Annotated in this window: 55 protein-coding genes and 2 pseudogenes; 46 read left to right on the top strand and 11 right to left on the bottom strand. The window is 37.1% G+C overall.

What is annotated here, in order from left to right:
- The 3 genes and pseudogenes from HMPREF9455_RS21300 to HMPREF9455_RS02810 form a co-directional block, all read right to left on the bottom strand.
- Nucleotides 1-122, bottom strand: a pseudogene (locus HMPREF9455_RS21300) (aspartate dehydrogenase domain-containing protein); the annotation flags it as partial.
- Nucleotides 123-1406: 1284 nt separating this feature from the next.
- The gene (locus tag HMPREF9455_RS02805) at nt 1407-2174 is read right to left on the bottom strand and encodes a TPM domain-containing protein (protein ID WP_006798069.1); all 768 of its coding nucleotides are present in this window, start codon (nt 2172-2174) and stop codon (nt 1407-1409) included.
- A gap of 44 nt (nt 2175-2218) precedes the next feature.
- The gene (locus HMPREF9455_RS02810; RefSeq protein WP_006798070.1) at nt 2219-2818 is read right to left on the bottom strand and encodes a LemA family protein; all 600 of its coding nucleotides are present in this window, start codon (nt 2816-2818) and stop codon (nt 2219-2221) included.
- A gap of 323 nt (nt 2819-3141) precedes the next feature.
- Between HMPREF9455_RS02810 and HMPREF9455_RS02815 the strand changes: the two genes are divergently transcribed.
- The 3 genes from HMPREF9455_RS02815 (at nt 3142) to HMPREF9455_RS02825 (ending at nt 5059) form a co-directional block, all read left to right on the top strand.
- Complete coding sequence (locus tag HMPREF9455_RS02815; RefSeq protein ID WP_006798071.1) at nt 3142-4095, top strand: alpha/beta hydrolase; 954 nt, start codon at nt 3142-3144, stop codon at nt 4093-4095.
- A 401-nt stretch (nt 4096-4496) separates the two neighbouring features.
- Nucleotides 4497-4742, top strand: a complete 246-nt coding sequence (locus HMPREF9455_RS02820) for a hypothetical protein (RefSeq protein WP_006798072.1) — start codon at nt 4497-4499, stop codon at nt 4740-4742.
- 23 nt (nt 4743-4765) lie between these two features.
- The gene (locus HMPREF9455_RS02825) at nt 4766-5059 is read left to right on the top strand and encodes a hypothetical protein (RefSeq protein ID WP_006798073.1); all 294 of its coding nucleotides are present in this window, start codon (nt 4766-4768) and stop codon (nt 5057-5059) included.
- Between the two features lie 130 nt (nt 5060-5189).
- Here the strand turns inward: HMPREF9455_RS02825 and HMPREF9455_RS02830 are convergent, their stop codons facing one another.
- Complete coding sequence (locus tag HMPREF9455_RS02830) at nt 5190-6083, bottom strand: AraC family transcriptional regulator (RefSeq protein WP_006798074.1); 894 nt, start codon at nt 6081-6083, stop codon at nt 5190-5192.
- Nucleotides 6084-6508: 425 nt separating this feature from the next.
- Here HMPREF9455_RS02830 and HMPREF9455_RS02835 point away from each other — a divergent pair, with 425 nt between their 5' ends.
- Nucleotides 6509-7063 carry a porin family protein gene (locus HMPREF9455_RS02835; protein WP_006798075.1) on the top strand — a complete coding sequence of 185 codons (555 nt, stop codon included), beginning with the start codon at nt 6509-6511 and terminating at the stop codon, nt 7061-7063.
- A 109-nt stretch (nt 7064-7172) separates the two neighbouring features.
- Here HMPREF9455_RS02835 and HMPREF9455_RS02840 read toward each other — a convergent pair whose 3' ends face one another.
- The 5 genes from HMPREF9455_RS02840 to HMPREF9455_RS02860 form a co-directional block, all read right to left on the bottom strand.
- The gene (locus tag HMPREF9455_RS02840) at nt 7173-7727 is read right to left on the bottom strand and encodes a DUF1697 domain-containing protein (RefSeq protein ID WP_006798076.1); all 555 of its coding nucleotides are present in this window, start codon (nt 7725-7727) and stop codon (nt 7173-7175) included.
- 33 nt (nt 7728-7760) lie between these two features.
- Nucleotides 7761-8429 (bottom strand): YdeI/OmpD-associated family protein, encoded by a 669-nt coding sequence (locus HMPREF9455_RS02845; protein WP_006798077.1) that lies wholly within the window; start codon nt 8427-8429, stop codon nt 7761-7763.
- Nucleotides 8430-8597: 168 nt separating this feature from the next.
- Nucleotides 8598-9017, bottom strand: coding sequence for a VOC family protein (locus HMPREF9455_RS02850; RefSeq protein WP_006798078.1), 420 nt, complete (start codon nt 9015-9017; stop codon nt 8598-8600).
- A 199-nt stretch (nt 9018-9216) separates the two neighbouring features.
- The gene (locus HMPREF9455_RS02855) at nt 9217-10635 is read right to left on the bottom strand and encodes a DUF5723 family protein (RefSeq protein WP_148401825.1); all 1419 of its coding nucleotides are present in this window, start codon (nt 10633-10635) and stop codon (nt 9217-9219) included.
- A gap of 19 nt (nt 10636-10654) precedes the next feature.
- A complete protein-coding gene (locus HMPREF9455_RS02860) occupies nt 10655-11260 on the bottom strand; it encodes a hypothetical protein (RefSeq protein ID WP_006798080.1) in 606 nt (201 codons plus the stop codon).
- Between the two features lie 228 nt (nt 11261-11488).
- Between HMPREF9455_RS02860 and HMPREF9455_RS02865 the strand changes: the two genes are divergently transcribed.
- From HMPREF9455_RS02865 to HMPREF9455_RS03015, 30 genes and pseudogenes are all read left to right on the top strand, one after another.
- Nucleotides 11489-12232, top strand: a complete 744-nt coding sequence (locus tag HMPREF9455_RS02865) for an alpha/beta hydrolase (protein ID WP_006798081.1) — start codon at nt 11489-11491, stop codon at nt 12230-12232.
- Between the two features lie 618 nt (nt 12233-12850).
- Nucleotides 12851-13399, top strand: coding sequence for a UpxY family transcription antiterminator (locus tag HMPREF9455_RS02870; RefSeq protein WP_006798082.1), 549 nt, complete (start codon nt 12851-12853; stop codon nt 13397-13399).
- A 48-nt stretch (nt 13400-13447) separates the two neighbouring features.
- A complete protein-coding gene (locus tag HMPREF9455_RS02875; protein WP_006798083.1) occupies nt 13448-14578 on the top strand; it encodes an MraY family glycosyltransferase in 1131 nt (376 codons plus the stop codon).
- Nucleotides 14579-14642: 64 nt separating this feature from the next.
- Entirely contained in the window at nt 14643-15434 is a 792-nt protein-coding gene (locus tag HMPREF9455_RS02880; protein ID WP_006798084.1) for a polysaccharide biosynthesis/export family protein, read from the top strand.
- A 40-nt stretch (nt 15435-15474) separates the two neighbouring features.
- A complete protein-coding gene (locus HMPREF9455_RS02885; RefSeq protein WP_006798085.1) occupies nt 15475-17847 on the top strand; it encodes a GumC family protein in 2373 nt (790 codons plus the stop codon).
- Between the two features lie 57 nt (nt 17848-17904).
- Nucleotides 17905-19434 (top strand): MATE family efflux transporter, encoded by a 1530-nt coding sequence (locus HMPREF9455_RS02890; protein WP_006798086.1) that lies wholly within the window; start codon nt 17905-17907, stop codon nt 19432-19434.
- Complete coding sequence (locus tag HMPREF9455_RS02895) at nt 19422-20315, top strand: alpha-1,2-fucosyltransferase (protein ID WP_006798087.1); 894 nt, start codon at nt 19422-19424, stop codon at nt 20313-20315. Before HMPREF9455_RS02890 ends, HMPREF9455_RS02895 begins: the two co-directional genes overlap by 13 nt.
- An 18-nt stretch (nt 20316-20333) precedes the next feature.
- The gene (locus HMPREF9455_RS20595) at nt 20334-21326 is read left to right on the top strand and encodes a glycosyltransferase family 2 protein (protein WP_006798088.1); all 993 of its coding nucleotides are present in this window, start codon (nt 20334-20336) and stop codon (nt 21324-21326) included.
- 59 nt (nt 21327-21385) lie between these two features.
- Nucleotides 21386-21961 carry a serine O-acetyltransferase gene (locus tag HMPREF9455_RS21695; protein ID WP_006798089.1) on the top strand — a complete coding sequence of 192 codons (576 nt, stop codon included), beginning with the start codon at nt 21386-21388 and terminating at the stop codon, nt 21959-21961.
- A complete protein-coding gene (locus tag HMPREF9455_RS02910; RefSeq protein WP_006798090.1) occupies nt 21961-23091 on the top strand; it encodes a glycosyltransferase family 4 protein in 1131 nt (376 codons plus the stop codon). Before HMPREF9455_RS21695 ends, HMPREF9455_RS02910 begins: the two co-directional genes overlap by 1 nt.
- The gene (locus HMPREF9455_RS02915) at nt 23088-24308 is read left to right on the top strand and encodes a glycosyltransferase family 4 protein (RefSeq protein WP_006798091.1); all 1221 of its coding nucleotides are present in this window, start codon (nt 23088-23090) and stop codon (nt 24306-24308) included. Before HMPREF9455_RS02910 ends, HMPREF9455_RS02915 begins: the two co-directional genes overlap by 4 nt.
- Nucleotides 24305-25456, top strand: coding sequence for an O-antigen ligase family protein (locus HMPREF9455_RS02920; RefSeq protein ID WP_006798092.1), 1152 nt, complete (start codon nt 24305-24307; stop codon nt 25454-25456). Before HMPREF9455_RS02915 ends, HMPREF9455_RS02920 begins: the two co-directional genes overlap by 4 nt.
- Nucleotides 25434-26282: an alpha-1,2-fucosyltransferase gene (locus tag HMPREF9455_RS02925; RefSeq protein WP_006798093.1), complete on the top strand. Its 849-nt coding sequence runs from the start codon at nt 25434-25436 to the stop codon at nt 26280-26282. The genes HMPREF9455_RS02920 and HMPREF9455_RS02925 overlap by 23 nt, the downstream gene beginning before the upstream one ends.
- On the top strand, nt 26272-27315 hold the full coding sequence (locus tag HMPREF9455_RS02930) for a glycosyltransferase (RefSeq protein WP_006798094.1): 1044 nt from the start codon (nt 26272-26274) through the stop codon (nt 27313-27315). Before HMPREF9455_RS02925 ends, HMPREF9455_RS02930 begins: the two co-directional genes overlap by 11 nt.
- Complete coding sequence (locus HMPREF9455_RS02935) at nt 27312-28448, top strand: glycosyltransferase (protein ID WP_006798095.1); 1137 nt, start codon at nt 27312-27314, stop codon at nt 28446-28448. The genes HMPREF9455_RS02930 and HMPREF9455_RS02935 overlap by 4 nt, the downstream gene beginning before the upstream one ends.
- Nucleotides 28441-29505, top strand: a complete 1065-nt coding sequence (locus tag HMPREF9455_RS02940) for an acyltransferase family protein (RefSeq protein WP_157256589.1) — start codon at nt 28441-28443, stop codon at nt 29503-29505. The genes HMPREF9455_RS02935 and HMPREF9455_RS02940 overlap by 8 nt, the downstream gene beginning before the upstream one ends.
- Nucleotides 29502-30056, top strand: a complete 555-nt coding sequence (locus HMPREF9455_RS02945) for an LbetaH domain-containing protein (protein ID WP_006798097.1) — start codon at nt 29502-29504, stop codon at nt 30054-30056. Before HMPREF9455_RS02940 ends, HMPREF9455_RS02945 begins: the two co-directional genes overlap by 4 nt.
- On the top strand, nt 30049-30960 hold the full coding sequence (locus HMPREF9455_RS02950; protein WP_006798098.1) for a glycosyltransferase family 2 protein: 912 nt from the start codon (nt 30049-30051) through the stop codon (nt 30958-30960). Before HMPREF9455_RS02945 ends, HMPREF9455_RS02950 begins: the two co-directional genes overlap by 8 nt.
- A gap of 76 nt (nt 30961-31036) precedes the next feature.
- Nucleotides 31037-31813 (top strand): glycosyltransferase family 2 protein, encoded by a 777-nt coding sequence (locus tag HMPREF9455_RS02955; protein WP_006798099.1) that lies wholly within the window; start codon nt 31037-31039, stop codon nt 31811-31813.
- A 344-nt stretch (nt 31814-32157) separates the two neighbouring features.
- A complete protein-coding gene (locus HMPREF9455_RS02960; RefSeq protein ID WP_006798100.1) occupies nt 32158-32736 on the top strand; it encodes a hypothetical protein in 579 nt (192 codons plus the stop codon).
- A 31-nt stretch (nt 32737-32767) separates the two neighbouring features.
- Nucleotides 32768-35912: pseudogene (locus HMPREF9455_RS02965) on the top strand (SusC/RagA family TonB-linked outer membrane protein).
- Nucleotides 35913-35947: 35 nt separating this feature from the next.
- Entirely contained in the window at nt 35948-37426 is a 1479-nt protein-coding gene (locus HMPREF9455_RS02970) for a SusD/RagB family nutrient-binding outer membrane lipoprotein (protein WP_006798103.1), read from the top strand.
- Nucleotides 37427-37437: 11 nt separating this feature from the next.
- On the top strand, nt 37438-38436 hold the full coding sequence (locus tag HMPREF9455_RS02975) for a metallophosphoesterase family protein (protein WP_044215358.1): 999 nt from the start codon (nt 37438-37440) through the stop codon (nt 38434-38436).
- 851 nt (nt 38437-39287) lie between these two features.
- Nucleotides 39288-39455 carry a hypothetical protein gene (locus tag HMPREF9455_RS21705; protein ID WP_242052406.1) on the top strand — a complete coding sequence of 56 codons (168 nt, stop codon included), beginning with the start codon at nt 39288-39290 and terminating at the stop codon, nt 39453-39455.
- A 19-nt stretch (nt 39456-39474) separates the two neighbouring features.
- Nucleotides 39475-40242 (top strand): hypothetical protein, encoded by a 768-nt coding sequence (locus HMPREF9455_RS02980; protein WP_006798105.1) that lies wholly within the window; start codon nt 39475-39477, stop codon nt 40240-40242.
- Nucleotides 40235-41560 (top strand): efflux RND transporter permease subunit, encoded by a 1326-nt coding sequence (locus HMPREF9455_RS02985; RefSeq protein ID WP_006798106.1) that lies wholly within the window; start codon nt 40235-40237, stop codon nt 41558-41560. The genes HMPREF9455_RS02980 and HMPREF9455_RS02985 overlap by 8 nt, the downstream gene beginning before the upstream one ends.
- Nucleotides 41561-41567: 7 nt before the next feature.
- On the top strand, nt 41568-42836 hold the full coding sequence (locus tag HMPREF9455_RS02990; RefSeq protein ID WP_006798107.1) for a TolC family protein: 1269 nt from the start codon (nt 41568-41570) through the stop codon (nt 42834-42836).
- Nucleotides 42837-42847: 11 nt separating this feature from the next.
- A complete protein-coding gene (locus HMPREF9455_RS02995) occupies nt 42848-43741 on the top strand; it encodes a radical SAM protein (RefSeq protein WP_006798108.1) in 894 nt (297 codons plus the stop codon).
- 10 nt (nt 43742-43751) lie between these two features.
- Nucleotides 43752-44726 (top strand): beta-ketoacyl-ACP synthase III, encoded by a 975-nt coding sequence (locus tag HMPREF9455_RS03000; RefSeq protein ID WP_044215437.1) that lies wholly within the window; start codon nt 43752-43754, stop codon nt 44724-44726.
- Nucleotides 44727-45432: 706 nt separating this feature from the next.
- Nucleotides 45433-45933 (top strand): RteC domain-containing protein, encoded by a 501-nt coding sequence (locus HMPREF9455_RS03015; RefSeq protein WP_245532158.1) that lies wholly within the window; start codon nt 45433-45435, stop codon nt 45931-45933.
- Nucleotides 45934-46283: 350 nt separating this feature from the next.
- Here the strand turns inward: HMPREF9455_RS03015 and HMPREF9455_RS03020 are convergent, their stop codons facing one another.
- Nucleotides 46284-46487 (bottom strand): hypothetical protein, encoded by a 204-nt coding sequence (locus tag HMPREF9455_RS03020; protein WP_006798115.1) that lies wholly within the window; start codon nt 46485-46487, stop codon nt 46284-46286.
- The gene (locus tag HMPREF9455_RS03025; RefSeq protein ID WP_044215361.1) at nt 46468-47523 is read right to left on the bottom strand and encodes a mechanosensitive ion channel family protein; all 1056 of its coding nucleotides are present in this window, start codon (nt 47521-47523) and stop codon (nt 46468-46470) included. The genes HMPREF9455_RS03020 and HMPREF9455_RS03025 overlap by 20 nt, the downstream gene beginning before the upstream one ends.
- A gap of 604 nt (nt 47524-48127) precedes the next feature.
- Here HMPREF9455_RS03025 and HMPREF9455_RS03030 point away from each other — a divergent pair.
- From HMPREF9455_RS03030 to HMPREF9455_RS21710, 12 genes are all read left to right on the top strand, one after another.
- Nucleotides 48128-48385 carry a GlsB/YeaQ/YmgE family stress response membrane protein gene (locus HMPREF9455_RS03030; protein ID WP_006798118.1) on the top strand — a complete coding sequence of 86 codons (258 nt, stop codon included), beginning with the start codon at nt 48128-48130 and terminating at the stop codon, nt 48383-48385.
- A gap of 110 nt (nt 48386-48495) precedes the next feature.
- Nucleotides 48496-49938: an alpha-amylase gene (locus HMPREF9455_RS03035; RefSeq protein WP_044215362.1), complete on the top strand. Its 1443-nt coding sequence runs from the start codon at nt 48496-48498 to the stop codon at nt 49936-49938.
- Nucleotides 49939-49967: 29 nt separating this feature from the next.
- Nucleotides 49968-50867: an SDR family oxidoreductase gene (locus HMPREF9455_RS03040; RefSeq protein WP_006798120.1), complete on the top strand. Its 900-nt coding sequence runs from the start codon at nt 49968-49970 to the stop codon at nt 50865-50867.
- A 210-nt stretch (nt 50868-51077) separates the two neighbouring features.
- Nucleotides 51078-52136: a lactonase family protein gene (locus HMPREF9455_RS03045; protein WP_006798121.1), complete on the top strand. Its 1059-nt coding sequence runs from the start codon at nt 51078-51080 to the stop codon at nt 52134-52136.
- 76 nt (nt 52137-52212) lie between these two features.
- Nucleotides 52213-52701 carry a DUF421 domain-containing protein gene (locus HMPREF9455_RS03050; protein WP_006798122.1) on the top strand — a complete coding sequence of 163 codons (489 nt, stop codon included), beginning with the start codon at nt 52213-52215 and terminating at the stop codon, nt 52699-52701.
- Nucleotides 52702-53340: 639 nt separating this feature from the next.
- Entirely contained in the window at nt 53341-53883 is a 543-nt protein-coding gene (locus HMPREF9455_RS03055; RefSeq protein WP_006798123.1) for a YciE/YciF ferroxidase family protein, read from the top strand.
- A gap of 228 nt (nt 53884-54111) precedes the next feature.
- Nucleotides 54112-54288 carry a DUF3008 family protein gene (locus HMPREF9455_RS20935; protein WP_006798124.1) on the top strand — a complete coding sequence of 59 codons (177 nt, stop codon included), beginning with the start codon at nt 54112-54114 and terminating at the stop codon, nt 54286-54288.
- A 65-nt stretch (nt 54289-54353) separates the two neighbouring features.
- Nucleotides 54354-55355 (top strand): SDR family oxidoreductase, encoded by a 1002-nt coding sequence (locus HMPREF9455_RS03060; RefSeq protein WP_280985152.1) that lies wholly within the window; start codon nt 54354-54356, stop codon nt 55353-55355.
- Nucleotides 55356-55408: 53 nt separating this feature from the next.
- Nucleotides 55409-55639 (top strand): hypothetical protein, encoded by a 231-nt coding sequence (locus HMPREF9455_RS03065; RefSeq protein ID WP_006798126.1) that lies wholly within the window; start codon nt 55409-55411, stop codon nt 55637-55639.
- 416 nt (nt 55640-56055) lie between these two features.
- Nucleotides 56056-56439 (top strand): hypothetical protein, encoded by a 384-nt coding sequence (locus tag HMPREF9455_RS03070; RefSeq protein ID WP_006798127.1) that lies wholly within the window; start codon nt 56056-56058, stop codon nt 56437-56439.
- Nucleotides 56440-56461: 22 nt separating this feature from the next.
- Nucleotides 56462-56614: a hypothetical protein gene (locus HMPREF9455_RS21495; RefSeq protein WP_006798128.1), complete on the top strand. Its 153-nt coding sequence runs from the start codon at nt 56462-56464 to the stop codon at nt 56612-56614.
- A gap of 300 nt (nt 56615-56914) precedes the next feature.
- A partial coding sequence (locus HMPREF9455_RS21710) for a helix-turn-helix domain-containing protein (RefSeq protein WP_006798129.1) occupies nt 56915-57357 on the top strand: 443 nt, incomplete at its 3' end.

Genomic DNA, 57357 nt, shown 5'->3' on the forward strand with positions numbered 1-57357 from the left:
GCTTTTGACGCAGTACGCGAATAAACTCCAGTTAAATCATATTCAGGCAGTAAGCCGTTAATAAGTGCATCTGTTACAATTTCGGCAAGATACCCACATCCCACAATCGCTAATTTTTTCATGTGGGTAAAGATACCTCTTAAAAATATGATTTCCTAAATGTTTCTGCCCGATTGGCTGTCTTGTGTATCATTCAATGAGACAAACACTCTGAAAGGAGAGAATAACGAATAGAATTACTATATTATGCCAATCAGTAGTTCAAGTAATTATTGTAGTATAAAATTGTTGGATTTCTCTAACGCGCCGTCCGGCTTGTTTTTCATTTTGCCTTGATGCAAAACGAAACAAAAAATCAAGGCTGCATCCCTCCGGCGACCCAAAACCGCAGCTCCGGTGGGGCAAAATAATACGGAGTCATCTTTTACCGGATTATCAGCCGTGTACAGCAGCTACCCTATTTTGCCCTACACCTCCGCTTTACGGATTGGGTACCCCGCCTGCGGAATGAGGCCGTTATCGCGATGCGGCGACAAGACTGTGTCTTTTCAGGCTTTAGCTCCGCGTGCGTCAGCCCTTGCGCATTAGTGACGCAGGCGGGGTACCCAATCCGTTGCAGGCGGCGTAGAATCAAACGGGGCGATAGCCCGTGTGTTTGATTCAGACGGCAAAACGGTTTTGGGTCGCCGAGGAACGAAGCGCTAGCCTTTTGGTTCGTTTTGGGCAATGCCAAAATGAACGTTTAAGCGAAACGAAGTGGAGCATAAAAAATCCAACATTAAATCTCAACTACTGATTCGCATATATTATAGACTTGTGGAAAACGATATATAAAATTACCTATTCGCCCCTTATTTATGTTTTTTTATTTTGTATTGTGAGTTTTGGTGTATATAAGAGTTTTTTTTCCAAATATTATATATATTTGCAACCAGTAAAATCACAAGGTACGCGCTAAGTCACATGAAAAATCAATGCTCAAAATCTTTAGTTAAAAAAGAATCTTATTGAGAGGCAATATACTGGCATGTCATACCCGTAAAAGCGTATGACAAAAATCCTGTGATGTATTAAAATGACCTGAATAACCTGATAAATAACTGCAACATTTAGGTAAAGGAGCGGGCTACAGATGGAGTACAAGGTGGGTGGTGCTACTTGTAATCATATAAACTGTAGCCTAAGTTTCTTTTGTTTTTATCCTATTTCTGTGTTTCACCTATCGCCGGTATTCATAAATGCTTTATGAAAAGTAATAGTTATATCGTGATTTACAATAATCTGTGTATCACTCCACTTATGCCTACGGAATACAGAGTAAGCCCTTTTCCAATCTAACAAAAAAACAGGTATAAATCTAGTCTTTATACCTGCCTCTATATTTATTACTGATTGTGATCTTTTGTTCAGAAACTACGTCCGGCACCACCTCCGCCGAAGCTTCCACCACCTCCGCCACCAAAGCTGCCTCCTCCGCTACTCCAGCCACCACCGGAGGAACTACCTCCCCCCCAGCCGCCGAAGCCGCCACCAAAACCTCCGCCACGCCAGCGTCCCCCCGAAGAAGGACCTCCTTTGTTGTTTTTGAAAGCGATATAGAGAATAAGCAATATAACAACCACAAGCACTATATTTGCAATGAGCGAACTGCCGGAATAATTTTCTTCATCCGCCTGGAATTCTCCTGCCAAATATTTAATTATGGCAAGAACGGCCGCTTTGGATGCATTGTAATAATCCCCGGTTTGCAGATATGGGATCATATACTGGTCTATAATACGGCCGCAACGGGCATCGGTAAGTATATGCTCTACTCCGTAGCCTGTGGCAATAAATACCTGCCCACGCTCGTTACCTATACGTGGTTTTATGAGTATAAGCACGCCGTTATTCTTGTCTTTTTGGCCGATACCCCATTTTTCACCCAGACGGGCAGCATAGTCCGATACGGCATAACCCTGCAAATCGGCAACTGTTACTACATATATCTGTGTAGATGTACTATCGTTGTAGGCTTTCAGTATCTGTTCCAGGTCGTCACGCTGCGAGGCATCGAATGTCTGTGCAAAGTCATTGACGAGTCTCGGGGGTGACATGGGAGAGGGCAGATCGTCCTGTGCCTGTAGCAAAACAACTACAAGCAATAACAAGAATATATTTAATATCCGTTTCATTTTATGAAGCTGACAACCAATAGTTTTAGCCAATAGCTTATTTATTAAAATTCTACTTTTGGTGCACTCTGAGCTGATGCATCGGCTTCGAAATATCCTTTCTTATCGAAATCGCCAGCAAAGAAGCTGTTTGGGAATTTTCGAATATATGTATTATAGTCTCTCACCCGTTCATTAAACTTGTTACGTTCTGTGGAGATACGGTTTTCTGTTCCGGTAAGTTCATCCTGCAGGGCAAGAAAGTTAGTATTGGCTTTCAGGTCGGGGTAATTCTCCTGCACCATCAGCAAACGACCGAGCGCAGCACCCAGTTGCCCCTGCGCTTCCTGATATTTTTTGATATTCTCTTCTGTAAGCTGGTCTGCATTTACATTCATCTGTGTTGCTTTTGCACGGGCATCCACTACTGCCTGAAGAGTTTCCTGTTCGTGAGTAGCATAGCCTTTCACAGTGGCTACCAGATTAGGCACAAGATCGGCACGGCGCTGGTATGCATTCTGTACCTGAGCCCACTGAGAAGACACAGCTTCTTCTTTTGTTATCATATTATTTTGAAGCGATTTGCCCCACAAAAAGAAAATAAGCCCTATACCGATTATTGCAACTACAACAATAATAGCAATTATACCTTTCGTTAATTTCATTGTTTCTATTTTTTTGAGTTAATATCAAATACATTTATGTCTAAAACAACAAGAGAGAATGTTTTGTTGCTGTGATGCATATTTAAGCCGTAAAAGTATTAAATTCTGTGGATATTTTTGTTAACTAAAGCAAGTAATTCATGTAGGAAAGGAAGAGAACCTTACTGCAACAGACATAGCTGCAAATAATTATTTGTAACTTTAAGAATTCAAATCTAAAAGATTATGAAGAAAATTATACTGAATCTGATACCGGCTATATCTCAGGCCGTGAACAAATACTAAGTGATAGCGTTAATCCTGAAAAATAAGAAATAAAATCTATGAGTAATTCTCCATACAAAGAAGATATACTAAAAGACCAGTTCGAAGCTCAAACTCTCAAATTGAGGGACGATTACGAAGGTATGGTTACAGCGACACTTATACGTCGCCTGCCAGAAAGTAAATCCAACAAAGCGGTATTATACATACATGGATTTAATGATTATTTTTTTCAGACGGAAATGGCGTGCCGTTTTAACGATCATGGATTTAATTTCTATGCCATCGACCTACGAAAATATGGTCGTTCGTTTCTGCCACACCAGAAATTCAATGATATACGCAATCTGAAAGATTATTACGAAGAAATACTCCAATCGCTGGATATTATCCGCAGCGAAGGTAATAAAGAGACTCTTTTGTTTGGGCATTCCACAGGCGGGCTTATTGTTACCTTATTTGCCAAAGATCACACAGACAGCAAATTATTTGACGGGTTGATACTCAACAGCCCTTTTTATGAATTCAATCTGGCAAAACGGGTTAAAAAGCTTTTACCTATTGTATCCTTTGCAGGGCGGTTTATACCTAAAGTTACCATTCCGGGAGGATTCAGTGAAGAATATGGTAAAAGTATTCATAAATCGTACAGAGGAGAATGGGATTACATACAGGACTGGAAGCCCAACCTTGCACCTAAAATAAATCTGGGATGGTTGCGTGCAATTCATAAAGCACAAAATGAATTGAGGAAAGCATTTTATATATCCAAGCCCATATTGCTGCTGCATTCGGCTGAGTCGGTGGCAGATATTAAAGATATGGAACAAGTCTCGGGCCGCGATGCTATTTTGAATATAAATGATATTGAACGTATAGCCCATAACATAAAGGGCGATGTGGAAATCCTGTCTGTAAAGGGAGGGTTGCACGACCTTATTCTATCGGGGGCGGAAGTGCGAAACAACGTCTATAATATGATATTTGACTGGATAAAACGAAATAAGCTATAATATCGCCGATTGCGAATGCTAATATGTTTTATCACAAAACATATCATTCTCGAATATTTTACAGCAATTTATACATATTATTTTGGTTGTTAAAATATAAATATACTCCTATTAAATAACGATTTTAAAAGATAAATCGCTTATAAAAAGACTGATAATATGTATGCGAATACAACATGTTCAATATTATTCATTTACTATTCTCAAACTGTTTTGACTTAGGTATACACTCCGAAAAAAGTTTTACATACCCTTTATTCAATGAACGGTTAAATCGTGAAAGGTCTTACTTTCATATTCCATTTTCTTCCATATGTTTATTTCTTAATTCTGCAATCTTCAAATCCGACTATCGGAACATTTATTCCTCACAATAGGGCTTTTCTAAACCGCTTTCATTGATGAACTTTACAAAACAATTAGAAAACAGATCAAATATGGAAATGGTACGGCTCTCAAAATATAAAAAAATAGATAATATGCAGGAAAATAGAATATCTGCTATATTGCTCTCCGTAAGGCCTAAACTGACGAGAGAACATGAAACTAAAGTGTCGGGAAAAGGGTTTATCAACCATCAGTCAATTGTGATGTTAACCGACCATATAAAAAAGGCAAGGCAATCAGGTATATTATTAGAACGGTAGTTCCGGAATAAAAAGATCAGAATATGAAAATAGCACTATTCCTCAAAAACGAAATAATAGACGAATCCTACCCGGATACAATACCTATTATTGTATTGCATGTAGACAGTAAATCGGTAATGGAAGTAGAAAAAGACATTATAGTGAAGAAAGATGTCAATTATGTAGCACTTTGGCTATTGACCAATCGCATCAAAGAAGTATATGTAGCGGAAATTGATCCTCTGGTGAAAAGACTGTTCGAGAAATTGGGTGTTGTAGTAAAAAGATTTGACGACATTGAAAAGAATCCGCTTTTGAAACAGTTTCTATCCTGATAGAATATCTAATCCGATCAACGATTTTCTCTTTATCTGTAAAGGATTTTACTTTCCCATATTTCATGGCAAATTCTACACAAATTGCCCCTATATTTCTTAATATAACAATAATATATCTCTATAAAGTTCAGCTTTCCCTGTACTGTACAGGCGTCATTCCTGTGTGCTTCTTAAAGAAGCGTCCGAAAAAAGACGGATTGGGGAAATTCAACTCTTCCGAAATTTGTAATATGGTCATATCCGTAGTTTTGAGCATATATTTTGTGGATGAGATAAGCACCTCATTTATCCAAGAGAAGGCTGTACGGCCTGTACGCTCTTTTATGATAGTGGACAGGTATTTAGGAGTCAGGCACATCTTATTGGCATAAAACTGAAGCGTTTTTTCCTTCTTATGATTATGTAGCAATAACTTGAAAAAGGTAAAAACCTGCTCTTTCTGATATGAATTAGCATCTGACATCGTATCCGTCCCGGGATTACTTTCCGATTCTTTTATTTTGTTATAATAAATAGCCCCCACTTCTATTAATAATGTATAAAGGAGTCCCTTTGCCATTTGCTCCCTGAAAGGATGATCCTTGCGTTTATATTGAGTGACAATAAACGAGTGGAACTCAAGTAGTTTGTCAGCTTGTGCCTCTGATATCTGAAGACAGGGAGACTGTATTATGCTCATCGAAATGTCGAAATTGCTTGATACAGGCATGTCTGTCAGAAAATCGGGAGAAAAGATAAGGAACTCGGTCATCATATCGTCACTCTGCTCAACTACTTCGAGTACATAATTGGGTAAAATGGTTAAAATGGTTCCTTTTCTGGTCTCATATTCCTTGAAGTTTATCTTTATCCTCCCCGTACCACTGATGCAAATGGCAAATACCGCTCCATCGATAATGATAGGAAAGTTTGATGACATAGACGGGAAGTGTACCGCCTTATCGGATACGATAAAGTTTTTGATGGCAGACGGGTCTATCTGCTCCGAAATATCTTTGATCTGTACTTTGGATAAGTTCATATAGTTTGTTTTTATCTCTTTACACTATCTATTGACATAAAAGGTATAAATAATCATTGACTCCCATTGAAGAACTTTATGTGATTTTTCACTCGTTCGGGATAACAAAGAGGCTTATCGCATTATAATGTCTCTAAATCTTAAAGGGCGGAATAACCTCACTTTTACAAACGTACTATTTTTATTTGAAAGCATTATTTTTCATCATAAGAATTTTAGAACATACCACACGAATATCAGAACATTAGCCGGAAGTCCTTTTTCTCCTTTTTTTTTCGAAATAAGAATAATAGGACATTATTACCTCCATACGGGGCTTTTTTTACCTTTAGTTTTGCACGACCTTTGTCATGTATTCGAAAAGGATATACAATGAATACAAAATAAAGATTAGTTAGGTTATCAATTTTTTAAAATGAAAGATTATGAAAAAGTTATTTTTTACACTCGCAGTTATGTTTGGTTTGACTTCGGTAGTTAACGCTCAGACAGGCAAGGTATGGATAGGAGGTAGCACAGGCTTTAATACAAGTAAAGTTACAGATGGTGAAAGGTTGACAAATTTCAATATCACACCGGAAGTAGGCTATATGATGTCAGACAACTGGGGAGTAGGTATGAAACTGGGATATGCACATAAAGAATATAATGTACTGGATGGTAAGGCTAAGTCTGACGGGTTCACTATAAGTCCGTTTGCACGTTACTCATTCCTCAGAGGAAATATAGGCGGTTTATTTGTTGATGGTGGCGCCGGATATACTTACAGTAAGGTAAAATCTACTGATACTAAGGTACATGAATTGGAAGTCGGCTTCAGACCCGGCGTTGCCATCAATGTGTCGGACAATCTGACCCTTACCGGAAAATTCGGATTCTTAGGTTATCAGTATGAGAAATTCGGCGGCAAGAAGACCAATACATTCGGCTTCGACTTCGACCTTAGCCAGATACAATTAGGTTTAAATTTCGTGTTCTGAATACTACATTAAACAATTACTCTAAATTACTCAAAAATCTCTTCAAAACATTGAGAGGCCGCTCCCGGGATGGAAGTGGCCTCTCGCTTTATTAATCACTTATCTTATTTTATCGCATGGCCTTTCCCAGTTCCGCGAGCTTGCTTATCGTTTTAAAATTGCGTGATGTGGATGGAATATCCGTTTTTTGTAAACTGCCAGCCAGTTTGGAATTGCGGATACTATTATAAAACAGAAAATAAACATTTCGCCCTGCTATTTTATATTTATCTTGCTGTGTATTATATTTTGCGAGGCGCTCGATATCTTTGGATGATGGATTCCGCGTAAACATAGACACATATAATACTTCACTATCCGATACAGCAATGGCTTCGGTTATTTCTTCACCGGTGAACGGACAATCTGCGATGATTGCTTCCAATTCTTCTAGCGTTCTTAATATTACAACAACGGGAAACCCAAAAGTATCTTCTATAATAGCCTCTATTTCTATCCGGAGTTGTTCTTCGCCCTTATCGGAAATAAACAATACATTACCGCTCTGAATATATGACTGTACGCTATGGAAGCTCATATTTTCAAATACTTTTTTCAGTTCAGCCATTTTTATTATATTCTTTCCGCCGACATTGATGCCACGTAATAGTGCTATGTAGATCATATATGAGTGATAAATATATAAGGATTCTTAATTTTATTTTCTCTTATCGGCCCTGTACAGATCAACGGATTTATAGCCTTTACGAATAATGTCCGCCATCTCGTCAAGTCGTTTCTTTATGGTTTCTTCCGACCGGGTATTATACACGAAACGTGCCCAACCGCGCTGATAGCCGGGGGTGAGATTATTGAAGAAAGAAAGTATCTCTTTATCTTTGGTGAAGTGTTTTTGCAGATCGGGAATACGGTCTATATAATCGGCAACACACTGGCTAAGCTGATTAGCCCGGCTTTCGCGGACTTCCTCATGTTTCAGTCCGATAAGTGTAAATGTATCGTCGAAAGCCAGCATCTTATAAAATTTCAGTAAGCTGCCCTTTACATAACCATCGTCATCGACATCTACACGTTCGAAAAAATCGTCACGGCCGATATATTCTTTATACTTCTTGTTTCCTTTTTTGGGATAGACAAAAAACAGGCTCCCGCCTTTGTACAGCATATCTTTATCTATGACCATCTGCAATCTTTTCATAAATTCGTCCAGAGTGAAAACAAATGCAAAAATGGTATTATACTTTTCCTTTTTTACACTATTATCCGGAATCAAACTGTCCAGGTCATGTATCTCTTCGGGTTTATCCAGTGCCAGCACACTGCCGAAAGTATTAATTCTCAGTTTATCTATTATCAGTCCGCTCATAATTTTATTGTATATTCTATTATATGTTTCAGGTATGCAATTTAATATAAAAAACAGAACTCCGTATCCTCGCCTGAAAAATCATTCTGAGGATACGGAGTAAAAAATTTTGTTCAATTTATCTAAAGGTTGAAAAGTCTGTTCTCTCTCTTGTTTCTCCGTTATATTTTAATACTCGTAATTTACCATCCACAAAACCCCGAATCGGTCCGTAAAATGTCCGAATAATGAGCCCCAAAACATCTTTTCCAGAGGCATTATTACTTTTCCTCCAAGGGAAAGCTCATTAAATATACGCTGAGTTTCGGCTTCACTATCCATATTTACCGATAAAGATATATTGTCTCCAAACTTAGTCCTGACACCAAATACCTCGGATGTATCGGAACCCATAAGAACAGTTCCGCCTCCTATAGGCAATGACATATGCAATATTTTTTCCCTCTCAGTATCGGGTAGCGGCTGTTCTGAAGGCATATCTTTGAAACGACTCAGGTACGTAAACTCACCACCGAATACGGACTTATAGAAATTGAAAGCAGCCTCACAATTGCCATTGAAAGATAGGTAGGGATTAACTGCTGCCATTTATTTAAGTATTAAATTGTTTGCTATTTGCACATTTAGGATATGACAGTATCGATTCACGATTAATTGCATTATTTATCTTATCTGTCTCAAAGTAATAAACATTTTTGGGGTTAAGAAAGTTTTCAAAACTTAATAATTATTTTATAAAATAATCAAAGTATTTATAATGAACATCTTAACCCTCTTATTTGATAGGCTATTTTCGCCTTTCCCCCAAAGGAATACTTATTCCAAACTGAAAGTTAAGCGCCCGGCTGGTGGTAGGGACAAAATCGGATGAAATATGAGGCGTTGCGTAGTCACTTGCAAGAAACAGATTTAAACCTTTAGATGGTACAATATGAAGCGCCAGGCCAAATGTATCGAACTGGCTGTGATTGACCGAATAGGTCAAACTGGTTGCAAACCATGTACAAGGGCGATAGTTAGCCGAAAGGGTAAACTCCGAAATATTGGAATAGCTGCCAAAGCGTATGGAGTATAATGCTCCTGCCGTAAGTTTATCCCTGACCAATTCATACTCAGCGCCCAGATTCATATTCATGCGGAGCATGGACGCGCGCCCCCTTTTTGTCTCACCTTTCAGGTTTACGGCCTTTTTAATATCGTCCAGTGCATCTTCGAAAACGTCGAAGACCGACGAGCCGTCTCTTTCATATATCGAGTAATCGTTGGGAGATACAATTACTTCCGTTTCGGGCGACTGCAGATTTATAGTATTAGCCTTGGACCAGGATATAAAACCGATGTCGTTTATTGCTGCTGAAATTTTCAATCCTTCTAAAACAGGAAATAATTCCTTTACATCATACACTGCGCCTAAATCTATACCTAAACCTAGACCGGGCAGATTAAAATTTCCGAAAGTAAAGCCATCCAGATTCCCCTTTTCGTCATACCTTGGTGCAACTCCCGGTGCGGAACCGATCAATGAGGCCTTCGATTTTGCTTTCCAATAATCGGGCCCTGCATCTATATTCAGGCTTTTGGTGTCGAATTTGAAATCGGCCAGTCCACCCAGAAATTTAACCCTTGCTCCGAGTGTAAGGTTATTATCCATAAACATGCGCGAATGTGCAACACCGATTTCGATAAAGGAATAGCCTGTGGCATGCAAGTCGGAAAGATCATATGTGGATTGTTCTTCCTGTCCGAATCCTCTTTTGAGTAATTCAAAAAAAGGTTTAGGTATATTGACATCGGCATGGGTTCTGACTCCCATATCTATATTCCAAAAATGGTCGCCTTTATAAAATCCCAATCCGAAAAATTTTATATTTACATCTGCATTTGCATAATTGTCATAGGATAGTTTCGATAAAAACTGTTCCACTCCCACACTCTGATGCATAAAGGTAACCCGCTTCCCATCAGGACCTTTGAATGTAAAGTTGTGTAAATTGATTTTGTTCGTCTGCCCGTTTGCTCCTATGGTAGGTAAGATTGGCACTACAAGATAACCCTGTTCGGGGCGTAAAGCCGGATTGAGGCTATTGCGGAGATATGATGTCTCCATAAAATAGTCTGATTGAGTAACCTGCGCATATCCTCCATTTATAGAGAAAAGGCTCAGAATGGCTATCGATACGGCATGTAATTTTGTTATAAATCTCATTTTCCCTATCAACCTGTATTTAGAGTTCATAGTAGAATCCACCTGTTTTCACTATAGCTCCCCATATGTACAAATAATCCTTATCGCCCAGCCAGAGAACAGCATCTTTGGAGCTAAGGACAATGACAAGTTGCAAATCGGATGCCGACTCCATATATTGCATATATTCAGACGTAATTTTAACGGAGAACTCCTGCTGCCTGCCGGTAGTAAGCGTTTGTTTCGGTATTACTACTTTGGTTATTCTTTGCTTACCGGTATCTATGATATTAAAGTAAACGTCGAGGGATATCCCTTTAATGGCCACATAAATATCAATCTTAGCTGAGATTTCAACAGTTTCATTCCCTTCATAAAAGAATTTCCGGATCGCATTGTCATCAAACAGGCCACGTATTGTATCGCTCAAAGCTATAGATCCATCAGGAATCGGGATACCCCACGATTCGTTCAATTGCGGTAATCCTTTTATATATATTGTATCAATATCGCCCAGCGGAATGGGCGGAATACTTATTACCCCGCTTTTATCCATATTACCCCAGTCATAATCTTTATCGACACAGGCTTGCAAGCTAAACAGAAGTATGCAAGCCAGTAATATATAGCTGTTCTGAAATTTCATATTGGCCGATTGTTTATGATTTTACTGTATGATACCCGAATGTTATAACAAATTTAAAATTTATAAATCGGTAATCCTATTTTTTAACGGAAAAGCAATGTGTATATAATATAGAAAAGTGGTTTTTAACACTGTCGCATCATAAAATTAACTTAACCGGTTATCCGGTTATTTTTTAATTTAAATTATTACCTTTAGATACCTGAATATAACACTGAAAACCGGCATATGGCACAGGAAAAGAATATCAAAAAGAGAAACCTGTTGAAAATAATTTGGCAGAGCATCATGGGGACGAAGAAAAATGATGTCAATGTATATTTCATATCAGGCATGTGCTACAATTGCAGTGTTTTTGACAAACTAAAGTTACCCAAAGGATTTAAGAAAAAGTACATAGAGTGGCACATCCCCCGTTCGGATGAATCATTGGATGAATACGCACGCGTAATGGCCCGAAAGATAGATACTTCACACCCCTTTGTGCTTGTGGGTTATTCTTTTGGCGCAGTTATCATGCAGGAAATGAACCGCTTCCTAAAGCCCTTAAAAAGTATAATAATCTCCTCTTTCAAAAGAGAAGACGAAATTCCGAACCTGTTCCGAGCCGTAAAAAGGACTAATCTGGTTGAAAGAGTTCCTATGCGGGTATATTCGTCTACCGAATTTATAACCAATGCATTCAACCGCTTTGTGTATAATATGCCTACGTCGGAGTTGGCGCAAGTAATGACATATACTGATCCTGCATATATTAAATGGGCGGTGAAACAAATTACCGAATGGATACCCGAAGGCAGCCACAAAAACTTATACCATATACATGGCACTCTGGATCAGATATTTCCCTATGAACATATCAAAAATGCTTTTCCCGTAGAAGATGGTGACCATCTGATGGTGTTGAAGAAGGCTGATATTGTAAGTTCTATCCTGAGTGGTATATTGCTGATGAAAGAAGAAGACAAATAGAAGGCCATAATTGGACCGGCTAAGGAATAATAAAACGAGGAAGCGAATGTATAGAGGTATATTGTCTATCATCCTAAGTATGCACAGATTCATATAATGTAAATACCGAAGATAGGATTGCTACAATCGGCCTGATATTAATAAGTATATCCCTTATAGACAATAACCATCAGCCAGATCACACATGTGAACATGCTTTTAGCGTCGAAGAAGTTAGAAAAACTAAAAGTTTTTTTAATAAATTTTTTAAATAAAATATGTATATAAATAAGGAATATCTTTTACTTTTGTAAACTAAATGCGGTATTTATTGATACTATTCAATAAAAGAACCTTTATCTACCTAACAAAAATTGTTTGTATAATAAAATGTCTCTTAGATTTATATAAGAGCATCAAGTCATGAACTAAATGATTATTTTTTAACGGCTAAATATTCTTATTTATTAAGAAGGGATAAGAATTAGCAAAAGAATCTTTTTTATTATACTCGTAGAGAAAATTTGCTACTGGATAGTGCAGGTTTTCTATATATTCAATTTTTTAATTTACTCAAAATCAAATCGATCCGGTAATATCTATATCGGGGTGTCCCCAAGGTATGTTATTTTGTTAAGTATGTCAGTCAAAAAAAAAGAGTCATACAAATGGTTCGCCATTAGAGTTACTTATGGTAGAGAAATCAAATTGAAAGCATATTTGGACACCATAAAAACAGAAAGTTTCGTCCCTTTAAAACTGACAGAAATTATCCGGAAGGGAAAAACTAAAAAAGAACTATTACCTGCAATCCGGAACCTTATATTCATTCATACCAATCGTTCCACTCTTGATATTTTAAAGAAGGAATTAGAAAGTAGTATCCCCATCCGGTATATGATCGATAAAGCAAGAAAAATGCCAATTATTGTTCCTGATGACCAAATGAAACATTTTATTGCCATATCCGGTGCTCAGGACGAACAAACACTCTTTTTAACACATATTGCTCCGGTATTGAGAAACGGTACCAGGGTGAGAGTTGTCAGTGGTATTTTTAAAGGAGTGGAAGGGACTATCGTCAGAATAAAAAGAGACAGGCGGATTATGGTTAATATCGATGGTGTGATCGCTGTTGTAAGCGCGCATATTCATCCATCGCTTTTAGAAAAGATAGATACCCTATAATCAGAGTCAACGTTCTACCCGGATACCTTCAAAAAAGTGTAAAAAAATATGGAATTATGTATTTATTGTTTTTTGCCCTTTATCATCAGTTTGTTTTCCTCGTGGTTTCTTATACCTCAGATTCGATTTATAGCGCTAAAGAAAAAGCTGTTTGATATTGTAGATGAAAGGAAAGTACATATAGGTATTATTCCCCGACTGGGCGGTGTTGCTTTTTTTCCAACATTTATGCTTGTGTCGGCTCTGTTTTTATGTGCTTATATCATTTTTAGAGATACCATGGATATCTCTATCGGCATGGAATCTGTAAAAGAATGGATACTGACATTATGTTGTACCATGATATTGTACCTGACCGGTATTGGTGACGATTTGGTTGGACTAAAATATCGGCAAAAGCTTGTTATTCAGGTTTTTGTCGCCTCTATTTTTGTTGCTTCCGGTTTGTGGATAAACAATTTATATGGTATTCTGGGTATTTATGATATTTCATTATCGTTTGGTATACCCCTTACCATATTTATCATAATTTTTATCCTCAATGCTATAAATCTTATTGATGGCATTGATGGCCTGGCTTCAGGATTGAGCATGATTGCTTTTCTTTTTTATGGCTGCATATTTATGTATCTCCACTCATGGTTTTATTGTATACAGGCTTTTATCGCATTTGGAATGCTGGTTCCATTTTTTTATTATAATGTATTTGGAAATGTAAAAAGAGGCCGGAAAATATTCATGGGAGATGGCGGCTCTCTTACTATAGCGATGTTGCTCTCTGTGTTTACGATAAAATTATGCTACTTTGAGCCGGAAGTGATGCAAGTGCAGATTCCGCACGCTATTGTAATCGTGTTTTCATTGCTTATCGTTCCTATGTTCGATGTCGTACGGGTGGTTATACACCGTCTGCGTACCGGATGTAATCCCTTCAAACCGGATAGGAACCATATCCATCATAAGTTTCTGGATTTAGGCTTATCTCACAAATCTACAATGATAGCACTATTATTAATCTCTATATTTTTTGGGGCAAGTAATATCCTGTTGGCTCCTTATGTGAATATCAATTTTTTGCTGATTTTTGATATTGTATTGTGGACTGTCATGCATGTGGTGATAACAATCAAAATCCGCAAAAAACACTTTACAAAAACAGTTGAAACGTGTGATCTTTAAGATAAAACATATAACAGTTATTTTCATTAAATAGTAACCGGACATTTATTAAGTATAGAATTTTATGAGATCTTTATTTAGATTTTTACCTATTTGTATTTTATTCCTTTCATCGTGTAACTCGTCAAAAAATGTTACATATTTTCAGGATATTCCTTTAGAACAAAACATTTCAACTGTTAAATCTTCTGATATAAAAGTCATGCCCAAAGATTTGATTTCGATAGTAGTATCAAGTAAGAACCCGGAACTCGCCGCTCTGTTCAATTTGCCAAAAGTTTCCTATCAGGCGGGAAGCGCAACCTCAAATGAAAGTACGGCCAATCAGATTCTGGGTTATACAGTCGACTCGGGTGGTAACATAGATTTCCCTGTATTGGGGAGTATTCATGTGGCAGGATTAAGCAGGGAACAACTGGCATCTGTGATAAAAGAAAGGCTCGTGAATGGAAATCTGGTAAATGACGCGGTTGTAACAGTCGATTTCCTGAACCTGAAAATATCCGTGTTAGGTGAAGTGAAAAATCCCGGTAAATATAGTATAGACAGGGATCAAATCACTCTGCTCGAAGCCATAAGTATGGCCGGCGATCTGACTATCTATGGTAAACGGAATGGTATCATGGTTATCAGGGAGGCGGATGGAAACCGTATTACATATAAAATGGACTTACGCTCGTCCGAAACATTTTCATCTCCGGCATATTATCTCCGGCAGAATGATGTAATATATGTAGAGCCCAATAACACCCGCGCAGGGCAATCCACAATAAACGAAAATAATGTGAAATCCGTTTCCCTGTGGATGTCAATAGCATCTTTTGCTACCACTTTAGCCGTTTTGATATTTAAATAATATAAAGAACAGATTACCTGTCATAATAAGCTTTTTGAAGATGAAAAAAAATACAGAAGAAGATTTTATACGGATACAGGACTTATGGAAAATGTCGGTGGAAAAATGGCATTGGTTTGTTATTTCTTTGGGGATATGTCTGATTTCCGCATCCTTATATATTGCAATTACCCCTCCGGTATACACACGCATGGCAGCGGTGTTAATTAAAGATAATTCGGCCAAAGGGGGAATGCTGTCCGATAATATAAATACATTTTCTGATATGGGATTATTCAAATCCAATACGAATATCAATAATGAGATATTGACTTTCAAATCCCCTCTATTGATGCGGGAAGTCGTGCAGCGTATGAAACTGGATGAGGACTATAGCATAAAAGGATTTTTCAGAAACAGGTCTTTATATAAAAACTCCCCGGTAATAGTTTCTACCGGCCCGGTAAATGTAAACGAATCCTTTTCTTTCCAAATCGAATTACTCTCTCAGAATAAGATAAGGTTATCCGATCTTATCCTTAATGGTGAAGAACTGGATTTTACGGACAAAGAAATTAACTTATCGGAACCGGTAAATACCCCTTTGGGCAATATTACGATACACCCTACCGCCTTTTATTCCAAAGGATATTATGATCAGAAGATATTATTTACAAAATTCAATCTCCGAGGCATCGTAAATAATTATACAAATGCATTGAATGTAGGATTGAGCAATGAGAATGCCACCATCATAAATATTTCCTTAAACGATGTTTCTGCACAACGGGCCGAAGACGTTCTGGATACCCTGATTACAGTATATAATAAAAATTGGATTCAGGATAGAACTCAGATCGCAGTCAATACATCATCTTTCATCGAAGAACGCTTAAATGTTATCGAAAAAGAATTGGGTGGGGTAGAAGACAGTATCTCGAGATTTAAAAGCCAAAACCTTATACCGGATATTCAGGCGGCATCCAATTTGTATATGGTAAAGTCTAATGAAAACGACACGAAAATACAGGCGCTTAATACCCAATACACTATAGCTAAGTATATTCTTTCCCACTTGAAAAATCCACGGACAAAAGATATATTATTACCGGCAAACTTGGGGATCGAGGGTGCAAATATAGAAGGGCAAATAAATGAATATAATACTCTGTTACTCAAACGAAATACTTTACAGGCAAACAGTAGTGACAATAACCCGTTAGTGCTGGACATGAAACAATCACTTCTTTTTATGCGTGAAGCCATTATATCGTCTGTTGATAATCTGCTCGTTACTTTAGACACACAAATAAAACACACGCAAAAGTCTGAAACAAAAATCAATGAGCGCATAGCTTCCAGCCCCGAACAGGCAAAGTATCTTCTTTCGGTAGAAAGGCAACAGGCTGTAAAAGAAGCATTATACCTTTTTTTATTACAAAAACAGGAAGAAAATCAGCTGTCACAGGCTTTTGCTGTTTACAACACAAAAATAATAACACCACCATCCGGTAATATGTCTCCGGCAACTCCCCGGAAAACATCGATATTACTGGTGGCTGTTGCGATCGGATTCCTGCTACCGATTATCATTATAATCATCATGGAAAATATGACCATAACCCTCAGGGGGCGAAATGATTTATCCTCACTGTCCTTGCCATTTGTAGGTGAAATTCCTCAGATAATGAATGGGAAAAAGGCATTATTATTAAAAAGTAAATCGACGAAGGACAGAGATGACATAATTGTACGGGAAGGGAAAAAAGATTACATGAATGAAGCATTCAGGGTTATACGGACTAATCTAGACTTTATATTGAGTACAAACGGAGAGAAGCATCAAAAGGTGATCATGTTCACATCTTTCAATATTGGTTCAGGAAAAACGTTTACAACAATAAATCTGGCTATAAGTATGGCCATAAAAGGGAAAAAAGTGGTTGTTATAGACCTCGACATGAGAAAAGCATCTTTAAGTTCTTATATAGATTCTCCTTCGGCCGGAATATCTAACTATCTGGGAAAAATGATAGACAATACGGATCAAATAATACGGAAAGGTGCAATCCATCCCAACCTGGATATTATTCCGGCTGGGACGATTCCGCCTAATCCGGCAGAACTTTTGTTAGATGACAGATTACAAGAGTTGCTTGATGAATTAAGGGAAAAATACGATTACATCTTCCTTGACTGTCCCCCCGTCGAAATCGTCACAGACGCTTCTATTGTGGGTAAAGTGACGGATATCACGATATTCGTGGTCAGGGCAGGCTTGTTGGATCGAAGGATATTGCCGGAAATAGAAGAAATCTACCAAAAAGGTCAATATAACAATATGACGGTGCTTCTCAACGGGACACAATACATGCAAGGGCAATACGGATATAACCGATACGGATATACTCACGCAGACAATTATCTTGCTTGATAATAGCGCTATAACTGAATTCTGTAAAATATAGACCTGCCCCAAATAATTCCTTCTATGAGATCTGATACAAGACGAATAGCCAAAAACTCAATTTATCTGTATACACGGATGGCCCTCATGATGGGAGTTTCTCTATATACCAGCCGGGTTGTACTCGAAAACCTTGGAATAGAGGATTTTGGTATATTTAGTGTAGTAGGAGGGTTGGCTGTATTGTTCAGCTTTTTCAATAATGCCCTTAATACTTCCACCCAACGGTTCCTTACAGTTTCTATTGGTAAGAATAATGTAATGGAAACAAAGAGGGTATTTTCGATGAGTATGAATTGTCATATGATCATTTCATTTGTGATTCTAATACTTGCCGAAACTGTGGGACTATGGCTCTTAAATACTCAACTGAATATACCTGAGGCGAAAATGCATGCCGCCAACTGGGTTTATCAGCTGACATTACTTTCATGTCTTTTGGGTATATTAAATGTACCCTATACAGGTTCTATTATCGCTTATGAGAAGATGTCGTATTTTGCATGGTCCAGTGTTATCAGCGCAATGCTCAAGCTCGGTGTGGCATGGCTTATTGCAATAAGCACTTCAGAGCGATTGATTTTTTACACAGCATTACTTGTAGTTGCGACTATCATTAAATTCGTAATAGACCAAATTTACTGTCGTATCCGGTTTTCGGTATGTCGCTATAGTTATCAGTGGGATAGGAATCTATTTAAAGAGATGATATCTTTCACAGGTTGGAACATTCTGAAAATGGGGGCGGTAATGGGTGTCTCGCAGGGAAATAATATTCTTATAAATATTTATGGAGGTACTGTCGCAAGTGCAGCCATGGGTATTGCCAACCAAGTCAATGGAAATGTATACGGATTTATGCAAAATGTACAAACTGCATTCAATCCGCAGATCACAAAAACAATATCATGCAACCAAACAGAGGATTATCAATCATTAATCAGGATGTGTGCAAAAGTCTCTTCCTATCTCCTTTTTTTTCTTGCAGTTCCTCTTGTGCTGGAAATGGATATTATTCTGAAATTATGGTTGAAAGATGTTCCTCTCAATACAGGAATTTTATGTGTATTCTCTATTGCGTCTGTTTACATCGATTCATTAACCGGTCCTCTCTCGGCTGCTGTGATGGCACATGGTTCTGTTCAACGGTATCAGATCGTGACTTCCGTCTTATGGCTAATATCTATCCCAGCAGCCTGGTTGTATTTCCAAATAGGAATGCCCTTCGAGTATATTTTGATATCAAAGATTATCGCTCAAGTCATAATATTAGGTTATTCTCTATATTTTCTTAAAAAAAATATCGTTTTTGACGTATCGTCATTTATCAGAAATGAATGCCTTACGACCTTGGTCGTTTTGATAAGTAGTTTATGGATCAGTTATCTTATAATAAGCAATTTTCATTATTCCGTTTTAGGTAACTTATTATTGTCTGTCATATCATCATGGGCAATTTTAATAATTATAATATTAGCGATTGGACTCACACATAGAGAAAGAATCGCAGTCAAAAACCTGTTGTTAAAAAAAGCAATTGCATGGAAAAAGTAATAAGATTTATATACAGGGGAGGCTTAGGCAATCAATTATTTGAATATGCAGCAATGCTCTATATAAAGAAGAATTTTCCTGAAGTGAAAATCATACCCGATTTTGGAGAATATTACTATGATTGTTTTCATAACGGGATCGGGATTCAGAAAATTTTCCACACAGATTTTGCAGGGGAAATTAATAAGATTGAATATTTCCGGAAGTCTTATAATAAAAAAGAGTCTAAGGTACATCGGATAGCAAGAATTGCTTGGTATAAATTGTCAGGGTATAAGACTTTTTATAATTCAGCTATAATTACCCCCAATAAAATGGCAAAAGTTATTGATAGCAATCAAAAAATGATATTTGCCGGATTTTTTCAGAATGACACATTTGCTTCTGCCATAAAAAAAGATTTACAGAGGGACTTGATACAATATGCCTCCCTGGGTGCGGATAATGACGGACTACTTGCCCGAATAAAAGAACGTTACAGTATCAGTTTACATATTCGCAGGGGGGATTACATCGGTCTTCCCCTTTATGATGTCTTTAATGGTACAGAATATTATCAGCGTGCAATCTCTTATTTTAAAATAAAATATCATAATCCTGTGTTTGTAATATTCTCTGATGATATTCCTTGGGTTAAGGAAAATCTCATTATTGGATGCGATTGTGAATATGTGGATTGGAATAATGGAGAAGATTCCTTCAAAGACTTGATTGTGATGTCCCATTGCGCTCATAATATTATAGCTAACAGTAGCTTTAGCTGGTGGGGTGCATGGCTTAATCAGAATCCCGATAAAATAGTTATATCTCCCAAAAAATGGTTCATAGGAAAACCGAGCGATGAGGTGGTGCCTTGCGACTGGTTGAGGTTTGATAATTAAACAGAATAGTATAATCCTATGATCTCTATTATAGTACCGGTATATAATGTAGAAAAATATATTGTCGAATGTATAGAATCTATACTGGCACAAACATATACAAACTGGGAATTATTTCTCATTAATGACGGCAGCACTGATTCTTCCGGTGATATATGCCAAAGTTATGCCCATAAAGACAGCCGCATTGCATATATCAGGACGGAAAACCGGGGTGCATGTCATGCGAGAAATACAGGATTGGAGAAGGCTAAGGGAGAATACATATTTTTTATGGATTCGGATGATATGCTAATGCCCGATGCATTACAGATATTACTTGACAAATTTGCTGTCGCTCAGGTAGAACTCGTTTGCGGCGAATGTCAAGCTATGTATAAGAATGGAAAAGATTATAACTATAAACGGCCGGTTTTCCCTGATAAAATAACATCAGGCAATCAAATGCTAAAAGATATATTGACCTATAATACATTATGTTCGATATGGGGAAAACTATACAAGAGGGACCTTATCGGATCGATTAGGTTTGAGGAAAACTTAAAATTGGGGCAAGATATCCATTTCCTTACTACTTTATTTAGCGAAAGATCATGCTCTGTTTTGAGATGTCCGGAAAAGATTTACCGTTACCGTATATTGCAAAATTCAATTTCACATTCAAAACAAGCCATTCTCATTGATAAAATTCAGAACTATATCGAAAACATGATACAACTTCGTATTAAATATAACAAATATATTTCTAAAAACTGTGCCGAAGAGTACTCTTATAACGTTTGTCATAATATATTGTATTGTATATACTTAACGGGTCTGGTAAAACGGACTGAACGCTGGCAGCTCGACATGTTAAAATCTGAAGTACTACATATTAAGACTATTAACGATGGGCATACACGTGATATAAAGTCGTTACTGAGATCAGACAAACCCGGTATTTCATGGACATTGACGTTTCGCCACCTTACTGGTTATGTTAAAAATGTAGTGCGTAAGTATATGAAGTAATTTAATATTCGGTGTAGAATTTGCCCCGATTCAATAAACATCAATCCCTGTATTTATTAATGAAACTATTATTTTTGAACAGTATATTCAAAGCCATCTTATATTCTCCTATAATCTTTACATACTGCTGGAAACGAAAAAATCATTTTATAGAAAAAGATTTAGATGCAGCAGAGAAATTATGTAAATGGCATCGGCGTGATTCGCGATTTTTATCTTATCTGAATTTTATATGTTTTTTGCCGGAATACAGGGCAGTCTATCTATACAGGTTAGGTAGAATGGGAAATATTCTATCAATCATTTATTCTAATAAATTATTGTTATTTATACATACGTCAAATATTGGCGGAGGGCTGTTTATACAGCATGGACATTCTACAAGGATAGAAGCCGAATCAATAGGAGAAAATTGTCAGATATGGCATAATGTTACAATAGGAAAGAAGTTTTCGGGTGGCATGCGCCCCCGCATTGGAAATAATGTGAAAATATGTACAGGGGCGTGTGTATTAGGAGATATTCATATTAGAGATAATGTTACTGTGGGAGCAAATGCGGTTGTACTCTCTCATATACCGGATAACTGCATTGCAGTGGGTATTCCTGCCAGAATTATAAATAACAAAGAATAATGCGCGTTCTTTTTATCTCTCATTATCCGGGGCTTGGCGGCGCTAATCATTCGATGATCCATTTAATAGAACATCTGAGAGTATATGACGTCGTACCCTTAGTCTTTATACCTGCTCATGGGCCGGTAGAATTAGAACTTCAAAAAAGAGGAATAGCATATGAAATACACCGGTATGCCTCATTACGTACTGTGGACAAAGGCATCGTATACAATGCATTAGAAGCCGTTTTGAGAGTGGGTGTCAACATCGGGCAGTCTATCAGATTATCCATCAAACTGCGAAACAAAATAGATCTGATCCATTCAAATTCCAGTTTAGTATTCTTAGGTTGGTTTTTAAAAAAAATAATGAGAAAGCCATTAATTTGGCATCTACGGGAATTTGGGCGTGGCGACTACGACCTATGTTTTCCATTGGGAAGAAAAATCTCTGCTAAATGTTATGAAGACGCTGATGTCATGGTCGCAATTTCTCAATCGGTTGCAGGCTATTATATGCAGTCAATATGTCCCGGAGCCAATATGAGGACGATATATAATGGTATAGATGAGAGTAGTATTCTACCCCGTTTTATCCGGAAGGAAGATAAGGTAGCAATATGTATGGCTGGAGGCATAAGCGAACAGAAAAATCAGATAGAACTAATCCGTGCTGTCCGGTTAATAAAAAGTAATAATTTCAGAATTGACATAATTGGAGATGGTGATAAAAAATATATCGACGAACTGAGATCAATTATCAAAGAATACGGATTAGATAACACTATAAAATTTATAGGCCCAAAGGATAATATCGGTGCTATTCTCAAAAATTACAGTATTGGCATTATTACATCGAAAAATGAAGCATTTGGCCGGGTAATTATCGAATATATGCTGGCAAAACTTGCTGTGATAGCGCCTAATGCCGGAGCATGTACAGAATTGGTGTGTAACGGACAAACCGGATTTGTGTACGAGCTTGGCAACACATCAGACTTGGCGAACAAACTCCAATTACTCATTCAAAATGGCGCTGAACGTAACCGTGTAGCTTTATCGGGCTATGATATGGCTATTAATCACTATACGGCCCGGATAAATGCGCAAAAAGTTTATATGCTGTATAAAGAAGTTATGAAAGTATGATTTATTTGGTAATAACGCCGTTTTTCCCACTTCCCGGTCACTATTGGGGCGGTTATGTATATGATCAGGTGAAAGCTATTATCAATACCAACAAGTATGAGCGTGTAATAGTACTGCGTAGTCTGAACCTGAACAAAACATTCAATTACCAATTTGAAGGGATAGATGTTATTGGTTTGCCAATGTTTCAAATGCCTTCTATGGTGATGAACGGCTTACAAGGTTTATGGAACGTTCGGATGCTGAAACAAACCCTGGAAAAACACTCAATTAATATATCCGATATTGCTGTTGCCCATATCCATACAGCAGGTTTTGCATATTATGCAACATCTTTGAAGCAGTGGAACAGGCAAATCATTACGCTGCTCCAGCATCACGACCTGGATCCGATAGGAATAAATAGTGGTAAATTATCGGATAAGAAATGGAATATCCGGATAAAAGCACGAATTGCTTACCATCATTTTAAAGATGTTGATTGTCATGTATGTATTAGTGAGTCGTGTGAAACGAATCTTCGCATGTTTCCTAAGATAAGAAAAGAAGAGAAATACGCTCCATACATCAATAAACTTCTTAAAATGCAGGGATTAACACATCCTCTGGTTAATAATGTTTATGTATTGTATAACGGGGTCGATTGCAGTAAGTTCTTCCCTATGGCAGCAGACAGAGCGACTGAAGATTTTGTTATTGGCTGCATCGGCCGCTTTAATGATCTTAAAAATCAGATGACACTAATAAAAGCGGTTGAGTATCTTTATTGTAATGGAGAACGGGATATTCGATTGAAACTTATTGGAACCGGACCGCTAAGAAATAATTGTGAACAATATATAAAGGATAAAAATCTACAGGAAATAATCAATTTCGAACCGGAATGTGCACATAATCAATTGTTCCGTTTCTATAACTCCATAGATTTATTTTGCCTGCCCTCTTATTTTGAAGGCTTCGGCTGCATTTTCACTGAAGCCTATGCCTGTGGAAAGGCATTTATGACTTGCAGACATCAGGGAACGGAAGCCTTATTAGATGAGGAGACGAAAAAGCATTTTATGCTTAGCTACCCCACCGATTACATAGCATTGGCAAATCTTATTAGTGATTATAAGGAAAAGCGCTATCCGTTTGTATTAACAAAACCCCACGATATAAACAGACTCATGGATACTTTCTGTAAATGGTTGGAAAATTATAAACAAACGCTATGAGTGCAATCGGTAAATACGCTTTATTATTACTTTTGATAGGAAATCTGGCCAGTCAATATGTCCCTTTCAATCCCATAGCCGGCATAATTTTTTATGGTACTCTTGTATTAGGTGCTATGTATTGTATATATAACTGTAAAGGACTTTTTATAAAAGATAATATTAAAGCTGCTTCTTTTATTTTTGTCTTTGTCGCTATGTACCTTTTATACCAATTCACTTTCGGACTATTTTACATTGAAAAAATAAGCCTGATGTATCTTGCTGCTAAGATAACGGTTCTACTCATTATCTTTTGGGGTATTACGCTCTATTATGAGTTCTATTATCATAAGATAATACCTTATTTATCTATTACAATAGCTATTCTTATAGTCTATGGACTTTTTTTCCATAATTATATTATTCATGGCCGTTTCACTCTGGGCTTTGGTAACCCAAACAGTACGAGTGCCATAGCAGCCATTGGGTTTGCAGCTTTTTTATTAATAAAAATGCCAAGTAAATACATAAGCATTGCAGGTGTAATAATATGCCTGTTTGGAGTTCTCGCCGGTGGAAGCCGTGCTTCTATAATGGTGTGTATGATTGCTTTATTTTTCAAGTATAGATTTTCGGTAAAAACAGTTGTTTTGATTATCGGATGCCTGTTTGTCGCTCTTTATATAATCCCTATGACGGGATACAAAGTAATCGGACTGGATAGAATCATGGATGTTTTTGCAAACGGAAACTTTGTCGGGTCACGTCAGGATGTGCGGAGAGCCACAATGATGATGATTAACGAGCACCCGGTTATAGGCTGGGGCTTAAGAACGGGTATTCAGGGAGAGGCTGCTAAACTTACCACAATGGGGGCGCATAATGGCTATTTGGATACGATAAAAGCTATAGGATATCCATATGCGGCTATTTTATTTGGAGCATGCATATACATCTTTTATCGTATGCGGTTATTGTTCAAAGAAAAATCACCATACGTGAAGTTTCATCTGTTTGTAATAATATCCGTTTTGTTGGCTGCCATGTATGAGTCATATATAATAGGTGTAAATCAGATCATTACAAATCTGCTGTTCGTGTCAGTCGCTGTTTTGGAATATCGTTGTTATTATAATATTCAAGATGAAGACACAGAAGAACATTAATTTGTATGATTATCCTCGACTTTCAGATAAAGATTTCGGCTGGATAAGGCTTTTCGGGCCGGGGCTGGCTAATTGTATGTTTGTTGCGGCCCGCGCATATATCAATTCCCAAATATACGGGACAACGTTTATTGCACCCACCTGGTGTAAAATAAGTATTGGGCCATGGCTTCGCAACGAAAAAGACAAACGGATATATAACCGTTTGTTTGAGAATATAGGTATTTCCGGAACTAAAAAGTTGGTATTGATAATAAAAAGCCGCTTGTTCAAAACTTCCAATATAAGAATTGTTTCGGGGCTGGCTGATTATTTCGTTGATTTGAACGGGCACTATCCGCTGGTTAAAGATTATTTTGAAAAAATAGTAAGAGAAGAAACTATCTCTAATGTATCGGAAACTGAACTGTCCAACACAATAGCGGTTCATGTCCGTTTAGGCGATTACAGTTCTGAATACCGAATTGATATAGGTTGGTATAAAGGAATAATTGAAAATATTCTGAATGAAAATGAAAACCAGCGATTCCTTGTGTTTTCGGATGGAACAGACAACGAACTGGCGCCCCTTCTAACGATATCTAATGTGAAGCGGGTATTCTTCGGAAATGCTTTCGCCGATATGTATGCCATCAGTAAATGCAAGTTTACAATAGCATCAGATTCTACCTTCTCGGCATGGGGTGCCTTTCTGGGGCAAAAACCGATTATTTTCAGCCGAAGGCATTTCCCTCCGGTATACCGGGGCGATATTCCCGAGTCGGTTTTAGGACAATCCACTGAAATCCCCAATAAGTTTAAAATTTTGCTGAATTATGAAACGTAAATATGACTTTGTGTACCTAACGAATACACCTTCGTTTTACAAACTTAATCTTTGCAACGAAATAGCCGGAAGTCACACTCTGCTGTTAGTGCTTTATGGTTACGATACGGAAGCTGTGAACGCAGAACTTAATGATAAAAGCGACAGGAAGTTCGACTTCGAATTTATATACAATGGAAATGCCCGGCGGCGTAATATGGTTCTGTCATTCTTCCGTCTCTTGAAGTTGATGAAATCGATTGATGCAAAAAAAATATTGTTTTCCGGTTGGTTAGCACCCGAATATAATTTATATAGTTTCATATCGCCGAGACGAAAGAATGTTATGGTCTGTGAATCCTCCGTTTTCGATGTGTCATTTGCCGGACTTGCCGGATGGGCAAAGCGTAGAATTATTAACCGTATGAATGCCACATTACCATCGGGACAACCTCATGCCGAACTATTCAAGTCCGTTGGATTCAATGGAACACAACATATTACCGGAAGTGTAGGCATATTCCATAAACCCGGAAAGAAGACGAAACTATATCACAATACATTACGATATATTTACGTAGGACGATTGATAGATGCAAAAAATATAGATTTACTTATAGATGTCTTCAACCGGAACGGGAAGTTTTTAACCATCGTAGGACAAGGTATATTAGAGAAAGAGCTGAAAGCTAAAGCAAAAGGCAATATTACATTTTCCGGCTTTATCAACAACCATAAACTAGGCGGGGTATATCAAACTCACGATGTATTTATTCTTCCATCCAAATACGAGCCGTGGGGATTGGTCGTCGAAGAAGCGATCTATTGGGGATTGCCTGTCATTGTCAGCGATAAAGTTGGCAGTTCGGTCGATCTGGTGAAAAATTTGGGAACCGGTTGTATTTTCCAGTCGGGAAATAGTGATGGATTGATAGATGCTATAGCTGATATGGAAATTAATTATCAAAAATACAAACATTCGACTGATAGTGTATGTTTTGCAGAGCGTGACAGGTTGCAGGTTCTCACTTATTTAAAACTTCTTGAAGAATGAAAGTTCTGCAAACAATTGCGGGGTTCAGTGCGAAATCGGGTGGAATCTCAACGAGTGTTTATGACCTTATCTCAGCCATTCAATACCAGGCCGGAGATGTCGACCTCCTCACTCCGCAAGTCACCGCTTCTATGGACCTGCTAATGGGTAACGAGCCATGGATAAAAGTGCTGCCATATGATTATATATCGCCTTATGGCTTTTCGCATAATCTTACACGATTCCTGCACCAGAGCAAATACGATATTTACCATACTAACGGACTTTGGATGCACATCAACCACACCACGTGTAGTACCGCCAGAAAGAAAGGGAAACCGTATATTATCACACCTCATGGCATGCTCTATCCACAGGCTTTAGCACGGTCGGCGTGGAAAAAGAGACTGCTGTTAAACCTTGGATTCAGAAAAGATATTGCAGAAGCTACGGTTATTCAGGCAACATGTATGGATGAATTTCTTTATTATCGTGATTTGGGATTTACCAATCCGGTAGCCATAATTCCTAATCCGGTACCTCACCTGACTTGTTTGTCCAAAATAGAAACTGTACGGGACAAACGAAGAATTGGTTATCTTGGCCGTTTGCATCCCCGAAAAAGAGTGAAGGAACTGATAGAGGCCTGGATATTACTTGGCTACAACGTCAACGATGCGGAGTTAATAATAATGGGGGTAGGAGAGGAGTCTTATGAGCGGGAGTTACACAATCTGGTTCGAAAAAAGGGGCTTAAGAATGTGATTTTTACAGGATTTATTCAAGGGGAGACGAAGTTTGAAAAATTAGCGTCTCTTACTGCTCTATGTGTTCCAAGCGACTTTGAGAATTTTGGGATGATTATACCTGAGGCTCTCTCTGCCGGGACACCAGTTATTACAAGCAAAGGTACTCCATGGCAGATTCTTAATGAACGAAAATGTGGTTGGTGGATAAACAATGATATAACTACGCTTTCCTCTACAATTCAACTGGCATTCTCTAAAACCGATATGGAAATAGCTGAAATGGGGCAATATGGCAAAATACTTGTTGAAGAAAATTTCAGTGATGAAAGAGTGGCCAAAAAAATGCTCCGCCTTTACGACTATATATCTGATGGAGGGGAAAAGCCTGAATTTATATATGAATAATAAAATATCACCCTATCTGAGTCAGAAACTCCGTATATTGTCTTTGGTGGCAATACTTATGGTAATATATGTACACATGTATTATACCGAAGGGGCAGCCTATGACATTCTTCGTTTCTTCGAAACCTTTATCGGAGATGGCCTGTGCCTTGTTGCAGTCCCTTTGTTCTATGCGATTTCCGGCTATTTGTTTTTTGTGAAAATACCTGACGGTATCCGGTCAATTTTCCCGAAAATGCGTAAGCGTGTACGGACATTGCTTACACCTTACTTTTTAGCCAATACGCTGACACTTCTTTTCTATATCACGCTGAATTTCATTGCACTGAAAATTCCGGCAATTGATTCTGTTTTGAACTTCAGAGTATTGGATACTATCAATAAAGGATTAATTGAAACACTGACCCTCACATATATCAGTCCGCCTATTGCATTTCAGTTATGGTTCGTCCGTAATTTAATGGTAATAATATTATTTTCACCTTTTATCTACCTGTGGCTGCATTATACAGTAAAGGCAAAAACTAAGTACGGTCTCACCTCTTACATTATTATATGGATATTTTTATTTTTGTTTGGTGCCGGAAATGGTTATGCCGTAGCTTTGATGTGGTTTTCATTAGGTGGATTCATGGCCTTATCCACAATAGAATTTCATTGGACAATAAGAAAACCGGATGTTGTTTTCTTATCTGTTTATCTTTGTCTATCGGTGTTTCATGCCTTAAATCTGTTCTCCCCGATAATAACTCCGTGGATTCCTCTTTTTGGTATTCCGGCTATTTGGTTTATCTATGACCGGCTGACGCGTGGAAAATTGATAAAGAACCTGATTCCGGGTGAACTGTGTAATTATACATTCTTTGTCTACCTGATCCACGAGCCATTTCTCAATGTATTCAAGAAGCTACCACTACTGATTTCCAAAAACGAATATTGGATGACAGCCTGCTATCTGCTGATCCCGATAATATTCGTTATTGTGGCCTGCATAATCGGGCATTATTTTAAGAAATATATTCCAAAATTCTATACTATTTATACAGGTGGAAGATGAATGAAATTGACTTATCCAAATATGTAAACCCATTTGGGGCGAAGCATCAGGCTATACGTTTTATCTGGTCAATTGTTTGGGCACTTTTTGCCAGTTGGCTACCACGTAGCCTTGGTAGCAAATGGAAGCGTTTTTTGCTCCGGATTTTTGGAGCGAAGATAGATGCGACCGCCGTGATTTATTCATCTGCAAGGATATACTATCCGGCAAATTTGATAATGGAACATTATTCTTGTCTGGCTTCGGAGGTAAATTGCTACAATGTCGCCCTTGTTAAAATCGGAGCAAACTCAACAATATCGCAAGGAGCTTATCTCTGTACGGCAAGCCATGATATAAATAATCCGCTCCACCCATTGGTTACAGCTCCTATCGTCATAGAAGATCAGGCATGGGTTGCTTCCGGCGCTTTTGTCGGCATGGGAGTTACGATTAGGCAGGGCGCAGTAGTGGGTGCCTGTGCCGCCGTATTCAGGGATGTAGAACCATGGACTGTAGTCGGTGGTAATCCTGCTAAGTTCATAAAAAGAAGAGTTATACAAGATGCTTGACCTGACAGTTATTATTCTTACCAAAGACGAACAATTACACATCAAACGGTGCTTGGAGTGTGTAAATCAATTAGCCCGAAAGATATATGTAGTAGACTGTTTTTCCACAGATAGAACGCAAGAAATAGCCCGTTCGCTTGGAGCTGAAGTAGTAGAAAAGCAATGGCCGGGTAATCAGGCTGCCCAATTTAACTGGGCATTGGAACATCTTTATATTGACACAGAGTGGGTTCTACGGTTAGATGCCGACGAATATCTTTTACCTGGACTAATTGAAGAACTGCAAAATAAAATTCCTTTTTTAACACAGGATGTTACCGGTATTGTGTTCAATCGCCGGCATATTTTCATGGGGCGATGGATGAAAAGAGGTATTTATCCGGTAAAAATGCTCAGAATGTTTCGCAAAGGGAAGGCGGTATGTGAGCAGCGACTGATGGATGAACACCTCAGGATTACAGAAGGACGAACGGAGGAATACGAGAATGATTTCTGCGATCATAACCTCAATGATATATCGTGGTTTTGCCGCAAGCATGTAAATTATGCAATACGTGAGGCTGCCGAAATGCTCGATCTGGAATATAATTTGTCTGATTTTTCCAGTGAAGGCACAACAAATGGACTTAGTGAGCAAACCTTGGAAAAACGACAAAAAAAACTCAAATATGCTAGTCAACCCCTTTTTTTGCGATCCTTCGCTTACTTTTTGTACCGTTATATTATCAGGGGAGCATGGCGAGAGGGCAAGGAGGGATTTATCTTCACTTTTATTCAGGGATGGTGGTACCGGACATTAGTTGATGCCAATATATATGAAATAAAGAAGGAATGTGGAATGGACAAAGAGAAAATTTACAATTTATTGGAGGATAAATATCATATTTTCATAAGAAAGCGCTGAATATTATAGAATTCCATATAGTAAAGGTCCATCTACATCTTATATTTACTATTGATCTTATAGGTATAAACTAAATATGTTAATATCAGTCATAACAGCCACTTACAATAGTGAAACAACAATAAGGGATACTATTGAAAGTGTCTTGTCTCAGACTTACCGGAATATTCAATACATTATTGTTGACGGGGCATCAAAGGACAACACAATGGGTATTGTCAAAGAATATGAACCCCGATTTGGTGGCAGAATGCAGTGGATTAGTGAATCCGATAATGGCATATATGACGCGATGAACAAAGGCATAGCAATGGCTACGGGCGATGTAGTAGGCATCCTTAATAGTGATGATTTCTACACCTCTGACGGGGTTCTGGAAATTCTTGTCAGAGAGCTCGGATTATCGGGTGCGGATGCAGTGTATGGAGATATTCATTATGTGAAGCATAATAATGTGAATAAATGCGTGCGCTACTATTCATCTGCAAGTTTCCGGAGATGGAAGATGCGAATGGGATGGATGCCAGCTCACCCTTCATTCTATTGTAGAAAATCGGTGTATGACAGACATGGTACTTTTGACTGTGCTTTTAAAATCGGCGCAGATTTTGAAAATCTCCTGCGATTGATCTTTGTGAATAGGATTCAGATAAAATATGTACCGTTAGATTGTGTGACAATGCGTACCGGAGGAGCCTCCACATTAGGTATATCAAGCCATATGCAGATATTGAGGGATCATATGCTGGCATACAAAAAGAATGGAATCTATTCAAATCACATATTGGAAAGTTCACGTTACATAGAGAAAGTTTTACAAATATCATTTAATAAACTGAAAAGAGATTTTTGAATACTTCTGTATTATTAAAGACTACCAGACAGTACATTTTTCACAGAAATTATGCGGGACTGCCCATACTTGCATCTTTATACATTCCCTCTCCCTGACAATTTTTTCCACAATTCACATCTATTACAAAACAGTATTTTACTTCTCCTTTTTTGAAGCGTCCGCTTCATTAATATTAACACCCCTAAATTTACGAATAATTCAATGTGTTTATTATCAAGCATATGTATTTTTATTTTTCAACTTACTCAATAGTTAATTAACCGCAATGTCACATCGTATTAATTAGTGCGAAATATTGACACTCTACATTTGTGCAATAAATTTAAAATAGCATAAAATGTATGAAAACAATTAATCGGTTATCTCTATTTATTATAATGCTCGGAATAATACTTAATATTTCGGCTCAGAACTATTATGCAAGCAATCATCGTGGCATTGAAAATAAAACGGATATAATTACTGTAAAAACAGCAAACGAAGATGATGCGAGAAATAAGACATATGTGTGGGAGTTCGATTCCTCGGTGCCATCGACATTTGATAACAATACTATCCAGAAAGCAGAAGATCATGAATTTGGTTCTAAAGTCGCATGCCTCAAAGTCCTGATGGAAGAGTATTATGTGACTCAGGAAGAGGTTGTACCCGGAGACCCGATGAGACGGACAATAATTAAGAAACCGAACATTTATAATGTGACACGCAAAATAGAAAAGCATTTAAAAAAAGAAGTGAAGAAAGGAAATATTGCTTTGGAGAAGGCGACTAACGACTTCACTCACATTTTAGAAGTCAGCCTTACTATCGTAAACGAAGTTGACACAGAGGCTTTTGAGGGTGCCCTGGACCAAAATAAGAAAAACATAGAAGACCAAATCAGTATATTCAATCAGGTGAAAATAAACAACATCTACTAAGTATCAAATAATTTGACTTAAAAACCAATAAATGAAAACATTACTAGCACTATTTGGGGTAGTATTCTTACTACTCCCGGGGATGGTACATGCCCAAACGGTTAAAGGATCTGTAAAAGATAAGAAAGGAGAAACACTCATTGGAGTTAATATTAGTATTAAAAATACTACAAGAGGTGTCATTACCGATTTTGACGGTAATTATGAAATAAAAGCTGCCGGCGACGAAATCCTGGTTTTCTCTTACATGGGGTTTGTTTCTCAGGAAGTGAAAGTCGATAACAGGACTATCATAGACATTATAATGTCCGAAGAGTCGCAAAATCTTGATGAAGTTGTTGTGACGGCTATCGGGATTAAACAACAGAAGAAAAAGCTGGGATACACGACTCAGCAGATAGATAATGAGTCTCTTGGTGAGTCTCAGACTATGAATGTGGGTAGTGCCCTGTCGGGGCAAATTGCCGGACTTACGGTAACTAACCCGACCGGACTGTTTCAGGCACCGTCATTCTCACTCAGAGGAAAAAATCCCTTAATCGTATTGGATGGCATTCCTATTGAAACAGATTTTTTTGATCTTGGAAGTGAGAATATAGAAAGTGTAAACGTATTGAAAGGGCCGACGGCTTCCGCCCTATACGGTTCACGGGGTAAAAACGGAGCTATACTTATCACGAGTAAATCTGCAAAAAAAAGATGGGCTGGAAATTACTGTCAGCACAAGCAATATGATAACTGCCGGTTTTACAGTATATCCCGAATCTCAGAAAACATATGGTAGCGGTTCTAATGGTAAATACGAATTTTGGGACGGAGCCGATGGCGGTATTTCGGACGGAGATATGACCTGGGGACCAAAATTGAATACAGGACAGAAGATCGCCCAGTGGAACAGTCCGATCCGGAATAAACAAACGGGAGAAGTCATTGAATGGTACGGGAATGTTTCGGGTACAATTTACGATGATAAATCATTGTATGAACGTGTCCCGATCGACTGGGTATCACACGATAATCTTGAAGATTTTTTAGGTACAGGTGTCGTTACAAATAATAACTTCTCCGTATCATACAAAGGGGCTAAAGCCCGTTATTATGCATCGGGGAAATACGCTTATCAAAAAGGGCAGGTGCCTAACACTTCACTTCAAACAACCGGATTGAATTTTAACTCGTCATTTGATATTACCAATAATATCCAACTCGATGCGTCATTAGCCTATAATAAGGTATATTCCCCTAATTATCCGAGATATGGATATGGACCCAAAAATCATATGTACACAATATTGCTCTGGATGGGTAACGATGTGAATGGGAAAGAACTTCAGAAACACCAATGGGTTCCCGGACTGGAAGGTTATAGACAAGCTAATTATAACTATGCCTGGTATAATAATCCATACTTTGCAACAGAAGAGTTGCAGCAAAAGAGAGACCAGGACATACTGGATGGTAAATTGAGACTCAACTGGCAGATACTTCCTAATTTAGGAATACAGGGACGTGCCGCGATGCACCAAATAGGGACATATGAAGACCTTCAGACTCCGAAGTCTTATATGAATTATGGAGATTCTCGGGTTGGGGATTTAAAGATATGGAACCGAAATCAACGGAATATCGACGCTGATGTCTTAGCTTCTTATTTTCAACCTGTAACAAGTAAAATTAATTTGACCGCAAATATCGGAGCTTCAATATTAAATACCAATTACCGGGAAGAATATCAATCCACAGACGGACTTATTGTTCCCGGATTATACAACATGGGTAATTCGCAAGGGCCGACAAATGCAACAAATGTTATTCGCAAAAGGGAAGTTCATAGTATATACGGCTCTGCCAATATCGACTTTTATGATGCTGTATTCTTAAACTTTACAGCCCGCAACGACTGGTCTTCGACCTTACCATCTTCGGAAAATTCATATTTTTATCCTTCAGTTTCGCTAAGTACCCTTGTATCGCAATATGTGAAAATGCCTAAAGCAATAGATTACTTAAAGCTTTACGGATCATGGGCACAGGTATCCAGCGACCTCGATCCGTACAGTATATATGCGACATACCAAAAAGGTGTGACTTATGGTTCGACGCCATCTGTAACTTATCCCGCCAGTCTGGTCAATCCGAATATTAAACCGGAAAAATCGACTTCCTATGAGTTCGGTTTGTCAACAGCTTTCATAAAAAACAGGATAACATTGGATGCTACTTATTATCATATTAAAGATGAAAATCAGATCATCAATCTGAATGTATCAGAGGCATCCGGATTTACCTCAAGAAAGGTAAACGGGAATGTGTATAATACAAATGGAGTGGAGATTATCCTTGGAGCAAAACCGATTGTCACAAAAGATTTCTCTTGGGATGTAGCCGTAAACTGGAGCCGGTATGTCAGACGCCTCACCGATATTTATGGCGGACAAAGTAAGTATAATGCATTAAGTAAAGGTGACAGGGCAGATGCATATTATGCTACTGTATGGCAAACTTCTGCCGACGGACAATTAATCATTGACCCAAATAGCGGGCTACCGATAAAAGATGCATATCAGAAAAAACTTGGACACCTAGATCCTTCTTGGCGTTTAGGTTTCCAGAATAAGTTTAATATAAAAGATTTCAAAGTTGAGATCGATATAGATGGAGCATGGGGCGGTCTGATAAGATCCGTTACTACCGAAAAGATGTGGTGGGGAGGAAAACATCCAAAATCAACCACATACAGAGATGCAGAATATGAAGCCGGACATGCTATATATGTACCTAAGGGAGTCAATGTTACGGGAGGTGAACTTACACGGGATGTAAATGGTGCGGTTGTGTCAGATACGCGTACTTATGCGCCTAATACTACGGTTGTGAGTTGGCAGACATGGAGTCAGATTTATCCTTATCAGGCTCAGGTACTGGATTCTGATGATAAAACATTCGCGAATGTATTTGATCGCTCTTATTTCAAATTGAGAAGACTGTCTATTGGTTACGATCTGAAGAAAATAGTTGATCTGGGACAAATAAAATCACTGGATGTCTCCTTGTATGGTTACAATCTGTTGATGTGGAAAAAGATACCATACGTAGATCCTGATTATGGTAATGATGACAATCTGCAAGATCCTTCGTCAAGATATATCGGATTTTCTGCAACAATGAAATTTTAATCGAAGTATTTATCCTGTAAATAAGAACGTATTTTATGAAAAAGATTATATTTTTTATTTTTACCATTCTGGTTTGTATGACTTCATGCAATGATCTGGAAGAACTAAACAAGGACCCGAACAATCCAACAGAAACCCATCCTCAGCTTTTGCTTACCCAGATACAATGGACTGCTTTCAGAGAGTTTCAGGGAACATCGCCTCTTTATGCAAATAAAATGCTCGTACAAACAGATGGCGAGAATAGCTATCAATACTATAAATGGAACAGAGGGGATTATTCATATACGAAGATGAAAGACATCAGTAAGATGATGGAGGAAGCCCAAAAGATAAACGAGAACAGCTATATTGCTTTGGGTAAATTCTTTAGAGCTTATTATTTCTACAACATGGCTCTCCGGTTTGGAGACATACCTTATTCGGAAGCGCTAAAAGGTGAATCAGATAATATATTTGCGCCTGTATATGATAACCAGAAGGATGTGATAACAGGTATCCTCAACGAACTGGAGGAGGCCAATACCATTATTGAAAATGAGAAGGCTGCAATTAAAGGAGATATAATTTATAATGGAGATACAGATAAATGGCAACGCCTGATAAACTCGTTCCGCCTGAAAGTTTTATTATCCTTATCTCATAAGGAAAGCGATACAGACCTGAATGTCAAAAGCAAATTCGCTTCAATCGTTCAAAGTGAACCTCTAATGAGCGGCAATCAGGATAATGGGCAATTAGTGTATTTGGATCAGGCGGACAACCGTTATCCGGAATTCAATTCAAGTTCTTTCGGTTCCGGGATGTATATTGACTCTACGTTTATCAAACGGCTTCAGGATCACAAAGATCCTCGCCTATTCTTATTTTGTACTCAAACGAAAGAAGCTAAGGAAGCGGGAAAAGCCATTGATGACTTTACGGCTTACGAAGGCGGAGATCCGGCAGCACCATATGGCACAGTGAATGAGAAGGCGACAAAAGGGAAAGTTTCGAAAGTGTTGGAACGCTTCTATCAGGACCCGACCAATGAGCCTTCGATCTTGTTAGGATATGCGGAATTGCAGTTTATCTTATCAGAGGCTTGTGTCAGAGGCTGGATATCCGGTGATGCGGCTACATACTACAACAATGGTATAAAATCATCATTTAAGTTTTATGAATCGTATGCCAAAGGGTTAGGCGCCTATGTCAGCGAAGATATAGCAAACAGCTACCTGACTAATCCAACGAATAATTTTTCTACAAAATCGACGAATGACGAAAAAATACAAGCTATTGTGTTGCAAAAGTATTTTCAAAGTTTCTTTCAGGGAGGATGGACTCCATTCTATGAAAACTTACGAACCGGTTATCCTGAATTTCATCGCATAAAAGGCGTGGAAATTCCTTATCGCTGGATATATCCGCAATCGGAATATAACTACAATGCGGACAATGTATCAGCAGCTATAACAAGACAATTCGGAAACGGCAATGATAAAATAAATCAAAAAACCTGGTGGTTAAAATAAATATTGAATCGATGAAAAAAATAGTGTCAATATTGCTAATGCTTATATGCATTACGAATACTTATGCTCAGGAGAAGCTACATTTTAATGAAAATGGTAAATTCAAAATTGTACAATTCACTGATATACACTATAAATGCGGATCTGAAGAATCTGCAAAGTCTATCAGAATGATGAAAGAAGTGCTTGAAAATGAGAAACCTGATCTTGTCGCATTTACAGGTGATATTGTTACAGATACTCCTGCAAAGAACGGTTGGGATGAGGTTCTGGCTCCCGTTATCAGCAAAAAAATCCCGTATGCGATCGTATTGGGAAATCATGACGATGAACATGACTGGACCCGCCGGCAAATAATGGATTATGTGATTAGTAAACCATATTGCTATGCGCAGACAGGGCCTGCATATTTGACCGGGGAGGGTAACTATGTTCTTGAGATAAAGAATACCCAAGAGAAAACAGGGGCGATACTTTATTTTATGGATTCTAATGCGTATAATAAAGTAGGTGAACAAAAAGGATATAACTGGTTCGGCTTTGATCAGGTGGAATGGTATAGAAACAACAGCGCCTTCTTTACGAGAGAAAATAATGGTAAACCATATCCCGCCCTGGCATTTTTTCATATCCCCTTACAGGAATATACGCTATTGCCTGATACGACCAAGAATTATGTAAAAAACGCTCCTGTATTTGGCAATAGAACTGAGAAAGAGTGCCCCGGAATTATAAATACCGGAATGTTTGCGGCAATGGTTGAAGGTGGAGATGTAATGGGTACATTTACAGGACATGATCATGATAACGATTACATTGGATACCTGAATGGGATTTGCCTTGCGTACGGCCGTTTTTCAGGCAGTAAGACGACTTATACCAGCTTGGGCTACGGGGCAAGGGTTATTGAGCTTACAGACAATGAGCGGGTATTTAATACATGGATTCATTCCAGTGATAATAATATTCTTTATAATGTGAAATATCCGGATTCCTTTGTAGGGAAATAGGGGCTACAGGACAATAATCGTTTGTTTATTAAACAGTAACAGGTTTAGACTTGTTACTGTTTGTTATTTTATAAGTCGTGACTATGTATATCATATTCAGATATTTAAAATTACAAAGTCCCTGTCACAAAGTAAAAAAGACTTATAATAAGCTCTTTTTTAAGTTATTTGTCCAATTTAGCGGAGAGAGAGCTGAACATCCCTCATACAATCGTTTACCAATCTATATTTTAAATATATTAAGATCTCTTGGGTGAACACTTTGGCATCAAGAAAAAGTCTTCTATTTTCTGACTTTTGTCCGCCTTCTTATATACTCTTCAATAGGGGGGGCAGCGGGTTTTGAAACAGGTATTGCAGGACTTTTAGTTGTGTTTTCGGTACTTTTTCAGAAAGTCGTAAGTAGAAAGTACAGCCTTCTTTTTGAATATTCGGGAGAAATAAGAACTGTCTTCAAAGCCAAGTGAGAAAGAAATTTCATTGATATTGTCAATGGTATAGATTAGCAAACGCTTCCCCTTTAAGCGAAATGACATCAGAGCCTAGTGAGTATTCGATTTCAGTCGCAAAGGTATTCCGTGTTTTGCACGCTGACAGCAAGGTCATGCCCTAAAGGGTTTGGCGAAAAATCTTCCTCTTTTCCTCCTTTGTATCTATTCGGGCGAGCGTATTTATTCGTCAAAACCTTGCACAGCTAAACACTACCCTTTTTAAAGCTTCTGAAACTCGAATACTCCTCACCGGCTCCGATACGGCATAGCGTTAAAAAAAAGGTCAGAAATTATGAAACAAACGGCAGAAAAAACAGGAAACAGCGAATCACCTACCTTCCAATTAGCATAGGTTGGGTTTTGAAAATAGTCTTAATTATCGTGGGTTATTCCTTATGGGGAGCAGGGTTTATCTGGGCTTTGGTGGGCTTGTATCTCTTCTATGATGTGATTCGGGGTATTCTTTCATGCCTGCTGATGCTGGGTGCTGTAATAGCCTTTATTTATCTCATGCTGACTTATTTATAACCCTTTAAAATTTAGAATTATGAGCAGAATATTTTTATTAGGTGCGAACAAGGAAATAGACAGAGCCGAACAAGTGGTAGAAATCAATCAAGTCATCCAAATGGAAGGATATAGCTATCACAGCTATGTAGTGTACGACACTACAAAAAATCAATGGGGTATCACTTACAAATTGATAAACCTAATGACAAAAGATTTTCATACAGCCGATATTATCCGACCATTGAAAGAGAAGTTTGGCATTGGGTTCTATTACGACAGCGACAACCCTCAATTTATGGACAGCTTTGAAGTAGCAATATTGCTCCAAGAAGCACAAGCCAAAGCCAATGAAGAAGCGGACGAGAAAGAAAAAGAACGCATACGACTAGAGGAAGTCAAAGCGATAGGTAGCAAACGTTTTGCCGAGATACTTCCCGAAAATGCACAGGCGGTTATCGTGGCAAGATTGAAACAGAACGAGAGCGACAGCCAAAGCGACTATTTTGCATCAAGAACGACACGGACTGTCATTTTAGGCTTTTCCACCCACAAAAGAGACATCTTTTCTGAAATGCGGAAACACGCATCCAACTTCGAGGAAACAGCCTATTTAGCCGAATACAACGCAGATTATGAACATCGGGAGAAATATTCGATGATGGCTATTGGTGCGTTTTGGTTTTTCAATTTACCGCTGCGATTAATGCCATTTGTTGAAAGAGATCAATTTGCAGTAGAAATATTTCTACCTTCCCAATGGAAAATCAATATATCAAACAACAGAGATAGCAGACAGTTTGGATAATATTCTTAGAAAAGATGGTCGCGTTGTATCAGTTACCTCTTTTGTAGGTTTAAGCTCTCCGAGGTTCCATGATACTTATGTGCCACAATTCCCGTCGGATAATTTTGCGCAATTTATAGTTAATACTTCTGATAAAAAAGCAACAAAAGAGATTCTTGATGAATATAGCCGTAAATACTCTGATTATTTTCCTGAAGCGTATATAAAGTTTAAGCAGATGGATTTTTCGGAAGCCCGATATCCTGTCGAAATCAGAGTAAGCGGAGAAGATATTCTCACAATAAAACAAGCAAGCGAAACACTTATGGCAGAAATGAAAAAGATGCCGGAGTTATTACTTATAAGAACCAATTTTGAAGAAAATTTACCAGGAGTTTCAATTAGGCTAAATCAGAACGAAACGAATAAACTGGGCATCGACAAATCAATTATTGCAATGAGTACCGCCTTGGAATTGGGAGATGGATTTCCTATTACAAATATTTGGGAGAAAGATTATCCTGTAAAAGTAATACTAAAATCAGAAAGAAAACAGGAAGAATCATTTTCAAATATCGGTAATGTCAATATACCTACGATGGGTGGCATGTCAAACATTCCATTAAGACAAATTGCATCTATCTCTCCCGACTGGAATGAAGGACAAATAGTAAGAAGAAACGGTGTCCGCACATTGTCAATATTAGCCGAAGTGGAAAGAGGGTATAATGAAATAAACATAACAAATAAAATAAAAAACAAAATAGATGAAATTGAATTACCCGAAGGAATAAAAGTAAGTTACGGTGGTATGAAAGAAGCTGACGGAGAAAGACTGCCCCAAATCGTAAATGGTTTATTAATTACGGTTTGTTTGATGCTATTTATTCTAATCTTCCATTTCAAGAAAATAGCCTTAGCCTTACTCACACTAGGTTCCACAATGTTATGCTTATTAGGGACAAGTATTGGTATGCAAATAATGGGTTCCGATATCAGTGTTACCTCTATATTGGGAGTCGTAAGTTTAATGGGTATTCTATTGCGAAATGGTATCATCATGCTCGATTATGCAGAAGTTCTCAGAAAAGAGCAAGGATTAACAGTCGAGAAATCTGCTATTCAGGCAGGAAGCCGTAGAATGCGCCCGATCTTTCTTACATCTACAGCCGCAGCCGTTGGGGTTATACCTATGGTTATCGGCGGTAGTCCATTGTGGACACCGCTAGGTTCGGTTATCTTTTTCGGGACATTAATAACTATGGTATTTATTTCAACAATACTACCCGTAGCATATTCTGTAATATTCAAATTCAAGGATAAAGAACTAAATAAATAGTATTGAGATGAAAATATTTTTTCTGATATATATTTTAGTGTTGGTCAGTACCCATGATTGCTTTTCTCAACAAAAGCTAACACTAGAAGAATGTAAGGAGTTGGCAAAACAAAACAATTATGAGATGAAAAAATCGGTATTGAGCATACAAGAGGCTCAACATGGGAAAAAGAATGCTTTTACAAAATATTTCCCTTCGGTTCAAGCAAACGGAATCGGATTAAAGTCTAATTCCGGTTTATTGGAAACAAGCATAATGGGTATGGATTTATCTCTTATTAGAGAGGGTTTTTATGGAGGAATCAGTGTGACACAACCTATTTTCGCAGGTGGGCAAATAATGAATGGCAATAAGCTAGCAGATAAACTAGTTGATATTCAGAAAAATCAATCGGAGATTGTTGCAGATGAAGTAGAACTGCTCACCGAACAATATTATTGGCAATATATACAACTTAAAGAAAAACTAAAAACTCTCGAAGTCATCGAAGAACTAGTCGGTCAAACCCTCAAAGAAGTAAGTGCTTCAGTAAAGGCAGGTTTAATAACCCACAACAATGAATTGCAAGTTCAATTAAAACTGGACGAAGTAAAAGCGAGTAAAATGGAACTCTACAATAATATAGATGCTGTTAAAATGTTATTATCTCAACATATAGGAATAATATCAGACAGCATAGAAATTACAGAGGTGGCATTTGAAAATGCAATTCATCCAAACGCTTTTTCTGTTAATTCCGATGCCGCTTTGCATGCTAATAAGACATATAATCTACTAGATAAAGGTATAGAAGTATCCAAATATCAAACCCAAATTGAAAAAGGGAAATTATTACCAACGGTAGCAGTCGGAGCCAACTATTTTTTTGAAAATATGGTAGACAGAAAACATACTGTTGGAATGGCTTTTGTTTCGGTTTCCATACCCATATCTGGTTGGTGGGGAGGAACCCATTCGGTCAGACAAAAAAAGATAAATGAAAAAATATCCGAATACAATAAAATTGATGCTGGAGAAAAAATAATAGTCCAGATGAAAAACTATTATAAAGAACTGGAAGTAGCCTATCAGCAAATACAAATAGCAGAGAGTTCTGTAAAAAACGCTTCAGAGAATCTAAGACTCAATAACAACTATTATAAATCAGGACTTATTACCCTGAATGATTTATTAGATGCTCAAACACTTTTGCAAAAGGCAAAAGACACATTGGTTGATAGGCATACCAGATATTTAATAAAGTTATCTCATTATAAAAAAATTACAGGTCAATAAAAAATAAAAATATGGATGTACATGATATGCACTTCACAGGAACCATATGGCGTCCTCCCTATGAAGCAAATTCCGCTCTGATTCAGGCAACAATAAGTTGCAGTCACCACAATTGTAAATTCTGTAGTTTATATCCGGATATAAAATTTAAGATGTCGCCCAAAGATGAGTTTGAACATGATTTAAAAATCATTCAACATTATCAACCCAAAGCCCGGCGACTATTCTTAGTCGGAGCAAATCCGTTTGTAATGAGTTATGACAGGCTTTTGGATATAGGAATTATGATACGTAAATATCTTCCTGAATGCAAAAGCATAGGTATGTTTGCACGGGTTACAGATATAACTAAAAAGAGTGTGGAAGAATTGAAAAACCTACGTCATTTAGGATTCAACGGAATTACAGTTGGAACCGAATCGGGAGATGATATAACATTATCATACATGAATAAAAAAACATCGGCAGCCCAAACAATTGAGAATCTGAAAAAATTTGAAGAAGCCGGAATAGAGTACTACGTATCTTATCTTACAGGATTAGCAGGGCATGGTAATGGAGAGAGAAATGCGTTGGCAACCTCGGATATGTTCAATAAGTTAAATCCTTATATAGTTTCGGTAGTTTCATTGACCGTGTTTCCTGATACTCCGTTACAAAATGACATTGAACAAGGATTCTTTAAAGAAGCTACCGAACATGAAAGGCTCAAGGAATTACGTACTTTCATTAAAAGTTTGAATATAAACACTAATTTTTTTGCAAATACAGTTTCTAATCCTGTACCAATGACAGGGTTCTTGCCGACGGATAAGGCTAGGTTGATAAAAGAGCTTTCTACCATAATTGATAAAGTAGATGAGAAGAAACTTAAAAATTATAGAAAAAATATTAGGTCACTTTAATTATTTAACAATGAGAAGAGCAGCAATAAAAGGTGTTGGAGCTTACTATCCTGATGATATTATTACAAATGAGTATTTGTCCGAATTGGTTGATACAAATGATGATTGGATTACAACCAGAGTAGGCATTAAAGAACGGAGAGTACTGAAAGAAAAAGGCACTTCGTATATGGGGGTGAAAGCCGTAAAAGAACTTCTGGTAAAAACAAATACAAACCCGGATGAAATCGAAGTATTAATATTTGCGACAACAACCCCTGATTATGTATTTCCATCAACAGCGTCTATTACGGCCCGAGAATGTAATATAAAAAACGCTTTGGGATTTGATATACAGGCTGCTTGTGCCGGATTCATATATGCGTTGGAATTAGGTTCTAATTTTATAAAAGCAGAAAAAAATAAAGTTATAGTTGTTGCCGGAGATAAAATGACAGCAATTACCAATTACGAAGATCGTACTACATGTCCATTGTTCGGCGATGCTGTGGGGGCAGTATTATTGGAACCGACTCTTGATGATACGGGAATCATAGACTCTCTCTTACATGTGGATGGCATCGGTACATCACATTTAAATATGAAAGGAGGCGGGTCTATTTATCCTGCATCCCATAATACAATTGAAAACAAAATGCACTATGTATATCAGGAAGGAAGAATTGTATTTAAACATGCTGTGTCTCGAATGGCAGATGTGTCAACTCAAATAATGAAGCGTAACAATCTTGTAAACGAAGATATCAATTGGTTGGTTCCTCATCAGGCTAATATCCGTATAATAGAAGCTGTCGGTAACAGAATGGGACTAGAACCGGAAAAAGTAATGGTAAATATTCATAAATATGGAAATACAAGTGCAGGCACAATACCACTGTGTTTATATGAATGGGAATCGAAGTTAAAGAAAGGAGATAATCTAATTTTGTCCGCATTCGGAGCAGGGTTTACATGGGGAAGCATCTATTTAAAATGGTCATATTGAAACCAATAAAATGAAAAGACTATTAATTATCATCAATATTCTATGTGCGTTCATGCACCTCTTATTCGAGATACATATAGAGGACAGTGGAGGGATATATAGCTTTGTATTAGTAGAAAATTTAATAGTGACCTTCTCCTTTCTATTAATGGCATATCTTGTATTTGATTCAAGTAGATATATAAAAAACTTATATATCAACCTTATATTCTGGTTTACATTTGTAATAGGTGTCTTGCTTTTCAAGCCTACTGTAACAACTTTGCAAATACTTGAAGAATATTTATTCCAAATACCCCAATGGCTGATCCTTTTTGGCTTCGGCATCATTACTCTATTTTTTAATATTGTGGAAATAATAAAAAGAATTGGGAAATAAAGAGATAATTAAATGTATACGATGACACGTAATCTTCATATTTATGATGAATGGAAAGATAAAAATACTGATGTATAGTCAATTAAAAATTATTTACTATAACATTTAAATCAATTATTATGCAGAAGTTAATGCAAACGAGGTTATTTCGGTTATTATCGAAACCCTCACAAGAAGAACAATATATTTCACAATTAGAAGAATCATGTGATGAATTCGCTTTAAAGCTATTAACCAGGCTCCAATTTGAAACAACCCATATGGAATTATATTATAGCCTTGGTTTTGTCCATTTAAAACTTATCGGATTTTGTGAATTATTATCCGGTGAGAAGGGAAAAAAATGCTTTCAAGATTGTAATGAAGGCCGTGTATTTGGTTGGGTTGAGTATGCAGGTACTTGAATGGCGAATTACTACACCAAACAAAAACCTTAAATGTTTTTCTGAAAATAAATTTTCCTATTCAAACAAAGATTTGCTGTCCTATCATAATAATATAGGAAGTAATCTCCTAAATTCGAACTTGATTGAAAACCCTCCACCCCTATATCCTATATATCCTAAAACAAGGATAACTTGGACAGCAAACAAGATTGATTTGATTGAACTTATCTATGCTTGGGAAAAAGTGGGTTGTTTTAATTATGGAAATGTGAATATCAAAGAAATAGTTGCTTATATAGAAGTTGTTTTCAATATAGATTTAGGAGATTACTATGGAACCTTTAAAGAAATGCGTAACCGAATAAACCGTACCTCCTTTCTGGATAAATTGGTTAGAGTATTAAATGACCGTATGGATGAGATTGATAGAAAAAGTCAATAAGAAAAGCCTTAAATATAACCTAAATGGCATTCTCTCGAACAATGCTAATATTCAAAATTAAGAGAGGCCTAAAGATCCAATTTTATCTTATACATCAGTATTTCAAAAACACATCTATTTTTTTTAGTTACACTAGTATGTCAAAGAGAATATTAATTAAGGTTTAAAACTATCTAATTACGTAAAACGATAGGAATCTAAATTTGATTATTTATATTGGATATGATACTGGTATCATCAAGCACAGTACCAAAGAAGCACTATGTCTATTTATTTACATGGTTGTTTTATTGTACTATAAGATATTCAAATAAAGCTGATTGCTAAAAGACAAAATATTTCATCTTACTTTATTTTATATCACTTTTCATTCCCGCTTTATTATCGTCTATATATACATCCTCGCGAAACGCATGTAGATGTTCCGATTCCGTTCTCTTTTTATCGCTGCCAAGTCGGTCAGTTTTCTTCACAGAACTCCCTAATATTTTGTCTAAGTGAGGAGGAGTCATTCCGTATTTCATCATAATAGCATTAACTTGATACCTTTTCATCTGAATCATTTTTCCCTTCAAAATGTATTTGTATCGGATGAACAAATTTTAGTTTGGCCTGATTAAACGTCCTCAAAACTTCCATATTGACATCAGATGTAGTTTTTCCTATATCTCCTTCTTTATCTATAAAGTAGATGAACGTAATAACAAGTGCTGAATCGGTAAAGTCAGAAAAGTTAATGACCAGGTCATTTGGAGAAACATATTGTACTTTGGAAGGTATTTCTTTTAATATATTCATTGCGGCATTCATCATTTCATAAGTAGTATTGTAAGCCAGATTTATTTTCATTACCACCCGTCTCTTTGGTTCAACAGTGATATTAATGACATATGCATCGGCTACTTTATAGTTAGGAAAAGAGATGATTCTTTTATCATAATCCAGCATTTTCGTACTTCGTGCACCGATATCAATAATGGTACCTTCAAAATTATCTATCTTTACTGTATCGCCTATATTAAACGGTTTGTCTGTAAGTAAAGTAAAAGCCCCTAAAATATTTTTAACCGTATCCTGTGCTGCTAATGCAAAGGCAATACCACCAATGCCCAAGGTGCCCAATAATGCACCTATATTAACGCCTACGTTGCTTAATGCCATCACTAACCCTATTATCCATACCACGACGAGTAATGTACGTTTTACCACAGGTAGCATTCTTTGTGTATGATTTTTTTTGACCCAATATTCTTCTAACAGATTGCTCACTAACCGAGCTGCAAGCCATGTAATATTCAATATAATTAGTATTTTATATGCATTATCCACTGCATGGACAAAACCGTCAGGATATACAAGTCGGTGAATTGCGATCCATATTCCTATCAGCATTATAGCAAATAGAACAGGGGATCTTATCGAATCATAAATAATATCATCTAAACGATTAGAAGTCTTTTTTATAAATGAGCCCATTACTTTTTTTAAAAAGAATGAAACTAATTTTGCAATAATAAATGCACCGACAATGATGAGAATAGAAATACCCCAGTTAAGGATAGAATTTCCCCAAATTTCCTTTTCTAACATGATCATAATAATTAATTATTAAACTCTCTCGTTTACAGCACTTTTTACAGTTTTCTCGGATTCCATCATTCTCTTTTTAAGTAACTGCCAATTTTTACCTACAATATTTACTTACTACACTGAATACCTTCCAGTGTAGTAGAGCGCCCAGATAAACAGCAGTTAAGGAGATAAAGGTTATTACATCAGATAACCTTCTATTTAACAATGGATCTTTGCAGATTTAAACAGTAACAAAAAAGCAAAAGTTTAACGTAACAAGTTAAATAACCTATTTTAACGGTCATATTTACAAGCCATTAGGTACTTATTTTATTTTTATTTAAGAATAAAATAGATTCCACCTGTCTGTTTTAACATATACGCTACACATACAATACAGTCTAACCATCTGTTTATAAATAATTTAAACGAAATAGAAAAGAGTTATTTTGTTTCGGCCTAATTATTTAAAACAAATTTCATTTACAAAAAGTTCCTAATCCCACTATTTGGGTGACAATAAACAATCTATATACAGATCACGTTCTAGTTAATATCAATTCCTGCCACTTATTCTTGGTGGAGACTCGTACAGAACATAAATAATAAAAAAGGTATAATTATGGAAGGATTAGGAATACTTTGGGCCATTATTATTGGTATTGCTGCCGGTGCAATAGCCGGTTGGATAATGAAGGGGCATGGTTTTGGAATAGTAATAAACCTTATTGTCGGTTTAGTCGGAAGTCTATTGGGCGGATGGATTTATGGGTTGTTAGGTATAACTACGGGAGGAATATTAGGCGTGCTATTAATGTCTGTAATCGGTGCTGTAGTGTTACTTTGGATTATTTCATTATTCAGAAGAAAAAGTCCTTAGGCACATTCGGTTTTCAAAAGGTTCTTTCCCGAATCATAGAGAGATGAAGGGGAAGAACCTGAAAATAAGAAATAACCGGTTATTTTAAATTACAATTTTATTCTTGAAATATGAAAAATGGTGTGATGATGCAATATTTCGAATGGAATTTGCCCAATGATGGTACATTCTGGATACAGTTAAAAAATGATGCAAAACATCTTAGTGAAATAGGCGTGACCTCTGTTTGGATTCCTCCGGCATATAAAGCGGATGAACAGGAAGATGAAGGGTATTCCACCTATGATTTGTTCGATCTGGGAGAATTTGATCAGAAAAATACGGTTCGCACTAAATACGGCACAAAGGGAGAGTTGGTAGAAGCGATAAACGAGCTTCATAAATATCAGATATGCGTCTATCTGGATGCTGTGATGAATCATAAAGCCGGAGCGGATTATACCGAACGATTTATGGTTCAGGAAGTAGACCCTGAAAACCGGGATAATCCTATCAGTGAGCCTTATGAGATAGAAGGAAGGACAGGCTATGATTTTCCCGGAAGAGGTAATAAATATTCCGACTTTAAATGGAACTCGAGCCATTTTTCAGGAACTGACAAAAATGAAGCCGATGGCAGATGCGGCATCTACCGCATACTAGGTCAGGACAAATATTGGAGTCAGAGAGTAAACGGCGAAAATGGCAATTATGATTATTTAATTCGCAATGATCTCGATCTGAATCATCCCGACGTTGTAAAAGAATTGAATCATTGGGGTAAATGGGTTTCCAGGGAGTTGCAACTGGACGGAATGCGTTTGGATGCAATTAAGCACATGGACGATAATTTCATAAAACAGTTTTTGGATAAGGTAAGAGCTGAGAGAGGAGACAATTTTTATGTGGTTGGGGAATACTGGAAAGGAGACTTTGGCCTGTTGAAAAGTTATCTTGAATTCATGGAATGTAAACTCGACCTGTTCGATGTGCCTCTTCATTTCAAGATGTTTCAGGCATCGTGCCAGGGGCGTGATTTTGATTTCACGGGTTTTTGGGATGACACATTGGTAAGCAATTTCCCTGAAAATGCTGTAACCTTTGTCGATAATCATGATTCTCAATGCGGAAGCTCATTGGAATCTGAAATAGAAAGCTGGTTTAAACCACAGGCATATGGATTGATTTTATTAATGGAAAAAGGATATCCCTGTATTTTCTATGGTGATTACTATCGGATAGGAGATCAGGATTCCCCTCACAGGACGATTATAGATATTCTATTAGGAGTGCGTCAGAAATATGCTTATGGGGATGAAAATAGCTATTTCGACCATTGTAATACAGCAGGCTTTACAAGAATGGGCGATGATGACCATCCCGGTTCCGGCTTAGCCCTGCTTTTATCTAACGGCGATGATGGAGACAAAGTAATGTATGTAGGAGAACATCATAAAGATGAAGTCTGGTATGACGTGACAGGTAGTATAGATGACGAGGTCACCATCGGTGATGATGGGCAGGCTCTGTTTAAAGTCCGCGGAGGCAGACTTGCTGTCTGGATCAAGAAATAAACGGATATAGTTTTTTTAATAAAGAGAATATGAAAAAACAAGTACCAAATAAATTACAAAATCCTGTTACACAGTACAGGCAATATAGATTTTCTAAGCGAACACAGAAATATCCCGGCATACAATCCAAGATGCCGATGGAACCTGATTGTGGAGAAGAAAGTTATAAAGGAAATGGGCGCCTGGAAGGACGTAAAGCCCTCATTACCGGAGGTGATTCAGGTATAGGGCGGGCTGTAGCTATCGCCTACGCCCGCGAAGGTGCAGAGATAGCTATAAACTATTTGAAATCTGAGCAGAGAGATGCTGATTCGTTAGTAGAATTACTTGAAAGGGAAGGGAAAAAAGTGACTCTTATTCCAGGAGACTTACGCGATGAGAAATTCTGCAGGCAAATGATTAAGAAAGCTCATAAAAAATTAGGGGGGCTGGATATACTAACTTTTGTCGCTGGGAAACAAGTATCCAAAACGGATATAAAAGATATAACGACAGAACAAATAACAGATATTTTCAAAATAAATGTGTTCTCTTTGTTCTGGACTATTCAGGAAGCTTTACCTCTTCTTCCGCCGGGCGCTTCTATTATTACGACGTCTTCTTTACAAGCCTATCAGCCAAGCCCGGATTTATTGGATTATGCGGCAACAAAGAGTGCCATTATAAACTTTACCAGAGGTTTAGCAAAGCAAGTTGCAGTCAAAGGTATAAGAGTAAATTCAGTAGCCCCGGGCCCTATATGGACTGCTTTGCAATTAAGTGGCGGTCAGCAACAGGAAAGACTCTCCCAGTTCGGGAAGGGAACCCCTCTTAAAAGAGCCGGGCAACCTGTGGAATTAGCAGGTGTATATGTGTTTCTGGCATCACAGGAATCAAGTTATGTTACAGCTGAGGTTTATGGAGTTACAGGCGGAGATCATCTGAGCTAAGCTTAATAAATAGTTTTTATAAAATATTGACTATCTAAAAGTAGATTATCATATAAATTAGAACTCCCTATGAAGGCAAACATATGACAAATAAAAGCCAAAGGCTATAAATGATCAACAGGAGTATATGTCAGAAAGGATATATTACTTATACTGAAATATGCCTTTATTCTCTCTTTCAATCGTAAATAAACAGACAATTATTTGATAATGAAAAATAATATACATCTGCTCGCCGGTACCTATGCTACCGGTAAGGAAAACGGAATCTACGTCATTCGGTTTAACCAGAATAATGGTGAGTATGAAAATATAGGAAAAACTGAAGTTGATGACCCTTCTTATTTTGTCCTCTCCAACGATAGGAAATTCGTATATTCTGTTCTGGAGAATGAAGGAAGTCCTTCTTATGTAAATGCATTTTCATATAATAAGAATAAAGAAGAGCTTGATCAGAAAGACAGCATACTTAGTGGTGACAATGGCTCTTGCTATATCACTATCGACAAGGATGATAAATATGTAATAACAGCAAATTATGGAGGGGGTAGCATAAGTGTATTTCGCATCGATAAAAATGGGTTATTTTATAAAATGTCTCAATTGATAGTTTTCGAAGGACAAAGTGTTGATCCTGAAAGACAGACCAGGCCACATATCCATTGCGTTGAATTTTCTCCCGATGGAAGGTATTTATTAGCCTCGGATTTAGGTACAGATAAAATTTACCAGATAGAAATAGATCAAGAATGTGATGAATGTGGAAGAGAATTTATAATCAAAGAAACTATCAGAAATATTAAAGTCCCAGATGGTTCCGGTCCCCGGCACATTAAGTTTCATCCATCAGGACAATACTTTTACGTAATTAATGAGCTATCAGATACTATTATCACGTTTTCATATAATAAAGGTGAGATACTTCAACTACAGGAAATGCCTGTAGTAACAAATAATGCAAGAGGAAGCGCAGATGTTGTGATCACCCCCGATGGTAGATTTCTATATGCTTCGGTCAGGCTAAAAGAAGATGGAATCGCTATTTTCAGCATTAATTCCACTAATGGCATATTGGACAGGATTGATTATCAAATTACCGGGACTCACCCCCGTAATCTGCAAATTACTCCAAATGGGAAATTTTTATTGGCAGCCTGTAGAGATAGTTCTTGTATAGAGATTTATGAAATTAAAAAGGATACTGGCATATTGGAAAATATTAATAATGACATTCAGATAACAGAGCCGGCTTGTCTTAAATTCATTTAAATTAAAACTAAAATATATTGATCTACTGACCAATACACGAGTAACTGATTTTTTATAAAAGTGATTTATCTTTAATATGTTAGACAATATTCATTTAAATACCGTACTCAACTCTGCTATTATTTACATTTTTATTATTGTAGGGTTACGATTCCTAGGTAAAAAAGAACTAGGGCAACTCTCTGTTACCGACCTTGTTGTCATAATGCTTATAAGTGAAGTAGTCGGCGATGTAATGAGAGCATCGGATGACTCTCTATCCGGCGCTTTAATAGGAGCGGCTACAATTATGATCTTAAATAAAATTATTGAATGGTGGACTTATAAATCCAAAAGATTGAGGCAATTTATGGAAGGGAATCCTGTTATATTGATACGACATGGTGTATTGAATAAAAAGGAAATGAAAAAAAATAAAATAACCATTTCAGACATGGAACAAGTCGGCAGAGAACACGGTATAGGAGATATATCTAAAATTGCCCTTGCTATATTAGAAGTGGATGGGAAAATAAGTATACTCAAGGGAGAGTATATTAAAACGGAAGAAAAAGTAGGAGAATAATTATCAATAATGACTATTCAGTACTAATAGACAGTGTCCAGGATATTGTCTAGAATTACCATTCTTTGAGTCGGAACCTTTTTTGGAATTTTCATTTTTGCTCTTATTCGATCCGGATTATTTTTTTGTTCCTGAATCTTTAGAATATTCAGTTGTCTTCATAATTCATTTTTTTTTATTAAGTTACCCTCACTTATCTAATATGCTGAATGGCATATCTTTATTTTTTATTCAAAGAATTACATTCTTGCTTCAATTTTTATGTTTTGCTATACTTAGGTTTCAGAATAAAACTATTTCACCGAACCATAATAATAACCTTCACCAACTTATCTCAACTATATTAATGGTATTCCTAAAAAACAAGGATTATACCCATACTTCTCTTTAATTTATACTCATTTCAAATTACAACAAAGGATGATTTATTTAAGTTCTACTTACTGAGTTAAATATATACATTAAAAATGCAGAAATCATAAATCACTGTAAATATGGAAGATATAAACATAATTTATTTATAATTAAGGGTTTTCAGAAAACCGAGGCTATTACTTTACGGTTCTATTATGTAACTCCTAGAGCGTAAATACAGAATAGGAGTAATAAAAAAATAATTTCTAACAAAATTTTTTAATTATGACAACAACGAATAATAAAGGAAATAGTATAAAAACAAATGGAACGGATAATTCTGAGTTCCATGAATTTTTCGTGGAGGAATTAAAAGATATTTATTGGGCCGAACAACATTTGGTTAAAGCTTTACCCAAATTGCAAAAGGCATCGACAAGTCCTAAATTGGCTTCTGCTTTTGAAAAACATACACAAGAAACCAATACCCATATTACTACTTTGGAACAAGCTTTCGAATTATTAGGCGAAAAAGCCCAAGCTCACAAATGTGATGCTATGGAAGGTCTATTGGAAGAAGCTGATTCCATTATAAAAGATACAGACAAAGATACATTTATACGGGATGCGGGTTTAATTCTTGCAGCACAAAAAGTTGAACATTATGAGATTGCTACATATGGCACATTGGCAGTTCTGGCGAGGACCAAAGGTTATAATGAAGTTGCAGCTCTGTTGCAACGAATTCTTGACAATGAAAAAGCGACTGATGTAGCTTTGACTAAAATAGCCGAAAGCCATATAAACGAGCGGGCAGCAGAAGAATAATTATCTCTGAGGCTAGACGAAATAAGATTGATAAATAGTCATGTTATTAGAGTTTCTATTACTTTAATTTTATTTAGTCTTTGGCTTATATGAGCTTTGCAATTTTAAAGTATTGGATGCGTGAAACATTTTATGTTATTTAAGAACATTTATTATCTCTAAGGACAATGAATTTTTACGCATTGTTTTTTATATATAGAATATCTAAATAATAAAAAGAAAAATATTATGCCAGCAAAAAGTGAAAAACAAAGACGATTAATGGGAGCTGCTCTCGCTTATAAAAGAGGAGAAACCAAAAATGTAAGTGATGAAGTGAAAAAAGTGGCAGATAGTATGACCGAAAAAGAATTGGAAGATTTTGCTTCTAAACCGAAAAAGAATAGGAAAGAGGGAAAGTCGTAATGGCTTCTGCTTAATGACAATATACATAATCAGGCTGAAACACGGGCTTTTATCGGGTAGAGATAATGGAATCACCGGAAACAGTAACGGGCATGAGTTATTCCAAGGTTGAGGGAAAACTTACTGTTTGTATAATAAACGAACTTCAACTTTTAAACAAAGAAGAAATGAATAAAAAAGAACAAGATAAAATACAAAATCCTGTTACAAAGTATAGGCAAGATGGGTTTCCCAAACAATTACAGAAATCCCCGGGAGTGCAATCTGAAATGGAGCCTGTACCTGATTGCGGCGAAAAAAATTATAAAGGAAATGGGCGCTTGGAAGGGCGTAAAGCTCTTATTACCGGAGGTGATTCGGGAATAGGACGTGCGGTAGCTATTGCGTATGCCCGTGAAGGTGCAGATATAGCTATCACCTATATGAAATCAGAGCAAAAAGACGCTGATTCATTAGTAGAATTGCTTGAAAAGGATGGAAGTAAGGTTATTCTTATAGAGGGAGACTTGAGTGATGAAAAATTTTGTAGGCAAATGATTAAAAAGGCCAATGAAAAATTAGAAGGACTGGATATACTCGCTTTTGTTGCCGGCAAACAAGTTTCTAAAACAGATATACGTGAAATCACAACAGAGCAACTTATGGATATTTTCAAGATTAATGTATTTTCTTTATTTTGGATGGTTCAGGAGGCTTTACCTTTTCTTCCACCGGGCTCTTCTATTATTACTACATCTTCGATCCAAGCATATCAGCCGAGTCCTGATTTGTTAGATTATGCTGTAACAAAAAGTGCAATTCTAAACTTCACCCGTGGATTGGCAAAGCAAATTGCAGAAAAGGGCATAAGAGTTAATTCTGTGGCTCCGGGTCCTATATGGACTGCTTTACAAGTCAGCGGCGGCCAGCAGCAGAAAAAACTACCCAAGTTCGGACAAGCAACCCCTCTGAAGAGAGCTGGACAACCAGCAGAACTTGCAGGCGTATATGTATTCCTCGCATCTGATGAATCAAGTTATGTTACAGCGGAGGTATATGGGGTGACAGGAGGGCACCATCTGGGATAATTCAATAAACGAAATGTTTAAACTCAAGATTACTAATTAAAAAACAAACTATTATGGCAATAACAACTCCAAATGAAGGTAAATTTACAGTGGCAATAGAAAAGCAAACGTCAAAAATACCTTCGGCTGTTTATCTGGCAGCTTCATTAACAGTGATGGCGGCTTCACTCACTTTAAAATGTTGTGGTAAAAGACATATCGCTTTATTTGTCGGACAATGGGCCGCTCCATTTTTGATTATGGGATTATATAATAAAATTGTGAAAACGGAAGGTCATGATTAATCGATCAAAAAACATTGAAGGAAGGCATATTTTAGAAAAAAATATGCCTTCCTTTTATCAATAATTAATATCGGTCGGCGATATTGAATAAAATCTATCTTCATAGAAATTCTCAGGAAAAATATACGAAAGTTCATATACAAGGCGTTCTTTTTCCTCAAGTTTAATCTTTACCCTAACTGCCCTCTTCTAGTTTAGATATAGTAATTCTTCTCCTACATTTTGAGAGTAATATTTCATTTCTATTGTGTTTATTAACCTTTTATGTACCATATCCTTTGAGTATGTATATTTATGTCTGGGATTTATAATATAAATTAATTAATAACCTTTATTACAACCCGCTATATGTTTGACATGTTTTTTAATATAGACCGACATCGATCGGTTTTTTACTAATGAAACAATTATTCATCATGAAAGCAATTGATTTGAAAAAAAGTATTGTGTTATTATTCGCAATATTACTATCCACAATGGCAGGATTCTCCCAGAATGAGAAACGGACAGAAGCGGCAAAAGAAGCTGCAACTCTACTAACGGATACACTGACTGCAGCTCTTACTTTAACACCGGATCAAAAAGAGGCAGTCGCTGATTATAATGCAGCCTACACTCTGGCGCTTTTCACCACCATACCATTATCAGAAGATGCGGTTAAAGAGTTTGATTCAACACTGGATACTAATTTAAAAGGAGTACTCGATGATGAACAATATACACTATGGGGTGAAAAGAAAAAAGACTGGCTAAATATTATTAAACTGAAAGTTCCAAAAGAAGAACTACCGGAGCAATAATATTATACTAAATATGAATGTTATGAAGAAAATATTAATTCTCTTGTCGGTACTTATAGCGATCTTTTCTTTGAGTTGTACCAATAACAAGAAAGCAGAGCCGCCTAGTGATCCTGTAGAAGTAAAAGATTCCACACTGATAAATAAAAACAGTAATGATTCTTTGGAATATTGATACATCTATTTATTTGCAATCAATATAGAGAGGAATACCTTTTATAGAAGTATAAAGGGTATTTTTTAAAGTCCAATAGCATCAGAGATAAGTGAGGATTCACAAGAACTATGAATGCGGGTGAAAGTAATATGTGCGAGTACTGCAATAAAAATGACGAATGGGTAGAAGCTGAAGCAGGAAATCGTGAAAAATAAGGGAAGAGGCCTTTGTCTCTTCCCTTATTGCATTAAATGAAATAGTCACGATTTAATCTGACAGTTACTAATAAAAACAGTAACATTATAAAAAGATTAAATTATGACTACATCGCAGAAAATCATTAAGAACAAATTAGGAGTTTTAGGATTAGCCCAACAATTAGGTAATGTTTCAAAAGCCTGTAAGATTATGGGCTATAGCCGGGATAGTTTCTATCGTTTTAAGGAGCTATATGAGCAAGGTGGAGAGTTAGCTTTACAGGAAATATCTCGGCGTAAACCTATTCTTAAAAATCGTATTGATACAGCTATTGAAGACCAGGTAGTAGCCTTAGCTATTGATAACCCTGCTTTAGGTCAAGTAAGAGTTAGCAATGAGTTAAAGAAAAAGGGATTCTCTGTATCAGCAGGTGGAGTTCGTAGTATTTGGCTCAGGCATAACTTACAAACGTTCCAACTACGTTTAAAAGCATTAGAGGCTAAAGTCGCCCAGGAAGGTTATATTCTGACAGAATCTCAGCTTATAGCCTTAGAAAAAGCTAA

This window comes from Dysgonomonas gadei ATCC BAA-286, assembly GCF_000213555.1.
GTDB classification, from domain to species: Bacteria; Bacteroidota; Bacteroidia; order Bacteroidales; family Dysgonomonadaceae; genus Dysgonomonas; species Dysgonomonas gadei.

Excerpts from the sequence above, each read along its gene's own strand:
- HMPREF9455_RS02805 (WP_006798069.1), bottom strand. The coding sequence starts at position 2,174 with ATGAAACGGATATTAAATATATTCTTGTTATTGCTTGTAGTTGTTTTG.
- HMPREF9455_RS02810 (WP_006798070.1), bottom strand. The coding sequence starts at position 2,818 with ATGAAATTAACGAAAGGTATAATTGCTATTATTGTTGTAGTTGCAATA.
- HMPREF9455_RS02815 (WP_006798071.1), top strand. The coding sequence starts at position 3,142 with ATGAGTAATTCTCCATACAAAGAAGATATACTAAAAGACCAGTTCGAA.
- HMPREF9455_RS02820 (WP_006798072.1), top strand. The coding sequence starts at position 4,497 with ATGAACTTTACAAAACAATTAGAAAACAGATCAAATATGGAAATGGTA.
- HMPREF9455_RS02825 (WP_006798073.1), top strand. The coding sequence starts at position 4,766 with ATGAAAATAGCACTATTCCTCAAAAACGAAATAATAGACGAATCCTAC.
- HMPREF9455_RS02830 (WP_006798074.1), bottom strand. The coding sequence starts at position 6,083 with ATGAACTTATCCAAAGTACAGATCAAAGATATTTCGGAGCAGATAGAC.
- HMPREF9455_RS02835 (WP_006798075.1), top strand. The coding sequence starts at position 6,509 with ATGAAAAAGTTATTTTTTACACTCGCAGTTATGTTTGGTTTGACTTCG.
- HMPREF9455_RS02840 (WP_006798076.1), bottom strand. The coding sequence starts at position 7,727 with ATGATCTACATAGCACTATTACGTGGCATCAATGTCGGCGGAAAGAAT.
- HMPREF9455_RS02845 (WP_006798077.1), bottom strand. The coding sequence starts at position 8,429 with ATGAGCGGACTGATAATAGATAAACTGAGAATTAATACTTTCGGCAGT.
- HMPREF9455_RS02850 (WP_006798078.1), bottom strand. The coding sequence starts at position 9,017 with ATGGCAGCAGTTAATCCCTACCTATCTTTCAATGGCAATTGTGAGGCT.
- HMPREF9455_RS02855 (WP_148401825.1), bottom strand. The coding sequence starts at position 10,635 with ATGAGATTTATAACAAAATTACATGCCGTATCGATAGCCATTCTGAGC.
- HMPREF9455_RS02860 (WP_006798080.1), bottom strand. The coding sequence starts at position 11,260 with ATGAAATTTCAGAACAGCTATATATTACTGGCTTGCATACTTCTGTTT.
- HMPREF9455_RS02865 (WP_006798081.1), top strand. The coding sequence starts at position 11,489 with ATGGCACAGGAAAAGAATATCAAAAAGAGAAACCTGTTGAAAATAATT.
- HMPREF9455_RS02870 (WP_006798082.1), top strand. The coding sequence starts at position 12,851 with ATGTCAGTCAAAAAAAAAGAGTCATACAAATGGTTCGCCATTAGAGTT.
- HMPREF9455_RS02875 (WP_006798083.1), top strand. The coding sequence starts at position 13,448 with ATGGAATTATGTATTTATTGTTTTTTGCCCTTTATCATCAGTTTGTTT.
- HMPREF9455_RS02880 (WP_006798084.1), top strand. The coding sequence starts at position 14,643 with ATGAGATCTTTATTTAGATTTTTACCTATTTGTATTTTATTCCTTTCA.
- HMPREF9455_RS02885 (WP_006798085.1), top strand. The coding sequence starts at position 15,475 with ATGAAAAAAAATACAGAAGAAGATTTTATACGGATACAGGACTTATGG.
- HMPREF9455_RS02890 (WP_006798086.1), top strand. The coding sequence starts at position 17,905 with ATGAGATCTGATACAAGACGAATAGCCAAAAACTCAATTTATCTGTAT.
- HMPREF9455_RS02895 (WP_006798087.1), top strand. The coding sequence starts at position 19,422 with ATGGAAAAAGTAATAAGATTTATATACAGGGGAGGCTTAGGCAATCAA.
- HMPREF9455_RS20595 (WP_006798088.1), top strand. The coding sequence starts at position 20,334 with ATGATCTCTATTATAGTACCGGTATATAATGTAGAAAAATATATTGTC.
- HMPREF9455_RS21695 (WP_006798089.1), top strand. The coding sequence starts at position 21,386 with ATGAAACTATTATTTTTGAACAGTATATTCAAAGCCATCTTATATTCT.
- HMPREF9455_RS02910 (WP_006798090.1), top strand. The coding sequence starts at position 21,961 with ATGCGCGTTCTTTTTATCTCTCATTATCCGGGGCTTGGCGGCGCTAAT.
- HMPREF9455_RS02915 (WP_006798091.1), top strand. The coding sequence starts at position 23,088 with ATGATTTATTTGGTAATAACGCCGTTTTTCCCACTTCCCGGTCACTAT.
- HMPREF9455_RS02920 (WP_006798092.1), top strand. The coding sequence starts at position 24,305 with ATGAGTGCAATCGGTAAATACGCTTTATTATTACTTTTGATAGGAAAT.
- HMPREF9455_RS02925 (WP_006798093.1), top strand. The coding sequence starts at position 25,434 with ATGAAGACACAGAAGAACATTAATTTGTATGATTATCCTCGACTTTCA.
- HMPREF9455_RS02930 (WP_006798094.1), top strand. The coding sequence starts at position 26,272 with ATGAAACGTAAATATGACTTTGTGTACCTAACGAATACACCTTCGTTT.
- HMPREF9455_RS02935 (WP_006798095.1), top strand. The coding sequence starts at position 27,312 with ATGAAAGTTCTGCAAACAATTGCGGGGTTCAGTGCGAAATCGGGTGGA.
- HMPREF9455_RS02940 (WP_157256589.1), top strand. The coding sequence starts at position 28,441 with ATGAATAATAAAATATCACCCTATCTGAGTCAGAAACTCCGTATATTG.
- HMPREF9455_RS02945 (WP_006798097.1), top strand. The coding sequence starts at position 29,502 with ATGAATGAAATTGACTTATCCAAATATGTAAACCCATTTGGGGCGAAG.
- HMPREF9455_RS02950 (WP_006798098.1), top strand. The coding sequence starts at position 30,049 with ATGCTTGACCTGACAGTTATTATTCTTACCAAAGACGAACAATTACAC.
- HMPREF9455_RS02955 (WP_006798099.1), top strand. The coding sequence starts at position 31,037 with ATGTTAATATCAGTCATAACAGCCACTTACAATAGTGAAACAACAATA.
- HMPREF9455_RS02960 (WP_006798100.1), top strand. The coding sequence starts at position 32,158 with ATGAAAACAATTAATCGGTTATCTCTATTTATTATAATGCTCGGAATA.
- HMPREF9455_RS02970 (WP_006798103.1), top strand. The coding sequence starts at position 35,948 with ATGAAAAAGATTATATTTTTTATTTTTACCATTCTGGTTTGTATGACT.
- HMPREF9455_RS02975 (WP_044215358.1), top strand. The coding sequence starts at position 37,438 with ATGAAAAAAATAGTGTCAATATTGCTAATGCTTATATGCATTACGAAT.
- HMPREF9455_RS02980 (WP_006798105.1), top strand. The coding sequence starts at position 39,475 with ATGAGCAGAATATTTTTATTAGGTGCGAACAAGGAAATAGACAGAGCC.
- HMPREF9455_RS02990 (WP_006798107.1), top strand. The coding sequence starts at position 41,568 with ATGAAAATATTTTTTCTGATATATATTTTAGTGTTGGTCAGTACCCAT.
- HMPREF9455_RS02995 (WP_006798108.1), top strand. The coding sequence starts at position 42,848 with ATGGATGTACATGATATGCACTTCACAGGAACCATATGGCGTCCTCCC.
- HMPREF9455_RS03000 (WP_044215437.1), top strand. The coding sequence starts at position 43,752 with ATGAGAAGAGCAGCAATAAAAGGTGTTGGAGCTTACTATCCTGATGAT.
- HMPREF9455_RS03020 (WP_006798115.1), bottom strand. The coding sequence starts at position 46,487 with ATGAAAAGGTATCAAGTTAATGCTATTATGATGAAATACGGAATGACT.
- HMPREF9455_RS03025 (WP_044215361.1), bottom strand. The coding sequence starts at position 47,523 with ATGTTAGAAAAGGAAATTTGGGGAAATTCTATCCTTAACTGGGGTATT.
- HMPREF9455_RS03030 (WP_006798118.1), top strand. The coding sequence starts at position 48,128 with ATGGAAGGATTAGGAATACTTTGGGCCATTATTATTGGTATTGCTGCC.
- HMPREF9455_RS03035 (WP_044215362.1), top strand. The coding sequence starts at position 48,496 with ATGAAAAATGGTGTGATGATGCAATATTTCGAATGGAATTTGCCCAAT.
- HMPREF9455_RS03040 (WP_006798120.1), top strand. The coding sequence starts at position 49,968 with ATGAAAAAACAAGTACCAAATAAATTACAAAATCCTGTTACACAGTAC.
- HMPREF9455_RS03045 (WP_006798121.1), top strand. The coding sequence starts at position 51,078 with ATGAAAAATAATATACATCTGCTCGCCGGTACCTATGCTACCGGTAAG.
- HMPREF9455_RS03050 (WP_006798122.1), top strand. The coding sequence starts at position 52,213 with ATGTTAGACAATATTCATTTAAATACCGTACTCAACTCTGCTATTATT.
- HMPREF9455_RS03055 (WP_006798123.1), top strand. The coding sequence starts at position 53,341 with ATGACAACAACGAATAATAAAGGAAATAGTATAAAAACAAATGGAACG.
- HMPREF9455_RS20935 (WP_006798124.1), top strand. The coding sequence starts at position 54,112 with ATGCCAGCAAAAAGTGAAAAACAAAGACGATTAATGGGAGCTGCTCTC.
- HMPREF9455_RS03060 (WP_280985152.1), top strand. The coding sequence starts at position 54,354 with ATGGAATCACCGGAAACAGTAACGGGCATGAGTTATTCCAAGGTTGAG.
- HMPREF9455_RS03065 (WP_006798126.1), top strand. The coding sequence starts at position 55,409 with ATGGCAATAACAACTCCAAATGAAGGTAAATTTACAGTGGCAATAGAA.
- HMPREF9455_RS03070 (WP_006798127.1), top strand. The coding sequence starts at position 56,056 with ATGAAAGCAATTGATTTGAAAAAAAGTATTGTGTTATTATTCGCAATA.
- HMPREF9455_RS21495 (WP_006798128.1), top strand. The coding sequence starts at position 56,462 with ATGAAGAAAATATTAATTCTCTTGTCGGTACTTATAGCGATCTTTTCT.